This window comes from Sphingomonas degradans, assembly GCF_053502645.1.
The window spans coordinates 1,925,908-1,982,041 of sequence record NZ_CP177172.1 but is presented as its reverse complement, the minus strand read 5'-3'; the positions used below and the strand labels follow the sequence as shown (position 1 = coordinate 1,982,041).

Sequence of the window (56,134 nt, the reverse complement as noted above, 5' to 3'; positions counted from 1 at the left end):
GCGCTTGTCCGCATTCAGGAACGGCCCCTCGACATGGATGCCCAGCACGCCGGGCACTCCGGCGTCGATCGCGGCGTCGATGGCATCGAGCGCAGTAGCCAGCACCTCGGGCGTATCGCTGATAAGGGTAGGGAGCAGCCCCGTGGTCCCGAACCGGCGATGCGCGGCGGCGATGGCGCGGATGCCGTCCAGATCGGGCCGGTCGTTGAACAGCACGTCGCCGCCGCCATTGACCTGCGTATCGATGAACCCTGGCAACAGCCAGCCGCCGCCCAGATCGGTGCGGGGGCAGCCGTGCGGCACATCGCCCTCGGGCACCAGCGCGGAAATGCGTGGCCCGTCGAGCAACAGCGCATGCCCGGCCAACTCGGCCCCGTCGGCCACGATCGTCGCGCCGGTCAACGCATGCAACGACGATCCGCCGCGCACCGCGCCGTCGTCCGCCCCGCACGTCATCACGCTGTCGATCGACACTATAGCTCCCCGTTATTGTTGTGCGTCAAAGTATGCGATGGCGACCAACGGGCCAACGCGCTTAATGATGCATAAGGGTTGCACAAGAGGCATGGATGTCCACCGAGACCGTTGATCCGCGTTATGTCGAAATCGATCGCTGGCCGACCGTGCTGGCGGTGCAGGCGATGCTGGAGGGCCAACTTGCCGCCGTCGCCGCGCTGCGCGGGCAGGAGGCGGCGATCGCGGCGGCGGCGGAAGCGGCGGCGGAACGGCTGCGGCGCGGGGGGCGGCTGGTCTATGCCGGCGCGGGCACCTCGGGGCGGATCGCAGTGCAGGACGGCGTGGAGCTTGGCCCCACCTTTGGCTGGCCCGATGCGCGGCTGGTATATCTGATGGCGGGCGGCCCCGGCGCGTTCCTGCGCGCGGTCGAGGGGGCGGAGGACGATCGCGAGGCGGCGCGGGCCGAGATCGCGGCGGCGGACGTGGGGCCGGACGACATCGTGATCGGCGTCGCCGCCAGCGGGCGCACGCCCTATACGATCGCGGCCGTCGAGGCGGGGCGCGCGGCTGGCGCGCTGACCATCGCGGTTGCCAACAACGCCGGCACGCCGCTGCTGGCGGCCGCCGAACATCCGATCCTGGCCGATACCGGCAGCGAACTGGTCGCCGGATCGACCCGGATGAAGGCGGGGACCGCGCAAAAGGCGGTGCTCAACCTGCTCTCGACCGCGACGATGCTGCGGCTGGGGCATGTCCATCGCGGGCTGATGGTCGATATGCGGATTTCCAACGCCAAGCTGGCGGTGCGCGGCGCCGCGATGGTGCGCGACATTGCGGGAGTCGACGACGCGAGCGCGCGCGCGGCGCTGGAGGCGGCGGGGCGCGACATAAAGACCGCGGTGCTGGTGGCGGGCGGACTGGCCCCCGAGCCAGCGACGGCGCTCCTCGCCGCGCACGGCGGAGATTTGGGGCGCGCGATGGGTGCGGCGTAATCCGCTATAGGAGCTGAACCTGTAAGCGGCGGCTGTTGGTTAGCGCGCCTGAGTGGCCGAGGTTGGCGGATAGCCGCCGATGGCTTTTTTGGGGGGGATCGAGACTGCACAATCCAGGCTCATCGCACGTCACGGCCTTGCAGGCGAAGGATGTGAGTAACGCAAGTAGTCCTAAGCGTTGTGCTGCTGCGACATTTGCTCGCATTTCACAGGAAAAACCCGCAGTTTCGTGCGGACAGGAGCGGGAATAGTCGGCCAATTTCCCCATGGCGCGCCGCTCCGCTTTCGAAAGCGTGGCATAGAACGACCCCAGGAATTCGTCATAGCCCTGGCCGCCCATCCAATCGACATGCCGGCTGGGGCACTGTGCTTTCAGATCGAGATTCCATTCCTGCCACGCATCGACAGCCTGTGGCGCAGGCGCTGCCCCAAGCAACATGCAAGTCATCGGCAAGATGTAAGCTCGCTTCACTCATGCAGCATAATCTTGTTCGAGGGGGTTCGATAGTGAGCAGCTTCGATCCTCCCAAATTTCAGACCCTCCGCCCGAATTTCGTTACGCAGGCGCGACCAAAGTGCAGTTCGCGCGTTTCCTCGGCCATGCAAACGCTCTGGTTCATCACCAATCCGAATTCCGGCACCACGTCCCAGCCCAAATGCGACGCGCTGGAGGCGGTGTTCACCGAGCGCGGCCTGACGCTCGCGGGGCGCACCCGGTTTCCCGCCGAGCCGCTGCCCGACGGGGCGGCGCTCGACGCGGCGGGGGTGGATACCGTGGTGCTGTTCGCGGGTGACGGCACGATCAATGCGGCGCTGTGTGCGCTGGCGTCGTGGGAGGGGGCGTTCCTGATCCTGCCGGGCGGCACGATGAACCTGCTGGCCAAGGCGCTGCACAACGAACTCGATCCGCAAAAGATCGTCCACGCCGCGCATCTGGCCGCCCGCCGGGTCGCGCTGCCCTATGTCGAGGCGGGGCCGCACCGGGCCTTTGTCGGGCTGATCCTGGGGCCTGCCGCTGCCTGGGCGCGCGCGCGGGAGGCAGTGCGCAAGGGGCGGTTTCGGCGGCTGATTGGGGCTGCGCGGGCCGCGTGGCGGCGGACCTTTGGCGAACGCGGCATCCGCATCGCGGGCGCTGCGGGCCTGCGCGAACGCTATCAGGCGGTGTTCGTCACGCCCGATCTAGGCAGCCTGCATGTCGCCGCCGTCGATGCGCGCGATTGGGGCGCGATCGCGCAGCTCGGCTGGGAATGGGTCACGGGCGACTGGATCGCCGCGCGTGCGGTAAGCGAGGCGCGCACCGCGACGCTGCAGGTACGCGGCCGCCGCCCGGTGCTGGCGCTTTTCGACGGCGAGCCGGTGACGCTTGCGCCCGGCGTGCCCATCGCAGCGGGTAAGAGCCGGGAGCGCTTCCTGTCCACGCGAACGGAGCAGGCTGCGTGACCCGCTTCTTCCACGTCAGCGACGTCCATTTCGGGCGCGAGGATCGCGAGGCGGTCGACTGGTTCGGGCGCGTCGTGGCCGAGGAACAGCCCGACGCGATCATCATGACCGGCGACCTGACGATGCGCGCCCGCGCCAGCGAGTTTGCGGCGGCGGGCGCGTGGCTGGAGAGCCTGAAGCGCCCGGTGACGGTGGAAGTCGGCAACCACGACTTGCCCTATTTCAATCCCTGGGCGCGGCTGGTGGCGCCGTACAAACGCTATCGCGCGATCGAGCGGATGATCGAGCGGCCGCTGGACATACGCGGCGTGGCGGTGGTCCCGCTAAAGACGACGGCGCGCGCGCAGTTGCGGCTCAACTGGTCCAAAGGACATGTGAGCATCCGTTCGCTGCAACGCACGCTCGCGCTGGTCGAAGCCGCGCCGACCGACGGGCTGGTGTTCGTCGCCGCGCATCACCCGCTGATCGAGGCGGGGACGCAGGCCAGTTCGCGCACCCGGCGCGGGCGACGGGCGCTGGAGGCGCTGGCGAGTGCGGGCGTCGATGCCGTGCTGACCGGGCATGTCCACGATCCCTTCGACATCGAGCATAAGGTGGGCGACAGGACGGTGCGGCTGATCGGTGCGGGCACGCTGTCCGAACGGGTGCGCAGCCAGCCGCCGTCGTTCAACGAAATCCGCGTGACGGACCATGGTTTCCAGACCATCGCGCGCTTCAAGGGCGAGGCGAGCGTCGCGCTGTAACGATCAGTGCTTCACCGCCACGTCTTGTCCGAACACGATCATGTTGCCGTCGGGTGCGATCACCAGCAGTTCGCGCTGGCCCCATAGCTGGTCGACCGGACCATGGACGTCGCCGTCGTTGAGCAAGGGGATGTGCGGCCCGAGTTCGGCGGCGATCGCGTCAACGTCGCGCACATCGACATAATAGCAATAGCGGCGGTTTCCCGGCGGGGCACCGTCGTCGCCGATATTCTGCCGCAGCCGGAACGCGATTGTGTCACGCTGGACATAGGCATAGTCGGCGGTTCGGAAACGGCAGGTAAATCCCAGAATAATTGTAAAAAAACGCAAGGACTCTTCGATGTCTGGCACGTGCATGAACGGTGTTAGACGGTACATGTTTGCCATAAGCCCTCCCCATCGGTGCTAAATGCTACGCTCGATCGGGAGTTTATTCAAAGCAAGATGGTGTTAACTCCGAAATAAACCAAGCGGCCCGCGCCCGCCCGTGCTCCAGGTCGTCCAGTTCGGGAAGACATAGGGCATGTCGGCGGCGCTGACGCCGTGCCAGCGGGCGATCGCGCCGATATATTCCTCCTGCGCCACGGCGGGGACGAAGCGGCCTTCGCTGCTGACGTCGCTGGCGCCGCCCAGCACGGGATCGGGATAGGCGCCGAATATGCCGCCGGGCGCGACATTGCCACCCATCACCAGATGGTTGCTTCCCCACGCATGGTCGGTGCCGTTCTGGGCATTGCCCCGATAGGTCCGGCCGAAATCGCTCATCGTGAACGCGGTGACATTTTCCGCCATGCCGATCGATGCCATCGCCCGGTGGAATCCGGCCATCGCCATCGCCAGATCGGCAAGCAGGCTGGCGTGGTTGCCGGTATCGTTGTTCCCGCCGCCGGTCTGGCTGGCATGGGTATCGTATCCGCCCTGGCTGGCGAAGAAGGTCTGGCGGTTATGCCCCAGCGTGCCGCGCGCGTCGATCATCCGCGCCACGCGCATCAATTGGCGGGCGATGTCGCTCGTCAGCACCGCGCCGGTAGTGGGGTTGGTGAAATACCCGTCCAGCGCATTGCTGGCGGTCAGCAGCGCGTTGGCGTTGACCGCCTGACCATAGGCGCCCGAAATGTCGCGCGCGGTAGCATCGGTGACGGCGCCATAGCTTGCGCCACTGGCCAGGGCGTCGATGGCGGCGTTCTTCGCCTGGTTCGCCGCAGCGCCCCCTTGGACATAGCCGCTGCGCACCATCGTGCCGGTGGAGGGCAGGACCAGCACCGAACTGGTCTGCCCCAGCGTCGCGAGGTTCGAGCCGGAAAGCGAGATGAGGGGCGGCGTCGCGCCTGTCGCGATGCGATCGGCGATCCGGCCCATAAAGCCATCGACGTTGGTGTCGCGGGCGCGCATCCCTTGCCAATGCGCCTGCTCGTCCGAATGGCTCAACAGGTTGGTGGGGCGCAGGTCGGCGCGGCTCTGGTACGTCGCCTTGGTAAGCGGCGCGAACAGCGTGCCCGCGTTCAGCACGAGCGCAAGGCTGCCTTCGTCCCATAGCGGGCGCAGCGCGGCCATTGCGGGATGCAGCGCATAGCTGGTGCCCGTCAGAGCGGTCAGCTGCGAGGCTTTGATCCCCACGCTGCCGCGCGCGGCGAGATAGGCTGCATGCCGCGTATCGGTGGGGATCACCATGTTCCACCCGTCATTTCCCCCGAACAGGAAAATGCCGACCATGGCACGGTAGCTGCCATTGGGCGCGGCCATGGCGGAGGTGCGGCCGAGTTGGCCGATTGCGGCCATCGTGCCGGTGCCGGCGACGAGGCGAACGAAATCGCGACGGGACAAGGTCATGTGCGTCGGCTCCCTTATCGATCGACGAGGAACAGCGGGCTCGATGCCGCGATGTAGAGCAAGGTCTGCGCGCGCCTGCGCGCCTGTAACAGCGGGTCTGCGTTGGTGATCGGCGTTCCCGCCGCCTTCAGCGCGTCCCGGTGCTGCTGCGACAGGGAATTGGCGAACAGCAACAGGTCGATGCGGGCGATCATCCCATCCAGGTCGGTGCCGAACGCCTCCCATCCCGACCATAGTGGCTGGCTGAGCGAGGAGCCGGTCAGCCCTGAATCGAGGGAATATTCCGCGCGGTTCGCATCCCCTGCGATCGTCCAGTCATACACCAGATTGTGCCAGCGCAGCACGTTCGACGTGTTGAGCAGCTTCGACGCCGGGCTCTTGAGCGTAGTCGATCCTGGCAAGGGATAGTCGGGCGGATAGAAATTGAAGACGGATGGCGCACGCATCACCGGCTGGCCAATGCCGCTGTCCCGGGTGCTCAGCAGATAGCCGTCGGTGTTGAAACCGATCGCGCGCACCAGCCCGGTCATTAGCAGTATCGGCTCCTTGACCTTGCCGGCAGCGCCGGTGGGGGTGCCGCGCGCCTCGGCGTCGGTCAGGATCGCGCGCACCACGGCCTTCAGGTCGCCGCGTACGCCATTGCCGTTATTGGCGAAAACCGCCGCGACGCGTCCGACATAGGCCTGGCTGGGATTGGGCGTCACCAGATGAGTGATCAGAAACTGTGACACGCGCGGCGCCGTGGAGGCGGCGTTGAACCCCGCATCGACCACGGCGGCGACGCTGGCCTCCTGGGTCGCCCCGGCGGGCACCGTGGTGCCGAGGAAGGTCTTTGCCGTGGTGTCGTAGCGCGCGGGGACGGCGATCATCGGCTGCGAATAGTCGCGCGCATTGCCATCGGTGATCGCTGCCCCGCCCAGCCGGGCATAGGTCCAGCCGGTGAGCGCGCGCGCCACGCCGCGGATATCGTCCGCCCCGTAGTTTGGGATGCGCGCGCCGCCGGCGTCCAGCTTGGGCGTGCCGTCCATGTTGAGCTGGTCCGGCCCCATCGAGAAGAGCTGCAGGAGTTCACGTGCGAAATTCTCGGATGGGCCGGACTTGTTGCTGTCCGCCATGTCGAGATAATCGCCCATATAGCCGCTCATCGTCACGCGCTGGAGGATGTCGCGATAGTTGCCGAAGGCGTTGTCGACGAAGATCTGGTTGAACGCGGCGATGCCGGCAGTGGAGTTCACTTCCGTCTCGGATGCGACGATCATCTGCCCCAGCGCGAACGCGACTCGCTGCCGCAACTGATCGTTGCCGGAGATCGCATCGGCGTAGAAGCGCATCGCCACCGGGATGCGCGAGAAATGCTGGCGTGCGCACAGCGTGTCGTTGTTAGGGCAGAAATCGCGGCGAACTGCGCCGGCGGCGATATCGGCATAGGTGCTGCCGGTTGCGGCGAACTGTTCGTCCAGCCAGCGATCGACTCCGAGTTCCTTGATCCGCGCGACCAGCGCGGGGGTGGGGCCAAAGCTGGCCTGCTTCGCCAACCGCGCAGCCTCGCCTTCGGTCAGGCCGACCGGGGCCGGTGTCGACGTCGGCGCGGGTGAAACCACCCCGCCGCCCGTCGCGCCGCCACCGCCGCTTCCGCCGCCACACCCCGCAAGTGCAGAAAACAGCGCCGCACACAGCAACGCTCGATGATAAGCAATACCCACTGACGTTCCTCCGCCCCGCTACGCTTGGCGTATCCAGTGGTGATGTGAATAGTATATTGGTTAATATTCTATAGTCTGTGGAAGTACTTAAGGGGTTTTAACGGGGGTGGCACGGGGCGGTTTTTGGGCGTGCGCGATCCGCGCCGGCCCGGGTGACCGATCCCATGCGCGCGCGCCCATAGCAAAAGGGCGGCCCGTTGCCGGACCGCCCCATGCGTTTGTTCGAAAGAACCGCTTAGCGCTTCGAGAACTGGAAGCTACGACGGGCCTTCGCCTTGCCGTACTTCTTACGCTCGACGGCGCGGCTGTCGCGGGTCAGGAAGCCGGCGGCCTTGACGGGCGCGCGCAGGATCGGCTCGAACTTGGTCAATGCCTGGCTGATGCCGTGCTTGACTGCGCCGGCCTGGCCCGAAAGCCCGCCGCCCTTGACGGTGCAGATAACGTCATACTGACCGGTCCGCTCGGCAACGCCGAAGGGCTGGTTGATGACGAGACGCAGCGTCGGACGCGCGAAATAGATTTCCTGGTCGCGGCCGTTGATCGTGATCTTGCCGGTGCCCGGCTTGATCCACACGCGTGCAACGGCGTCCTTGCGGCGGCCGGTCGCATAGGCGCGGCCATACTTGTCGAGTTCCTGCGCACGCAGCGGCGCGGGGGTCGACGGCTCTTCGAGCTTGCCGGCCAAGTAATCGTCGGCGCGCACTTCGGACGCAGTGTGGGCGTTGGCGGCGACGGCCTGCTCGCCCTGGGCGATCGCGCCCAGATCGGAAAGGGACTGGCGGTTGTCAGACATTATGCGCCCACCTTGTTCTTGCGGCTCATGGCAGCGATATCCAGGACTTCGGGGTTCTGCGCGGCGTGCGGATGCTCCGTGCCGGCGAAGATGCGCAGGTTGCGCATCTGCTGGCGACCCAGCGGGCCGCGCGGGATCATGCGCTCAACGGCCTTTTCGAGCACGCGCTCGGGGAAACGACCGTCCAGCACTTTGGCTGCGGTGATTTCCTTGATGCCGCCTGCGTAGCCGGTGTGCTTGTAATACACCTTCTGCGACAGCTTCTTGCCGGTGAAACGGACCTTGTCCGCATTGATGACGATGACATTGTCACCGCAATCGACGTGGGGAGTGAAGCTCGTCTTGTGCTTGCCGCGCAGGACGTTAGCGATCACCACTGCGGCACGGCCGACGACCAGACCTTCGGCATCGACGATATGCCACTTCTTCTCCACCTCGGTCGGCTTTACCGACTTGGTGGTCTTCAACAGCGCCTTCATGGGGCCGGACCTTTCGAGTTAAACGCAAGCGCGCCACCCCTGGGGGCGGCGCGGTTGAGGGGCGTTTGTCGTAAAGAGGCACGAAAGTCAAGCAAAACGGCGGCTTTGCTGACGGGTATCACTATACCGCTAAGGTGCGAATGGGCGTGCCGGCTGCGGAATATCCACGTGCAGCGCAGTCTCGAACCGCGTCTCGATCGTTCGTTCGCCCTCCGTTGCGCGGGAATGGCGGGTTTCTGTGCCCGACTCGATCAGCCCCGTCGCCGGATCGGCGGTTACCGTGCGGGCGATCTCTACCCACGCCGCGCGCGCCGAAACCGCGCCGGAGGCGGGCAGGTCGATCCGCGTCGATGCGCGGGTCGTGGTGCGCACGCGCCCGCCCGGCAAGGTCATGGTCCGCCGAGTCCCTTCCAGGCTGACCGGCGCGCCAAAGGGGGAGGCGCCCTGGATCCGCACGGGAACGGGCTCGCCGGTCGGATCAGGCAGGTCGCGCGCGATCAGCGCCGTCACGAGACTGCCGAGCATGTCGCGCTGGCGATCGGCGGGAAGGGCGCGCAGGGGCATGGCGATCCGCTGCGCCAATGCGGCGCGCTCGGTGGGTGCCTGGCGTCGCGCCGCCACCGCCGCCGCCACGCCGGCGCATAGCTGTTCCCACCGGGCCGCCATGTCGTCGATCGCGATGACTTGACCCTTCGAGTCCAGGTGCAGCGTCATGCGCTGACCGGCCAGCGCGGCAAGCCCGGTCTCGAACATCCCGCCCACAGGGTCCGACGGCGCATCCTTCGCCGCGAGCAGCGTTACCTCGGCACGATAGCCGTCGCCTTCGCGCGCGAACCGTACGGTGCGCTCGATCCGATAGCGTCGGTCGATGGGGCCCGTCTCCCGCCGTTCGCTGACGACGTGCAATGGCGTATCCAGCGGTGGCGCGAATGCGACCGCTTGCACCAGCAACGCGGCGGCCAGGATCATCCCGTTTCGGCGCCGATCCAGTCCGCGGCCGCGGGGCCCGCCGCGACCGGCCACGCTTCGATCACGGGAAGGGCATAGGGGTGCAGCGCGGTGATGCGCGCACGCAGCCGTTCGACCAGCGCGGGCGCCGTCTTGAACAGTGCCGGAGTCTCCGTGCCCCGCTCGACCGCGCCCTGCCAGCGATAGAGCGCCACGACGGGCGGAAGGACGTTGACGCAGGCGGTCAGGCGTTCGTCCAATGCGATGCCCGCGATACGCTCGGCCTCGGCCTGGGAGGGGAAGGTGCAATAGACGAGCGCGATGTCGCTCAACGCGCGCGGCCGATCGCGTGTGCGCCCCATGCGGTGGCGATCACGAGCAGCGCGCCGGTGAGCTGGTGCAGCGCTGCGAGCGGCAGGCTGACGTCGGTCATCACCGTGGCGATGCCCAGCAGGATCTGGAGCCCGAAGGCGCTGTGGATCGCAATCGAGGCGCGACGATCGATCTTGCGCGCCGCGCGCGCCAGCACGACTAGCGCGGCGACGGTGACCCATGCCCACCAGCGATGGACGAAGTGGACGATCGCCGGATCGTTGAACAGCGCATCGAAGAACGGGCGACCGGCAACGGTGGCGCCGGGGAAGAACTGGCCGTTCATCAGCGGCCATTGATCGGTGACGAGGCCGGCATTGAGCCCCGCGACCAGCGCGCCGAACAGCAGCTGGACCAGCAGGATGAAGCCGGTGGCGGCGCCCAGCGGGGTGAGTCGCGCGGGGCGGGCGATCGGATTGCGGGCGAGCGCAAGCAGGTCGAGCGCGGTCCAGACGATGCCGGCCAGCGTGAACAACGCGACCAGCAAGTGCGTCGCCAGCCGGACATGGCTGACATCGGTGCGCACGCTGAGCCCCGACTTGACCATCCACCATCCGACCGCGCCCTGCATCGCGCCCAGCGCGAGCAGTGCGACCAGCCGCCAGCCATAGCCGCGCGGGATGGCGCGGCGCACCGCGAACCAGACCAGCGGCACGGCAAAGGCGAGGCCGATCAGTCGCCCGAGCAGGCGGTGGAAATACTCCCAGAAGAATATCGCCTTGAACCCGGCCATGGTCATGCCCTGGTTCAGCTGCTGATATTCGGGGATGCGCTTATAGGCGTCGAACTCGGCCTGCCATGCCGCATCGCTCAAGGGCGGCAGCGTGCCGCTGATCGGCTTCCACTCGGTGATCGACAGGCCCGATTCGGTCAGCCGCGTGATGCCGCCGACGACGACCATCACCACGATCAGCGCGGCAACGGCGAACAGCCATGTCGCAAGCTGGCGGGGGCGGGCGGAGGCGGGCAGGGAAGTCATCTGGAGCACGCAGCCAATGTACGCCGGGGCGCGGCGGGGCGCTAGCTACTTCCGCTGGTGGCATCGGGAAGCGCGGGCGGCTCGCGGCGCTTCATCGCGATGTCGATCAGCGTTTCGAGCCGGATCACGCGCTCGCGAGTCTCGATCGAATGGCGTCGGGCCTCTTCGGCGGTGGTCAGCGCCTGCTCGACCTTGTGCTGGAGCAACGTGACCTGCTGGAGTGCGCGCAGCGCGTCGGTCCAGAAGCTCATTGCCGCGTCCATCCCGACAGCGCCGACGAGAGCGCATCCCAGTCGATCGCGTCGTCGGCGAGCAGTTCTTCGCGAACCTGCGCGCGGTAGCGGTCTTCGTCGAAATCGTCGGCGACTGCGCGTGCGGCTTCAAGCCGGGCAAGCGCCGCCTCGGTCCGCGCATTCGCGCTTTCCAGCTGGGCGAGCAGATCGCCGATAAGTGCCTGCTCGGCATCGGTCGGCTCGGTATAGCGTTCCGCCGCCGTGCGCATGAAATCGCTCATGCTCATGTCTGCCGCCTCGGCATTGGCGGCGATCTGCCGCTTTTCCTCGGGCGACACGAGTACGACCACGCGGGTCGATCGGGTTTCACGCAGCTGCGTTGCCATGCACATGTACATAACATGTGCATGGCGGGTCTTCAAGGCGCGCTCAGGCGCGCGCCCCGTCTGCCACCGCAGTCTCGTTGTACCGCAGCGCCTTCAGAACCGTATCGACGATGCCGTCGGCGTCGAGGCCAGCATCGGCATATTGCTTTTCGGGCTTGTCCTGGTCCTGGAACACGTCGGGCAGGCGCATCGTGCGCAGCTTTAGCCCGGCGTCGATCAGACCCTGGTCGCTCGCCATGGTCAGCACATGCGCGCCCAGGCCGCCGATCGAGCCTTCCTCGATCGTCACGGCGACTTCGTGGCTGGTCAGCAGGCGGCGGATCAGGTCCTCGTCGAGCGGCTTGGCGAAGCGCAGGTCCGCGACGGTGGTGGAAAGCCCCTTGGCCTCCAGCGCGTCGGCGGCCTTGAGTGCCTCGGCCAGCCGAGTGCCGAGCGACAGGATCGCCACGGTCTTGCCCTCGCGGACGATGCGGCCCTTGCCGATCTCCAGCCGCTGCGGCGTCTCGGGCAGCGCCAGCCCCACGCCGTTGCCGCGCGGATAGCGCAGCGCGATCGGGCCGCTGTCGTGCAGCGCGGCGGTGTGGGTCATGTGGACCAGCTCGACTTCGTCCGCCGCCGCCATCACCACGAAATTGGGGAGCGACGCCAGATAGGTCACGTCGAAGCTGCCCGCATGCGTCGCGCCGTCGGCGCCGACCAGCCCGGCGCGGTCGATTGCGAAGCGCACCGGCAGGTTCTGGATCGCGACGTCGTGCACCACCTGGTCATAGGCGCGCTGGAGGAAGGTCGAATAGATCGCGCAGAACGGGCGCATCCCCTGTGCCGCCAGCCCGGCGGCGAAGGTCACTGCATGCTGTTCGGCGATGCCCACGTCGAACGCGCGCTCCGGGAACGCCTTGGCAAAGCGATCGACGCCGGTGCCGGAGGGCATGGCCGCCGTGATCGCGACGATGGTGGGATCGCGCTGCGCTTCCTTGACGAGCTGGTCGCCGAACACGTTCTGGTACGCCGGCGGTCCCGGCGGGGCCTTGGCCTGCGCGCCGGTGATGACGTCGAATTTCTGGACGCCGTGATATTTGTCCGCCGCCGCTTCGGCGGGGGCATAGCCCTTGCCCTTCTTGGTCACGACATGGACCAGGATCGGGCCGTGCTCGCTGTCGCGGACATTCTCCAGCACCGGGATCAGGTGTTCCAGATTGTGGCCGTCGATCGGGCCGACATAGTAAAAGCCCAGTTCCTCGAACAAGGTGCCGCCCGTCGCCATCCCGCGCGCGAATTCCTCCGCGCGTTCGGCGGCGTTGTGGACCCGCTTCGAGAATTTGCGGATCGCCCGCTTCGCGAGGCTGCGCAGCCCGAGATATTCGGACGAGGAAACGACTCGGGCCAGATAGGCCGAAAGCCCGCCTACCGGCGGCGCGATCGACATATCGTTGTCGTTCAGGATCACGACCAGCCGGTTGCCCGCCGCCTCGGCATTGTTCATCGCCTCATAGGCCATGCCGGCGCTCATCGCGCCGTCGCCGATCACGGCGATCGCCTTGCCGGGGCTGCCCGACAGCTTGTTGGCGATCGCGAAGCCCAGCGCTGCCGAGATCGAGGTCGAGGAATGCGCCGCGCCGAACGGGTCGTATTCGCTCTCGCTGCGCTTCGTAAAGCCGGACAGCCCGCCGCCCATGCGCAGCGTGCGGATGCGGTCGCGGCGCCCGGTCAGGATCTTGTGCGGGTAGCATTGATGGCCGACGTCCCAGATCAGGCGGTCCGCGGGCGTATCGAAGACATAGTGCAGCGCGACGGTCAGTTCGACCACGCCAAGCCCGGAGCCGAGGTGCCCCCCGGTGGTGCCGACGGCGGAGATCGTCTCCTGCCGAAGCTCGTCGGCAAGCTGGCGCAGCTCGGTGGGTTTCAGCGTGCGGAGATCGTTGGGCGTGTCGACGGTGTCGAGCAACGGCGTCTGGGGTAGTTCAGCCATCCCACCTTGTTACCCCAGCCAAAGCCGCAAGTCGAATGTTACCATTCGGGAGTTTACGGAGGGTAATCCGCGTCAATCGCAATCGGCGCACTTGCCCCGGACCTCGATCACCGGGCGCACGGGGGAAAAACCGGCGTTCTTCGCGGCGGATCGGACGGTGCGTGTGATCGAGTCGTCATCGATATGCGTTGTCTGTCCACAGCTGTCGCAGACGAGGAAGATGCAGTCGTGCAGGCAATCGGGATGCGCATTGGCGACATAGGCATTGGCGCTTTCGACGCGCCGGGCCAGGTTCGCGCCGACGAACAGGTCCAGGATGCGATAGACGCTGTTGGCGGCGACACGGCGCCCCTCGATCTTCGACACGGCCTCGGCAATGTCATAGGCGGAGGCCGGCTTGTCGAAGCTCGACAGCGCCTCGAAAACGCGCTCGCGCATCGCCGTCCACTGTTCGCCCGATTTCTCCAGCGTCGTCTGGGCGACCCGAGTCAGTTCGGTGCCGTGGTGCTCATGATGATCGTGCGCGTGCATCGTGTGGATTTAGGCCTTGTCGTGCTCCGCCACAAGCGGCGCCCGGCGGAGTCAGTGCGTCGCGCGATGGTTCAGGTCGTGGCCCAGCGCCAATACGCTGACGCCGATCAGCGTCCACAGCGTTTCGAACCCGCCATGCGGCAGCGAAAGTGCACCCGCCATGATGCCTAGCCCGAACGCGCCCACGGCGGCCGGCGCCATATAGCCATGCGCCAGGATGCCGCGGCCGAGCGCAAAGATGCCGAATCCGATCGCCAGCATCAGCCCGACTTCGTGAATCACCGGGCTCACCAGCCCGCCCGCCGACGACAGCAGCGTCAGCAGAACCGTGGTCGCGACGCAGTGGATGAGGCACAAACCGCTAAGGCCAATGGCAATTCGGTCGAAACGCGTATCGACTACGCCCCAGACGCGGGCAATTGGCAAGCTAACCGGCATGTCGCGCATATAGAGGTGCGCGGGTGAAGGTACAACATATCCTTGTGTGAATAAATGTGACGCGCGAATGCGGCGGGCGCAGGCGATGCGGGGGAAAAAGGGCGGGTAGGCCGGGTAGCGCTCTAGGGGACGCCACCCGGCCACGCCCGCTAACCACAATGTAGGCGCTTCATCCTCTGTTTCCAGTGGTATTGCGCCGATGTGGCCCGGGACTGCGGCGACGCGTTGGGATCAGGTGCGGGCGCCCAGATAATGCGATTGTGCCGCATCGGTGGCGTTGATCGCAAGGAGCGAGCGCGCATCGCTCGCGGTGCGCACCCGGCCGGTGCGGTCCGACGCGGCATCCAGCACGCGGTCGAGCAGCGCCTGTCCTTCTTCCCACCAGCCGATGCCGCTCGCGGCGTTCAGGTGTCCCTGTGGCCCCGCATCGACGAAATAGCTGCCCCAGCCGCCGGCCAGCGACCGCGCCTTTTCGGGCGCCACCCAGGGATCGTCGGTGCTCGCTACCACGATCGACGGAAAGGGCAGCGGCTTGGAGGGCGTCGGCCGGAATGCCGCGAGTTCGGGGCGAACCTCGGCCCGGTCGACATCGGCGGGGGCGACGAGCAGCGCGCCCGCGACAGGCCAGCCAAAGGGTTGGCCGGACAGTTCGGCCCACCACGCCACTGCCAGGCATCCCAGGCTGTGCGCGGCCAGCACCACGGGGGCCTGCGCCGATCGGATCGCTTGGTCCAGCTTGGTCACCCAGGCGTTGCGGTGCGGCGTGTCCCACATGCCCAGTTCCACGCGGTGCGTATCGGGGCGCGATTGCTCCCACAGCGTCTGCCAGTGCGAGGGCCCCGATCCGCCCAGACCGGGGACGGTGAGGATGATCGGCGAGGTTTCGTCCAATGCAGAAAAGATGGTCATGATCTCCGCTCCTTCATGAGGAAGCTGGCCGGAGCATAGGATTTAATACCCACCAACTTAGTGGGCAATAGCGCTGCGACAGAGCGTGAAGCTGTTGCGCCGGGGCGATAGCCGGTCCTAAAGGGCGCCATGGCAAAGCTTCGCGCCGATCAGATGCTCGTCGACCGCGGTCTCGTCGAGAGCCGCACCCGGGCGCAGGCGCTCATCATGGCGGGGCTCGTCTTCGCGGGCGATCGCAAGGTGGAAAAGGCGGGGCAGATGCTCCCCGACGACACGCTGCTGGACGTGCGCGGTCGCGACCATCCCTGGGTGTCGCGCGGCGGGATCAAGCTGGCGCACGCGCTCGATCATTTCGCGCTGGATGTGGCGGGCGCGGTCGCGATCGACGTCGGGTCTTCCACCGGCGGGTTCACCGACGTGCTGCTCAGTCGCGGGGCGGCGCGCGTCTATGCAGTGGACAGCGGCACCAACCAGCTGGCGTGGAAGCTGCGCCAGGACCCCCGCGTCATCGTCCACGAACAGACCAGCGCGCGCATCCTCACTGAAGCCCATATCCCCGAGCCGGTCGGCGTGATCGTGTGCGACGCCAGCTTCATTGGGCTGGCCAAGGTGCTCGACGTCCCGCTGGGGTTCGCGAGCCCCGATGCGTGGCTGGTCGCGCTCATCAAGCCGCAGTTCGAGGCGGGGCGCGAGGAAGTGGGGAAGGGCGGGGTGGTGCGCGATCCCGCCGTGCATGCGCGCGTCTGCGCCGAAGTGGCCGAATGGGTCGCGTCGCGCGGCTGGCGCGTCGCCGGCATCGCCGAAAGCCCGATCACGGGGCCGGAAGGCAATATCGAGTTCCTGATTGCCGCGCAGCGGGACGACACTGCCGCGTGATCGCGCTTTTTCCGCGCTGCGTTTCGCCGTACTAGAAGGCGACAGCCGCAGCGCCGGATCGCGATGCGGCCGCACATGGGAGCACCGGATTGAGGGAAATCGCGTCGAAGGGGCAATTGCGCCTCGCCTTTCTGCGCTGGGCGATGGTGACGGTCCCGTTCATCCTCCTGCTGGGCTTCGCCTCTGCGCGCTTTGCGCCGACCGGGCCGGAGAATCCGTGGTACATGGCGCTGGTAAAGCCGGCGATCATGCCGCCGGGCTGGGCGTTTCCCGTTGCCTGGACGATCCTGTACATCCTGATGGGGCTGGCGCTGGCCATGGTCATCAATGCGCGGGGATCGCGGCTGCGCACGCCCGCGTTGCTGGTGTTCGCGGCGCAGATGGTAACCAACCTCGCCTGGTCGCCGGTTTTCTTCGGGATGCACAAGATCACGGCGGCGCTTGTCATCATCGCGGTGCTGCTGGTGCTGGTGCTGGCGACGATCGCGCTGTTCGCTCGCGTTCGCACCGTTGCGGCAGTGCTTTTGCTTCCGTATGTCGCCTGGATCGTCTTTGCAGGCACGCTGCTTTACCAGATCCATCAACTCAATCCACAGGCGGAAAGCCTTGCGCCGGGGCGTGCGGTTGACCAAATCCAGATTCGTTGACGCTATTGGGAATTTGACATGCAGACCGACAACCGCCTGTTCGACGATTTCGTGAAGTTCGTGAACGGGGCAGCGGGCACCGTGGCCGGCATGGCACGCGAGACCGAATCCGCCGCCCGCGAGCGTGCTCGCGAATGGGTCGGCGGGCTCGACTTCGTCGCCCGCGAGGAGTTCGAGGCGGTCAAGGCGATGGCCGCCGCCGCCCGCGACGAAGCCGATGTGCTGAAGGCGCGGATCGACGCGCTGGAAGCCAAGCTGGCCGGCACTGCCGCAGCCGGGGTCTCGACCGCGAAGGGCGACGCTTGACCCTGTACGCGCTGACGACGGTAAACATCTTGTCCACAGCTTTTCGACAGGGTTGCGCACCCTTTGCTTGTGCCGCGGGGACGCGATGGGCACGGTCTGTCGCTGCCGATAACGATCCCCGGAGGTGACGATGCTCGACGAAGCGGAATTCGACCGCGACGACGCCGCCCCCATCGACATGCTGGAGAATTATTTCTCCGCGCATGGCTGGACCCACGAGCGCGAAGACGACGAGATCGTTGCGAAGGTAAAGGGCAGCTGGACCGAATATGAGCTTCGCGCGATCTGGCGTGAGGACGATGGCGTGCTCCAGTTCCTGGGCTTTCCCGACATTCGCGTGCCCGACGATCGCCGGTCCGCGCTGTACGAGACGATCGGGCTGGTCAACGAGCAGTTGTGGATCGGCCATTTCGAGCTGTGGTCGGCCAGCGGCATCCTGTTGTATCGCCATGCCGCGATGATCGACGGCGGCGAGGCGACGCTGACGCTGGCGCAGGCGGAACTGCTCGTGGAAAGCGCGATCGACGAGTGCGAGCGCTTTTATCCGGTGTTCCAGTTCGTGCTGTGGGGCGGCAAGACGCCCGCCGATGCACTGGCATCCGCGCTCATTGAAACGCAGGGCGAGGCATGACGGGACATCTCCCGACGAGCCTCTGGCTCGTCGGATGCGGCAACATGGGCGGGGCGATGCTGCGCCGGTGGATCGACAGCGGCATCGATCCGCTGCGCATCACCGTGATCGATCCCGGCGCACCCATCGTGCCAGCCGGGGTGCGCGTGGTCGCGTCGCCGCCGCCCGGCGACATGCCCGGCACGTTGGTATTGGCGATCAAGCCGCAGCAGCTTGGCGCAGTGGCCGCCGCGATCGGGGCCCAGCTGGCGGGCGTGCCGCTGCTCCTGTCGATCCTGGCGGGGGTCGAGGAAAGCGTGCTGTACGACAGTTTCGGCGCGCAGGCGGTGGTGCGGGCGATGCCCAACCTGCCGGTCGCGATCGGCAAGGGCGTGGTGGCGCTGCACAGCGCGACCGAGGACGCGCGCACCCGGCGCGTCGCCGAACAGCTCATGGCGCCGCTGGGGCTGGTCGAATGGATCGCGAACGAACCCCTGTTCGACGCAGTGACTGCGCTTTCGGGCTGTGGTCCGGGGTTCGTCTATCGCTTCATCGATGCGATGGCGGAGGCGGGGGCGGCATTGGGCCTGCCTGCCGATCAGGCGCAGCGGCTGGCGGTCGCCACGGTCGAAGGGTCGGGGCTGCTCGCGGCGCAGGCCGACGTGTCGCCCTCGGTCTTGGCGGACCGCGTCGCCAGCCCCGGCGGATCAACGCGCGAGGGGCTGAACGTGCTGGATCGCGAAAATGCGCTGCGCACGCTGATGCGAGAGACGCTGGCCGCATCCGCGCGCCGCAACGCCGAAATGGCCGCCGAGGCGCGCAAATAGGGGGCGCGGTTGGAACGCCTGCGGTGTCGATGGGTTGTGCAGCCAGACGCGCAATCAATCGGAGGCGACCATGGCAACCACGGCCACACGCGACGACAAGGGACGGTTCAAGGCTACGCGCAGCCGCAGCAAGAACGGCAGCGGCTCAGGCAACGGCATCGGCGTGATCGCTGGCGCGGCGGCCGGTGGCGCGGCGCTCGGCTTGCTCGCGCTGCTCGGACGTAAGGCCGCCGTGCAGGCGCCGACCGCGCTTGCCGGCAACTGGGACGAGGCGCTGGCGACCGAACATGCGGCGATGCTCAAGGTGTTCGACTCGATCGAGGCGACCGACGAGAGCGCCACGGTGCGCCGGAACCTGCTCCTCTCGCACCTCAAGCACGCGCTGATGAAGCACGCGATTGAGGAAGAGAATGTCGTCTATCCCGCGCTCCGCGAGATCGGCCAGCAGGACGCGGCCGATGCGCTGAACAAGGATCATGGCTATGTGAAGCAGTATCTCTATGAGCTGGAGAACATGCCCACGGCCTCGCCCGAATGGATCGCCAAGGTGCGCAAGTTCCGCGCCGACATCGAAGCGCATATGCAGGAAGAAGAGCTGACCCTGTTCCCGATGCTGCGCGCCGCGCTCAGCGAAGAAAAGAACAAGGCGCTGACGCTCACGATGAACAAGGAAGGCTTCAAGGTCGCCTGAAGCCCTATGACGGGGTCGCCCGGCGGCCCCGTCACCGCCCCAGCGCGGCGATGCGCTGGCGGTCTTCCTCGGGGATAAGCCCCTCCAGCACCGCCCAGAATCCGCCCACGGCGCCGGGATTAGCGCTGGAATAGGCGGCGGACATTTTCTCCCGCAGCGCCTCGAACAGCGTAGTTTCCAGTTCGGCGCCCGCATGCGTCAGCCGCAACAGCCGCTGGCGCCGGTCGCGTTCTCCCGATCGCGTCTCCACCAGCCCGCGTTCGGAAAGCTCGCCCAGCACCCGACCCAGCGATTGCTTGGTGATGGCCAGCAGCGCCAGCAATTCGCTCACCGTCAGGTCCGGCTTGCGCGCGATGAAATACAGCGCGCGGTGATGCGCGCGGCCCAGCCCCTGTTCCGCCAGCTGCGCGTCGATCGAGCGCGTCAGGTTGGAATAGCCGAAATACAACAGCTCCACGCCCCGCCGGATCTCGGGTTCGCGCAGGAAGAGCGGGGAAGCAGGAATTGGGGCAGCCATGTTGACCATCTTTGCCATGCGGCCTAGTCCGTCGCAAGCCGACGCGGCTCGCGCGCGGTGCACGCGGGAAAGCGAAGATGGAAGACACGACGATCCTGGATTTCGAGTTCGAGGCCCACCCCAATCCGGTCAGCGCCGCTGATCGCGCGGCACTTCTCGGCGATCTTGGTTTCGGCAAGGTGTTTACCGATCACATGGTCGTGATCCGCTATACCGAAGAGCGCGGCTGGCACGATGCGCGCGTGCAGGCGCGCGGGCCGATTCAGGTCGACCCGGCCTGCGCGGTGCTCCACTATGCGCAGGAGATTTTCGAAGGGCTCAAGGCGTATCGCACGCCCGATGGCGGCGCGGCGCTGTTCCGCCCGGAAGCCAACGCGCGCCGCTTCGCCGAATCGGCTGAGCGCATGGCGATGCCGCCGCTGCCCGAGGCGCTGTTCCTCGCGTCGATCCGCGCGCTGGTGAAGGCCGATGGCGACTGGATTCCCGAAGGCGAGGGCGCGTCGCTGTACCTGCGGCCCTTCATGTTCGCGAGCGAGACCTTCTTGGGCGTGCGCCCGGCGAAGGAATATCTTTATATGGTCATCGCCTCGCCGGCGGGTGCCTATTTCAAGGGCGGTGCGCCGTCGGTCACGCTGTGGACGTCGGAGCATTACACCCGCGCCGCGCGCGGCGGCACCGGCGCGGCCAAGTGCGGCGGCAACTACGCCGCCAGCCTGATCGCCCAGGCCGAGGCGATTCGCGAAGGCTGCGACCAGGTGGTCTTCCTCGACGCGGTCGAGAACCGCTTTGTCGAGGAACTGGGCGGCATGAACGTGTTCTTCGCGTTCGACGATGGCACGATCCAGACACCGCCGCTGGGCGGCACGATCCTGCCCGGCATCACCCGCGAATCGCTGATCCAGCTGGCCCGCGATGCCGGGATCACGGTGCGTGAAGAGCCCTATTCGATGGCGCAGTGGCAGGCAGACGCCGCCAGCGGCCGCCTGCGCGAGGCGTTTGCGTGCGGCACCGCGGCGGTGGTCACCGCGATCGGCCGGGTGCGCGGCAAGGGCTTTGATTTCTCGATCGGCAATGGCGGTCCGGGCATCCTGACCGAGCAATTGCGCAACCAGCTGACGTCGATCCAGCGCGGAACTGCGCCCGATCCGCACGGCTGGCTTGAAAGGCTGGTTTAAGGCCGTATAAGCCCGCTTCCCGTTGGGGCGTCGCCAAGTGGTAAGGCAGCGGCTTTTGGTGCCGCCATTCCCAGGTTCGAATCCTGGCGCCCCAGCCAATCCTCCCTTCGCGAAGCGCGAGGGGAGGGCCGCGCGATGCCACTGGCGCGCCGGGCCGCGAAGCCCCATATACCGGGCATCGCGCCGCTTTTTTCGAGCAGGGTCCGACTGAGAGATGCGTGTGCTCCCGCTCCTGGCGGAGGCATGCCGTGATTCCTGCTCCCTTGCGATTCCCCGTACTGCGCCTGCGCGCCGAACAGCGAGGCGTGGCATGTCGCGCGCGCTGAACATCGATGCGACGGTCGACGACGTCATGGCCCGGTGCGCCAAGCACAATGCCGCGATCAGCGCGATCGAGCCCTTGCAGCCGCGCGGCACGCGCGTGGTGTTCATGAATGGCGAGGACGCGGCAGTCATGGCCCGCGCCTACGGTGCCAAGGTGCTTACAGGCGCTGTCACCCGCACCCCGTGGCGGCAGCGCGAGGGCTGAAAACCGAATATTCGTAAAAACAACGACCTGCCCTTGTTTCGGGCGTCAGGCTCCCCATATGCGCGCTGCTAATCGTCGCATGCGACGGAAACCGACGCTTCCGGGCCGACCCTTTCCTTACACGCTTCTTCTTGGCGCCGCGTGCATGTGCGCGCGGCCACTTACGTGTTTCGCGAAAGGAACATCTTATGCCCATCGGCAAGGTCAAATTTTTCAACATCGACAAGGGCTACGGTTTCATTGCGCCTGAAGACGGCGGCAATGACAGCTTCGTGCACATCAGCGCAGTAGAGCGCGCCGGGATGAGCACGCTGCAGACCGACCAGCGCGTGTCGTACGACATCGAGAACGACCAGCGCGGCAAGGCTTCGGCGGTCAACCTCCAGGCCATGTGATCGCGTGTGCCGGCCCACGGGCCGGCACCGTTCACGGACAGCAAAAAGGGAGCAGATGCGGTAACCGCGTCTGCTCCCTTTTCCGTTGGGCCAAGGCGCGCCGTTGCTATTTCGTCGCGATGTCGCTGGCCTCGGCATTATATTCGGCCCGCACGAATGCGCGTGCCGCCGTCTGCGTCTTGAAGGCGTCGCCGAGCAGTTCGCTCGACACCAGCGGATAGCCCTGCGAATTGAAGCGGGTGGTGCGGACGGTCACGCGGAACACACCCTCTTCATCCTTGGCGACCAGATAGGGGCGGACGGGAACTCTCGACATGGGGACTCCTGGGGTTCGGGGTATGGGATGCTTCAAAAGCCGTCACCGGCCGTCAGGGCGGGTGAGGGCGGTGAGGTTTCGGAGAAATCGACGATCGCCACTTCGGTGGTGAGCAGCAGCCCCGCGACCGACGCCGCGTCCTGCAATGCCGAACGGACGACGAGCGTGGGATCGATCACCCCGGCGGCGACCAGGTCCTCATACACTTCGGTCTGCGCGTTGAAGCCGATGGTGCGATCGCCGCCTTCGAGCAGCCGCGCCGCGACCACTCCGCCGTCATGCCCGGCATTCTCGGCGATCTGGCGCAGCGGCGCCGACAGCGCCTGGCGGACGATAGCGATGCCGCGTGTCTGGTCTTCATTGGCGCCGGTCAGGCCCGCCAGCGCGGTGGTGGCATAGAGCAGGGCACTGCCCCCGCCGGGGACGATGCCTTCCTCCACGGCGGCGCGGGTTGCGTGCAGCGCGTCGTCGACGCGGTCCTTGCGCTCGATCATCTCGACTTCGGTAGAGGCGCCGACGCGCAGGATCGCCACGCCGCCCGCCAGCTTGGCGATCCGCTCCTGGAGCTTTTCCTTGTCATAGTCGCTGTCGGTGGCGTCGATCTGCTGCAGGAGCGCGGCGCCGCGCGCCGTGATCGCCGCAGGATCGCCTGCGCCGTCGATGATCGTCGTGTCGTTCTTGTCGATCGTCACGCGCCGCGCGGTGCCCAGGCTGGCCAGGGTAAGGTCGTCCAGCTTGGTGCCCATTTCGGGGGAGACGAGCGTGCCGCCGGTCAGGATCGCGAGATCCTCCAGCATCGCCTTGCGACGATCGCCGAAACCCGGTGCCTTGACCGCCGCTACCTTTAGCCCGCCGCGCAGCTGGTTGACCACCAGCGTCGCCAGCGCCGCGCCTTCGACATCCTCCGCCACGATCAGCAGCGGCCGGCCCGACTGGGCCACAGCCTCCAGCACGGGCAGCAGCGTGTGCAGGTCGGACAGCTTGTCCTGGTGAATCAGGATATGCGGATCGTCGAGCTCGACGGTCATCCGCGCCTGGTTGGTGACGAAATAGGGCGAGAGATAGCCGCGGTCGAACTGCATGCCCTCGACCATTTCCAGCTCGAATTCCATGCCGCGCGCGTCCTCGACCGAGATCACGCCCTGCGTGCCGACCTTGTCCATCGCCGCTGCGATCATCCGGCCGATTTCCTCGTCGCCATTGGCGGAGACGATTCCGACCTGGGCGATTTCGGCATTGCCCGACACGGGGCGCGACTGGGCCTTGAGCGCGTCGGCCACCGCCGTCACGGCCAGGTCGATGCCGCGCTTCAGATCGGTGGGGCTCACCCCCGACGACACGGCCTTCATCCCTTCGCGCACGATCGCCTGGGCCAGCACGGTGGCGGTGGTGGTGCCGTCGCCGGCGTGATCCTGGGTGCGGGTCGCCACCGCGCGCAGCATCTGTGCGCCCAGATTCTCGAACCGGTCCTTCAGTTCGATATCCTTGGCGACGGTCACGCCGTCCTTGGTGATGCGCGGCGCGCCATAGCCCTTGTCGAGCAGCACGTTGCGTCCGCGCGGCCCCAATGTGACTTTTACGGTGTCGGCGAGGATATCGACTCCGCGCGCGATCTTCTCGCGCGCGTCGCGCGAAAACTTGATGTCCTTGGCTGCCATGGAAACGGGCCGATTCGGTTGCTGGGCCGCGACGAAAGCGTCGCTCTCACAACCGGGAGCCAGCGCTGCCAATATGCGAATTGGCACTCGCCAGGTGGAGTGCCAGTGTGTGCCATGTGGACCTTTGCGCGCATTCCCGCAAGGGCGGGTGCAAATCCCTTAGGCCGCATGGCCCGCCGCATGTTACAAGCGCGCGCTGCTCCATCTCGGGTCAGAGCGTTGGCCACCGGCTCGAACGCCAAGAAGTGGAGCGTTCGATGGCCAAGGGACAGCAAAAGACCAACAAGGAAGTCCGCAAGCCCAAAAAGGCCGGACCGCCAAAGCCGGCGCCCGGCCTTTCGGCACACAAGGAATCGCCGGTGCCCAACCTGATAAAGCGCGTCTAGCGCGCAGGGGCGGACAGCGTTTCACCCACCAGGCGGAAGAATGCGGTGCCGCCCGGCGACTGGGCGACATCCCATTCCGGATGCCATTGCACCGCCAGCACGGCGCCTCCGCAGGGGTGGGCGGAGAACCCTTCGATCAGGCCGTCGGCGGGCGCGATGGCTTCGACGCGAAGCCCGGCGCCCAGCCGGTCGATGCCCTGATGGTGCACCGAATTGACTTCGAGCCGGCGCTCCCCCGTCGCGGTGGCGAGCAGGCCGCCGTCGCTCAGCACCACGTCGTGCCGATGCTCGAACAGCGCATCGAACGGTGCCGGCTCGTCGCGGTGATGGTGCGCGAGGTCGCCGGTGAGCGATCCGCCGAACAGCACGTTCAGTTCCTGCAACCCGCGGCAGATGCCGAAGACCGGGCGGCCGCGCTCGATCATTTCCTCGGCAAGGGCGAGCGCCACGAAATCGCGCTGCTCGTCCACGCGATCCTGATCGCTCGCGGTCCCGCCATAGCGCGCGGCAGCGACATTGGAACGCGATCCGGTGAGCAGCAACCCGTCGAGCCGGTCGCCCAGCGCTACCGCGTCGAGCGCGTCGATCAGCGCGGGGACCAGCAGCACGGTCGCGCCCGAGATGCGCGACAGCGGCTCGATGAAGCGGCTGGCGACGGCCTGGATCGGGCGTTCGGCCACTTCGTTGCAGCACAAGACGCCGATCACCGGCTTGGCGACGCGCGGTGCCGACGCGGGCCGTCCGGGGCGGGGGAAGGGGGCGTGGAACATGCTGCTCACGCGGGCTCCGGCACGGCGCTTGTCTGGCCGTTGAACCGGTCCAGATCGAGAATGCCGGCACGTTTCGCGACGATGGTGGGGACCAGCGCCTGTCCGGCGACGTTCACGGCAGTGCGCCCCATGTCGAGGATCGGGTCGATCGCCAGCAACAGCCCCACGCCCTCCAGCGGCAGGTGCAGCGTCGAGAGCGTGAGCGTCAGCATCACCGTGGCGCCGGTGAGCCCGGCGGTGGCCGCCGAGCCGATCACCGATACGAACGCGATCAGCAGATAATCCGACAGGTGTAGCGGCACGCCATAGAATTGCGCGACGAAGATCGCCGCAATGGCGGGATAGATCGCCGCGCAGCCATCCATCTTGGTCGTGGCGCCCAGCGGCACGGCGAAGGCGGCATAGGCAGCCGGTACGCCCAGCGCACGTTCGGTCACTTCCTCGGTAACGGGCAGCGTGCCGACCGACGAGCGCGAGACGAATCCGAGCTGGATCGCCGGCCAGGCCGAGGCGAAGAAGCGCAGCGGATTGAGCCCGTTGCCGGCCAGCAGCACGGGATAGACCACCAGCAGCACCAGCCCGAGCCCGAGATAGATGGCTCCGGCGAAAGACCCCAGCGCCGACAGCGCGTCCCAGCCATAGCGGATCACGGCGTCACCGATCAGCGCGGCGCTGCCGATCGGCGTGAGCGCGATGATCCAGCGCAGCAGCCGCCGGAAGATCGACAGTGCCGATGCATTGAACGACAGGAACGCTTCGCCCGCCGCCCCGACGCGCACCGCCGCCGCACCGATCGCGATGGCAGCGACGATGATCTGGAGCACGTTGAATGACAGCGTGGTCTTTGCGGCACCCGCATCAAGGCTGGTCGACGCTGTCATCCCCAGGAAATTGGCGGGGACGAGCCCTTTCAGGAAATCCAGCCACGACCCGCTGCTCGACGGCGCAGCGGCGGTGGCGACATCCACCCCGGCGTGCAGACCCGGCTGGATCGTCAGGCCCAGCGCGATGCCGATCGACACTGCGATCAGCGCGGTCACGGCGAACCACAACAGGGTGCCGGTCACCAGCTTCGCGGCGTTTTCCAGATCCCGCAGCGCCGCGATCGACGCGACAATCGCCGCGAACACCAGCGGCGGCACCAGCGCCTTGAGCAACTGGACGAAGATCTGGCCGGTGGTGTGCAATGCCTCGCCGATGCCCTCGGGCGCGCCGGCCCGAACGGCGAGGCCCAGCGCAAGCCCCACGATCATCCCGAGCAGCACCTGCGCGCCGAACCCGTTCCAGAACCGCTTGTTGGGGGCATGGCCCTGTTGTGCTTGTGCCATGATGTGCGACCGATTTCCTTGCGATAATGCGGTCGCACAATATCCCACTGGAACGATGGGCGAATAAACAAATCCTTCCGCACGCCAAGGCCAACCTTGATCGCGCCTCGCGATGCGCAAGCGGCTGCGGGGCTGGCAAAGATGCGTCCCATTTTGGCAATATTGCCTGCAAACCCGTTCCATTGTGAAAGTAAAATGATAAAGGCTGGCGGCATCAAGGGAGGCGTCGGGCGGCGGTTGAGGGACTGCGGCGCGACGGAATGCAGTTTTGGGGATGGATACCGTGACTTATACCGGGGGCGCCGTGTCGCGCGCCGACATGCGCGCCTTTGGCAGCGCAGCCGTTTCGCGGCGCATGCTGGCGCTTCTGCTTGCCTGCACAAGCGGCTGCATGGCGCCGCTGGCGGCGATGGCACAGAATGTACCCGACGCGGGTAGCCTGCAGCGACAGTTGCGACAGGGGGTGACTACCACGGTACCCCAGCGGGCTCCCGATGCGCCGCAACCGCCGGTGCCGCAGGCAAGTGCCCCCGAAGATCGGGTCCGTGTGGCGCAGTTCTCAGTCGAGGGCGCTACGCTGATCGCCTCCGCCGATCTGGAGGCGGCGGTGCAGCCGTTCGTCGGCCGGATGCTGGGGATCGAGGAACTGCGCGCGGCGGCGCGAGCGGTTGCCGATGTGTATCGGCGTCGCGGCTATTTCGCCCGCGCGATCCTGCCGCCGCAGGATATCAGCACCGGCATCGTGCGCATCCAGGTTGTCGAAGGGCGCTTCGGCAAGATCCTGCTCGACGATCAGGCACCCCGCGCCGATGGCGACTTCGTGGCGCGCGTGGTCGGCGCGCGGCTCAAGCCCGGTGCGCCCTATTCGGCGGACGCGCTGGAGCGCGGCCTGCTGATCGCCAACGATCTGCCCGGCGTGCGCGCGGACGGTGTGTTGAAGGCGGGCAGCGCGCACGGGACCAGCGATCTGGCGCTGACGGTGCGCGACAAGCCGTTGGTGCATGGCAGCATCGGCGGCGACAATGGCGGCGCGGTGTCGACCGGGCGCTATCGCGGCATCGGCACGCTCGCGATCGACGGGCTTACCGGGCAGGGGGACCGCGTATCGGTGCTCGCGCTGGGATCTGAGGGGCTGGGCTATGGCCGGCTGGGCTGGAGCCTCCCGATCGGTGCCGATGGCTGGCGGGCCGAGGCGCATGTCAGCTATCTGCGCTATTGGCTGGGCGGCACGTTCAAGCCGCTCGACGCGCGCGGGAGCGCAGGTACGCAGGGCATCGACCTGACCTATCCCGTGGTGCGCACAAGCGCGGCCTCGCTCGATTTCCGCGCGGCCTATGAGCATGGCCAATATAACGACGACGTGCTCGGCTCGGCGTCGCATCGCAAGCATATCCATCGCTTCGCGCTGTCGCTGGGCGGGGAGACGGCGGATGCGGTGGGCGGGGGCGGGCGATCGCGCTATTCGCTCGGCATGACGCTGGGCGGCGTCGACCTGTCGGGCCTTTCTCTCGACCGCGCGCTCGACCGGATCACCGCCGACACGCACGGCGCCTATGCCAAGGTCGAAGCCAGCGCCGCGCGCGACCAGCGGCTGGGCGGCGGCACCTTCGCGCGCGTCAGCGTTTCCGGACAACTGGCGCTCAACAATCTCGACTCGTCCGAACAGTTCGCGCTGGGCGGACCGGCGGGGGTGCGCGCCTATCCGGTGAACGAGGCGCTGGGCGACACCGGCTATGTCGCGTCGATCGAACTGCATCAGGGGGCGCAGTCGGCGCTGCTGGGGCTCGATCTTTATGCCTTCGCCGATGTGGGCATGATCCGGCGTCATGTCACGCCATGGCTGGGCTGGGCGGCGCCGGGCGCGGACAACCGCTATGGGCTGGCAGGTGCAGGCGTGGGCGTGTCCTACGCGCTGCCGTATGGCTTCGCGCTGGGCGCCGTGGTCGCCGCGCCCCTGGGCAGCAACCCCGGCGGCGCCGATTCCCGGCATAATCAGGACGGCAGCCGTCGCCGCGCGCGCGGCTGGCTCACGCTCTCCAAGCATTTCTGATCGGAACGATACATGATGCGCAAGAACGCTTCGCACACCGCCGCTTCGGTTTCCGCCCGTAACGTCGCACGGCGGCGCCGCACGGCGCTGGCGCTCGCCGGCGTATCGCTGCTCGGGCTGGTGCTGGCACCCGGCGCCCGAGCCCAGACCATGCCCGCCCCGACGGCGCTGCCAAGCGGCGGCACGGTGGTTGCCGGGTCGGTGCAGATTGCCACCGATGGTGCGACGATGACCGTCGACCAGGCGACCGCGCGCGGCATCATCAACTGGCAGCGTTTCGACATCGGCGAGCAGGGCAGCGTCGTCTTCCGCCAGCCCGATGCGAATGCGGTGACGCTCAATCGCGTGATCTCGGGCGCGGGCAGCACCATTGCCGGGCGCATGTCGGCCAATGGCAAGGTCTATGTCGTCAATCCCAACGGCGTGCTGTTCAGCAACACCGCGCAGGTGGACGTGGGCGGGCTGGTCGCTTCCACGGCGGACATTGCCGATGTCGATTTCCTGGCCGGGCGCGATGTGTTCGCGCTGGGTGGGGCGACGGGATCGATCGTCAATGACGGGCGCATCACCACTGCGCCGGGCGGATCGGTGGTGTTGATCGGCGGCACCGTCACCAACAACGGCGCGATCCGTGCCGAGGGCGGCGATGTCGCGCTGACGGCGGGGTCGAAGGTCACGCTGGACGCGGGCGCCGACGGGCACCTGAAGATCGAAGTGGACGGCGCGACGACGCGCACGCTGGTCCAGAATGGCGGACTGATCGCGGCGAATGGCGGCAATGTGCTGCTGCGCGCCGAGGCGGCGGATGCGGCGATTTCGTCGGTGGTCGCCAATACCGGCACGATCGAGGCGCGGACGCTGGCCAACCGGTCGGGTCGCGTCCTGCTGCTGGCGGACATGGCGGGCGGGCTGGTCGCCGCAGGCGGGACGATCGACGCGTCGGCGCCCGATGGCGGGGATGGCGGGTTTGTCGAGACCTCTGCCGCCAGCCTGTCCTTCGCGCCCGACCTGAACATCTCCACGCTGGCAGCGGCGGGGCAGACGGGAACGTGGTTGATCGATCCTTACGACATCACGATCTCCGCCGCGGGCAGCAACAATATTACGGTCGATGTCAGCGGCAGCCCCTGGTCAGTCAGTTCGGGCGGCAGCGGCGCCAACATCAACAACAGCACGCTGGCCGCCTATCTCAGCTCCAGCAACGTGGCGATCCGCACGGTCGGCGCGGGCAGCGAGGCGGGCAATATCACCGTCACCGCGCCCGTCAGCTGGAGCGCTGCGACTACGCTTTCTCTGCTGGCAGACTCGACGACCGGCGGTGTGTTCGTCAACGCCAATATTAATGGCTCCCATGCCAACAGCGCGGTGATCCTGTCGGCGGGTTCGGGCGGCATCAGCCAGGCCAACGGCACGATCCAGGCCGGTACGCTCACCGCCACCACCGCCAATGGCGGCAACGTGATCCTTACCGATCCCGGCAACGCAATCACCCGGCTGGGAACGTCCTCGTCCAGCGGCACCTTCAGCCTGATAAGCGGCGCGGCCATGACGGTTACCGGGTCGGTGAGAAGCGGAGGAGCGCTCTCGCTGCGCTCGACCAGCGACCTGACGATCGACACGGCGCTGACCGACAGTCGCCTGGGATTGATCATGTTCCTGACGGCGGACGGCAAGCTGACGATCACAAAGGACCTCACGCTCAGCGGCTCCGACGCCTGGTTGCGCCTGACGTCGGGAAGCGGTTACGTGCTCTCCTCGGGCGCGCGCGTGACGCTGTCCGGCGCGAACGCAGACCTTCGGATCAACAACCAAGCCTACACGCTGATTCATGACATCAACGCATTGCAGGCGGTCACCGGATCGGGCCTCTATGCGCTGGCTAACGATCTAGATGCATCGGCCACCGCCGCGTGGAATTCGGGCTCGGGATTCGCGCCGATCACCGGCTTTACGGGCACGTTCGCGGGGATGGGCCATATCGTCGATAGCCTGACCATCAACCGGCCCTTGCTGTCGCAAACAGGCCTGTTCGGTGACGTCAATTCGGCGACGATTCGCGACATTACGCTGTCGAACGTGTCGATCAACGGTCTCACTCGCGTCGGCGCGCTGGCCGGATTTGCCGATTATTCGACCATCAGCAACGTTCACGTCACGGGCACGGTACGCTCATCGCAGGAAGTCGGCGGTATCGTTGGGTGGCTGTCCGACTCCGCGCTCTCCGGCAGTTCGAGCAGCGCGTCGGTGACGGCCAGCGGCCCGGAGGCAGGGGGGCTGGTCGGACGCGGGTATTACGGCACGAGCATCACCAATTCCTACGCGACCGGTGCCGTGACCGCCTCCGACAAGGTGGGCGGCCTTATCGGCGGAGTCGAATACGGGTCTCCCTTCACGCTCACCAATGTCTACGCCAGCGGTCGCGTGACTGGCGGCACCAATACGGGCGGATTGATCGGCGCCAACGCCACCGGGTCCACCGTAACCTCGACCAACGCCTATTGGGACATCGATACCACCGGCCAGGCGACCAACGCAACGGGCGGTGGCGTCACCGGCATCACCAGCGCCAATGCCCGGACCCAGGCGACCTATGCCGGGTTCGATTTCACCAACACCTGGATCATGATCGCGGGCGAAACGCGCCCGATGCTGCGCAACGAATATTCGACGGTGATCGCCACCGGCGCCGCGTTGCAGCTGATGGAGACCAACAAGTCGGCCAGCTACACGCTCGGCGCCAATCTGGACCTGACCAGCGCGTTCACCGCCGATGGCAACGGCAATTACGCCGGGCTCTGGGGCGAGTCGGGCTTCTTTTCCATTGGCATGAATTTCAGCAATGACGGTCGTACCTTTACCGGCAGCTTCGACGGCGCGAACCGCAGCATTACCGGCCTGCGGATCAACCGTTCTACCACCGACTATGTGGGCTTTTTCGGCTATGCCGACGGGGCGACGATCGCGAATATCACGCTGACGGGCGGCAGCGTCACCGGCAACAGCCAGGTGGGCGCGCTGGTCGGCTATATGCAAGGTGGCACCCTGTCGAACGCCGGGGCGACCACGACGGTGGTCGGCATTTCGACCGGCGAAAGCAATAGCGGCGGACTGGTCGGCACCAACAGGGGCGGCGCGATCAGCGATTCCTGGGCGAGCGGCACCGTCACGGGCGCCGGCTACCAGGTTGGCGGGTTGGCCGGATTCAATTTCGACGGGGGCACGATCACGCGCTCCTACGCGACCGGCGCCGTTACCGGGACGAGCACCACCGGAAACGGCTATCTCGGCGGCCTTGTCGGTGGCAACGGGTATTCTGGCGACGGCGGTACGATCTCGCAGTCCTATGCGACCGGAACGGTGACCGGAGCCAGCGGCCCGATCGGCGGCTTTGTTGGCCACAATGACGGGACGATCACCGATTCCTATGCGACCGGGGTCGTCATCGGAACCGGGTCGGCGGCCAACGTCGGCGGGTTCGTCGGCGTGAATTTCGTCAACGGCACGATCAACGCGGCCTACTCGACGGGCCGTGTAACCGGAGCGACCAACGTTGGTGGCTTTGCGGGGTACAACAACAACGGCGCTGGTGCGATCACCAATGCCTATTGGAACACCCAGACCAGCGGGCAGAGCACGGGTATTTTCGGCGGGTCAGGCTCCGCGACGGCACGCACCACGGCGCAGCTTCAGGGCAGCCTGCCCAGCGGCTTCTCATCCTCGATCTGGCGCACGGGGGACAACCTCTACCCCTATTTCGGCTGGCGTTACTCGACCACGCCGGTGGCTGTCTCCGGCATCGCCAGCGCCAGCGCGGGCGGCAGCGCGCTGGCGGGAAGCACCGTCACGGCAATCTCGAACGGCGCGCTGCTGGGCAGCGCGGTCACGGGCGACGATGGCTATTACTACATCCTGGCGCCCGCGTCCGGGCTGAGCGCCAGCGGCGTGCTGACCTATCTGGATGGCGGCGCGACGCTCGGCGCGGCCTTCTCCGACGCGCTCGGCACCAACGGCGTGCAGAATATTGCGTTGTACGGCACGGCGATGCACCTGATTACCGGCCAGGCGAGCCTGACGGCGACGCGCACCAACTATCTCGCCGCGCGTGGCAGCTATGCCGATACCGACCTGTCCTTCCTCGGCAGCAACTTCGCGCCGCTGACGACGACGGCCGGATACGGCCTCACGCTCGATGCATCGGGCAATTATGCGCTGGATACCGGCTTTACCTCCTCGGGCGCGCTGTCTCTCTCCAGCGGGGGCACGTTCGGCCTGAACAGCAGCGTTACGCTGTCGGCGGGCGGCGCACTGACGATCGGGAGCGCGATTAGCTGGTCGAACGGCTCGACGCTGAGCCTTTCGACGACGGGCGGCGGCGCGATCACGCTGAACGGCGCGGTCACCGGCACCGCAGGCGGGCTCACCCTCGCCGGATCGGGCACCATCACGGCGGGCGCCATCGACGTCAGCGCATTCCGCCTGACCAGCGGCAACTGGCGGCAGGTGGCGGCATCGCTGCCCAGCTTCGCGGCGACCAATTTCATGCTCGACAGCGGCGGCAGCTTCCTCCGCGCAACCGGGGGCGACGGGACGTCGGGTACGCCGTACCAGATCGCCGACCTGTTCGGCCTCCAGGGTCTCGCGTCGACCAGCCTGCTCGCGCAGCATTTCGTGCTGGCGGCGGACATCAACGCGACGCCTGCGGCGGTGTGGAACAGCGGTGCCGGCTTCCTGCCCATCGGCAACGCCACCACCGCCTTTAACGGCAGCCTTGACGGCGCGGGCCACAGCATCGGCGGCCTCACTATCGCGCGCCCGACGATTTCCGCTGGCCTGTTTGGCCAGATCGGCAGCGGCAGCGTCAGCAACCTGACCGTTGCCGGGTCGGTACGCGGGCTCAATGCGGGTCTGCTGGCGGGGGCCAATGAGGGCACGATCAGCAACGTCGCCACCTATGGCAGCGTCGGCAACACGGGCGCGGCGAGCGCGGGTTCGCTCGGCGGGATTGTCGGCACGAGCAGCGGCACGATCACGGGCTCGACCTCGTCCGCGTCGGTAACCGGCGGAGATTACAGTGTAGTGGGTGGCCTCGTCGGCTTGAACGACGGTTTTGTCATCGGCTCCTACGCCACGGGTGCGGTAACGGCGGGAGTCGATGGCCGCGCGGGCGGTCTGGTCGGCCACAATTCGTCGGGGACGATCGAAGGCTCGTTCGCGACGGGCAACGCGACGGCGAGCGCCTCCAATGCACAGTCAGGCGGGCTTGTCGGCCTCAACGCGGGGGACATCGTCGACAGCTATGCCACGGGCATTGCCGACGCGGGGGCAGGTGACGCCGGCGGGCTTGTCGGAGCGAATTTTGGGAGGGTGACGAAAAGCTTCGCCACGGGAACAGTCTCCTCCACCTCCAGTCGCGCCGGTGGCCTGATCGGTAGCAATTCAGGGACGGTGAACAGCAGTTTCTGGAACACCACCAGTTCGGGCACCACGGTCGGCGCGGCGAGCGGCGCGACGGCCGGGATCACCGGGCGCACGACCGCCGAGATGACGTCGCTGGCGACCTTCAGCGGCGCCGGCTGGAGCATCGACGATGCCGGTGGGACTGCCTCGACATGGCGTATCTACGCCGGCTTCACCGCGCCGCTGTTGCGCAGCTTCATGACCGCGCTGACGGTGACCGGTGGCAGCGGCTCGAAGGCATATGACGGGTCGGCGACGAGCACCAATGTCGGCACGCTGACCTACAGCCCGTCGGGCTATACGACGTCGCTGGTTTCCGGCACGGCCTCGTACACTGCATCCAGCGCGAATGCGGCGACCTACACCGGCGCGGGGCTTACGCTGTCCGGCCTCTATTCGAGCCAGCTCGGCTACGACATCAGTTTAGTGTCGGGATCGCTGGTCATTTCTCCCGTCGCGCTGACCGTGACGGCGGCGAATGCCACCAAGACCTATGACGGTCTCGCGTTCAGCGGCGGCAACGGCGTTACCTATAGCGGGTTCGTCAATGGCGAGACCGCGTCGGTGCTCGGTGGCATGCTCAGCTATGGTGGCACGGCGCAGGGTGCGGTTAACGCGGGCAGCTATGGGCTAACCGCGTCGGGGCTGACGTCGGCCAACTACACGATCGGCTACACGGCGGGGACGCTGGTGGTGAACCCGGCGGCGCTGACCGTGACGGCGGCGAACGCGACCAAGACCTATAACGGGCTGGCGTGGAGCGGCGGCAATGGGGTGACCTATAGCGGGTTCGTCAATGGCGAGACGGCCTCGGTGCTGGGCGGGACGCTCGCCTATGGCGGCACCGCGCAGGGTGCGACTAATGCGGGCAGCTATGGGCTGAGCGCGTCGGGGCTTACCTCGGGCAACTACACGATCGGGTACACGTCGGGGACGCTGGTGGTGAACCCGGCGGCGTTGACCGTAACGGCTACGAACGCGACCAAGACCTATGACGGGTTGGCGTGGAGCGGCGGCAATGGGGTGAGCTATAGCGGCTTCGTCAATGGCGAGACGGCGGCGGTGCTGGGGGGCACGCTCGCCTATGGCGGGACGGCACAGGGGGCGATCAACGCGGGCAGCTATGGGCTGAGCGCGTCGGGGCTGACATCGGCTAACTACACGATCGGGTACGCGGCGGGCACGCTGTTGGTGAACCCGGCGGCGCTGACCGTGACGGCGGCGAACGCGACCAAGACCTATGACGGTCTGGCGTTCAGCGGTGGGAACGGCGTTACCTATAGCGGGTTCGTTAACGCCGAGACCGCGTCGGTGCTCGGCGGCACGCTCAGCTATGGCGGCACGGCGCAGGGGGCAGTGAATGCGGGCAGCTATGGGCTGACCGCGTCGGGGCTGACCTCGGGCAACTACACGATCGGCTATACGGCAGGCACGCTGCTGGTGAACCCGGCGGCGCTCACGGTCACCGCGAACAATGCGACCAAGACCTATGATGGCCTCGCGTTCAGCGGCGGGAACGGGGTGACCTATAGCGGGTTCGTCAATGGCGAGACCGCGTCGGTGCTGGGTGGCACGCTGACCTATGGCGGCACGGCACAGGGTGCGGTGAACGCGGGCAGCTATGGGCTGACCGCGTCGGGGCTGACCTCGGGCAACTACACGATCGGCTATACGCCGGGCACGCTGCTGGTGAACCCGGCGAGCCTCACCGTGACCGCGACCAACGCGACCAAGACCTATGATGGCCTGGCGTTCAGCGGCGGCAACGGGGTGACCTATAGCGGGTTCGTGAACGGCGAGACCGCAGCGGTGCTCGGCGGCACACTCACCTATGGCGGCACGGCGCAGGGTGCAGTGAATGCGGGCAGCTATGGGCTGACCGCGTCGGGGCTCACCTCGAGCAACTACACGATCGGCTATACGGCGGGGACGCTGCTGGTGAACCGCGCGGCGCTGACCGTGACCGCAGCGAACGCAAGCAAGACCTATGATGGCCTCGCGTTCAGCGGCGGCAACGGGGTGACTTATAGCGGATTCGTGAACGGCGAGACCGCGTCGGTGCTCGGCGGCACGCTGACCTATGGCGGCACGGCGCAGGGCGCGGTCAACGCAGGTAGCTATTGGCTGACCGCGTCCGGCCTGACCTCCAGCAACTACACGATCGGCTACACGGCGGGGACGCTGCTGGTGAACCCGGCTGCGCTGACCGTGACGGCGGCGAACGCGACCAAGACCTATGACGGGCTGGCGTGGAGCGGCGGCAACGGGGTGACTTATAGCGGGTTCGTGAACGCCGAGACCGCGTCGGTGCTGGGCGGCACGCTCAGCTATGGTGGCACGGCGCAGGGGGCGGTGAACGCGGGCAGCTATGGGCTGAGCGCGTCGGGGCTCACCTCCAGCAACTACACGATCGGCTATACGGCGGGGACGCTGGTGGTGAACCCGGCGGCGCTGACCGTGACGGCGGCGAATGCGACCAAGACCTATAACGGGCTGGCGTTCAGCGGCGGCAACGGGGTGACTTATAGCGGATTCGCGAACGGCGAGACCGCAGCGGTGTTGGGTGGCACGCTCGCCTATGGCGGGACGGCGCAGGGGGCGATCAACGCGGGCAGCTATGGGCTGAGCGCGTCGGGGCTGACCTCGAGCAACTACACGATCGGCTATACGGCGGGGACGCTGCTGGTGAACCCGGCGGCGCTGACCGTGACGGCTACGAACGCGACCAAGACCTATGACGGGCTGGCGTGGAGCGGTGGTAACGGCGTTACCTATAGCGGGTTCGTCAATGGCGAGACGGCGGCGGTGCTCGGCGGTACGTTGGCGTATGGCGGCACCGCGCAGGGTTCCATCAACGCGGGCAGCTATGGGCTGAGCGCGTCGGGGCTGACCGCCACCAACTACACGATCGGCTACACCTCCGGAACGCTGGTGGTGAACCCGGCGGCGTTGACGGTGACGGCGGGTTCGCTGTCCATCCCGTTGCTGGGCAACTATCTGCCGCTGCAATATCGCGTCGAAGGGACGATCGCGCCGCGCGATGCCGGGGCGTCGATCTTTGGGGGCGTGCTGGCGACCGAAGCCGACAACAGCCTGCCGGGCAGCTATGCTATCACGCTGGGGACGCTGCGGGTCGTCAATCCCAACTATGTCCTGTCGCGCTTTACGGGTGGCACGATCGAGGTTCAGGGTCCGACCAACACGCCCGATGGCGGCGTTGTCGAGCAGACGCTTCCGGTCGCAGCCCTGCCCGAAGCGATCGGGTCGGTCGCTGGCCGTGTGGCGCTGGCGGGGAGCGGCACGGCAACTCTGGGGCGCGACGCGCATCTCAAGACCGACGTCGATTTCATCCGCGTGGAGGCATCCGACGAAGACGGGGCGCGATAAGGGCGGCGGATCAGCGTGTCAGGGGCGCCGTGCTGTTCCGCACGACCAGTTCGTGGCCCAGCGTCACTTGCCGCGCGGGGCTTTCGGCGCCGCGCAATATGTCGGCGAGAAGCTCGACCGCGCGCCGCCCGATCAGCCCCTTGGGCTGGGCAATGGTGGTCAGGGCGGGGTGGAAATAGCGCGCGATCGGCAGGTCGTCGAAGCCGATGACCGATATGTCGCCGGGACAGGACAGCCCGGCGTCGCCGATTGCGCTGATCGCGCCGAACGCCATTTCGTCGCTGAAACAGAACAGCGCGGTCACTTTGCCGTCGAGCAGGTGGCGCGCCTGTTCCACGGCGGAACGCGCCGAATAATCGCCCGCCCGCACGTGCAGCCGCCGTTCCAGCCCGCTGCGCTCCGCCGCGCGGATCGCGCCCGCCAGTCGATCGCGGCTGATCGGGCTGATCGGTGGCCCGGTGATGATCCCGATGTCGCGATGGCCGAGCGCGATCAGGTGTTCCATCGCGTCGCTGCTGGCGGTCGCGTTGTCGATATGGACGCTCGGCACGCCGATGTCGGGGCTGTATTCGCATCCGTTGACGATCGGTGCGGCCGCGCCCAGGCGCGCGAGCAGTGGCGTGAGGCTGGCGGGCAGCCGGTGGCCGAGAAAGACCAGCCCATCCACTTCGCGGCGCGACAGCATCTCGGCATATTGTTCTTCGACCTGCGTGTCGTGGCGGGTGTCGCCGACGACCACGGCATAGCCCGCGTCGCGCGCAGCCTCTTCCGCGCCGCGAATCACGCTCGCGAAGAAGGGATTGGAAATGTCCGGCACGGTCAGCAGGATCTTGCCCGCGCGCGCCGTGCGCAGGCTGCGCGCCGCGACATTGGGGCGATAGCCGAGCGCTTCGACCACCTCCAGCACGCGTCGGCGCGTGCGCTCTGCCACCCGCTCCGGCTGGCTCAGCACGCGCGAGACAGTGGCGGTCGACACCCCGGCTGCCGCCGCGACTTCGATGATCGTCGTCATGGCACTGTCATGTCGCTTGCGGTGAACCGTGTCGATAGGGGATGATGTAATCCTTTACATCGTCGTTTTGGCTGCATAGTCTGTGCGCCAAGGGCAGGGAAACTGCATCTGGGGAGGATATGCGCATGGTCGCTGCGGATGGGGCGTTGTCGGGTAGCGCGCGCCCGGTTTCTGGAATGCTCACGGGGCGCCTCAGTGCGCTCATGTTCATGCAGTTCTTCGTGTGGGGCGCGTGGAACGTAACGCTCGGGCTGGTCATGCAGACCGTGGGCATCGGCAGCCTGATCGCCAATGCCTTTTCGGTCGGACCGATCGCGTCGATCGTGGGATCGTTCCTGCTCGGCATGGCGGCGGCGCGCTTCCTCAGCCCCAAGATGCTGATGGTCACGCTGCATCTGGTGGGCGGCGCGCTGCTGTTCGTGCTGCCCCGGTTTCTCACCCCCGAACAGGGCGGCACCTTCGTCTGGCTGCTGCTCGGCTACATGATCCTGTACATGCCGACGGTCGGCCTTGCGAACACGATCGCGCTCAAGAGCTTCGGCGAGCGGGTCGATCGCTTCCCCTTCGTGCGCGCGTTCGGCACGCTGGGCTGGATCGTGGCCGGGCTGATCGTCGGCTGGGCCGGGCTTTCCGCCAGCCCGCATATCTTCGAAGTCGCGGGCGTCGTCTCGCTCGCGCTGGGGTTCTACAGCATCACGTTGCCCAACGTCCGCCCGGACGCTCCGCAGGGCAAGAGCCTGATCGCCGAGGTGTTCTGCACCGAGGCGTTCGGCCTCATGCGCAACCGTTCGTTCCTGGTCTTCATCGCATGCGCGACGCTGATCTCGGTCCCGCTGGCGATGTATTACGCCTATGCCTCGGCCTATGTCGGCGCGGCGGGGATCGAGAATGTCGGCGGTACGCTGGCGATCGGGCAGATGTCCGAGCTGGTGTTCATGTTCTCGATGCCATGGCTGTATCGCCGCTTCGGCGTGAAGCCGCTGCTGCTCGTCGGCATGATCGCCTGGGCTCTGCGCTATGCGCTGTTCGCCATCGGTGACGGGGGCTCGTCGCTCTGGGCAATCTATCTCGGCGTCGCGCTGCACGGCGTGTGCTACGACTTCTTCTTCGTCGCCGGCGCGATCTACACCGGCAACATCGCCACGCCCAAGGGCGTGAATGCGCAGGCGCAGGGGATGCTTACGCTGTTCACCTATGGCGTGGGGATGTTGCTCGGGTCGCAGATCGGCGGACTGCTCTATGCGCAGCTGCCCGCCAATCCGTCGATCGCCGACTGGCAGCATATGTGGTGGTATCCGGCGATCGCGGCCGCGGTCATCGCGCTGCTTTTCCAGCTCACCTTCAAGAACGATCGCAAGACGGAGGCGCAGGCATGACCACGATGCAGGGGCCGGCCATTTTCCTCGCCCAGTTTCTCGGCGACACCGCGCCGTTCGACACGCTGGACCATATGGCGGAGTGGGCGGCGGGGCTCGGCTATGTCGGCGTGCAGATTCCGTGCGACTCGCGGCTGATCGACCTTCGCCAAGCTGCCGAGAGCCAGTCCTATTGCGACGATCTGCGCGCGCGACTGGACAAGTTCGGGATTCAGCCGACCGAATTGTCGACGCATCTCCAGGGTCAGCTGGTCGCCGTGCACCCCGCATACGACACGCTGTTCGATGGCTTCGCACCGGCCGAGTTGCACGGCAAGCCTGTCGAGCGGCAGGCCTGGGCCGTCGAGCAAGTGAAGCTCGCCGCCCGCGCCAGCGCCCGGCTGGGGCTGAAGGCGCACGCGACCTTTTCCGGTGCGCTGGCCTGGCCCTATGTCTATCCCTGGCCGCAGCGTCCCGCCGGGCTGGTCGAAGAGGCGTTTGCCGAACTGGCGCGGCGCTGGACCCCGATCCTCGACGTGTTCGAGGAAGCGGGAGTCGATTGCGCGTTCGAGATTCATCCGGGCGAAGACATCCATGATGGCGCAACCTGGGAGCGGTTCCTGGAGGCGGTAAACAACCATCCCCGCGCGCGCATCCTGTTCGACCCGTCGCATTATGTGCTGCAACAGCTCGACTATCTCGACTTCATCGATCGCTATCACGATCGGATTTCGTGCTTCCATGTGAAGGATGCGGAGTTCAACCCGACCGGGCGCAGCGGCGTCTATGGTGGCTATGAAAGCTGGGCCAACCGCGCCGGGCGCTTCCGCTCGACCGGAGACGGGCAAGTCGATTTCGTCGGTATCTTCAGCAAGCTGGCGCAATATGGCTATCGCGGCTGGGCCGTGATCGAATGGGAATGCGCGCTCAAGAACAGCGAGGATGGCGCCCGCGAAGGCGCGCCGTTCATCCGCGACCATATCATCCGCGTCACGGGCCGCGCGTTCGACGATTTCGCCTCGAGCGGCGTCGACAAGGGGGCGATCCGCACGCTGCTCGGGCTCGACGGAGCGGCGAAATGATCCGGCATCCGCTCAAGCTCGGCATGGTGGGCGGCGGCGAGGGCGCGTTCATCGGCGCAGTGCACCGCATGGCGGCGGCGCTGGATGGCGACTGGCGGCTGACGGCGGGCGCGTTCAGCACCGATGCGGGCAGGAATGCGCGCACCGGCGACCTGCTCGGGCTCGATCCGGCGCGGGTCTATGCGACCTATGATGCGCTGCTCGCCGGTGAAGCGGCACTGCCGGAAGGCGAGCGTATCGATGCAGTGGCGATCGTCACGCCGAACCACCTCCACGCACCCGTCGCCATCGCCGCGCTGAACGCCGGCTTCCACGTCTTCTGCGAAAAGCCGATGGCGATGAACAGCGACGAGGCCCGCGCCATCGCTGCGGCGGCGGAGGCCAGCGGCAAGCAGTTCGGGCTCGCCTTCACCTATAGCGGCTATCCGCTGGTCGAGGAGGCACGCGCCCGCGTCGCCCGTGGCGATTTCGGCGCGATCCGGCTGGTGCAGGTGGAATATATCCAGGGCTGGCTGAGCGGCACCCTCGACACCGAAGGCAACAAGCAGGCCGAATGGCGCACCGATCCCGCGCGCGCCGGGCTGGGCGGGTGCCTGGGCGATATCGGCACCCATGCGTTCCACCTGGCCGAGCATGTCTCCGGCCAGCGCGTGGACGCGGTCTCCGCCGACCTCACCATCCATGTTCCGGGGCGCCGGCTCGACGACGACGTCAGCGCGCTGCTGCGCTTCGCGAACGGCGCGCGCGGCACGTTGAAGGCGACGCAGGTCGCGGCGGGCGAGGAAAACGGGCTGCGGCTGCGCATTCATGGCGAGCGCGGCGGGCTGGAATGGGCGCAGATGGAGCCCAACACGCTGACGCTGCGCTGGCTGGATCGCCCGGCGGAAATCGTGCGCGCGGGTGGTCCGGGGCTGGGGGCGACTACATCCATGTTGTTGCGCACGCCGGCCGGTCACCCCGAAGGATATGTCGAGGCGTTCGGGAACCTGTACCGTGCCTTTGCCGCGTCGATTCGGGGTGAGGGCGACCGCTGGTTTCCGGGCGTGACGGACGGATTGCGGACGATGCAGTTCGTCGAGGCGGCGATCGCGAATGCGGCGTCGGATGAAAAATGGACCAGCATCGAACCTGGAGAGATTGCATGAAGCTTTTGATGTGCGCGGGCGCGGGGATGGTCGCAATGGTCGCGGTTGTGGCGACGAGCGCGCCCACCGTCGCCCAGACGACGGCGGCACCGCCTGCCTTCGCCGCTTGCAAGGCCTGCCACACCGTCGAGAAGGGTGGTCCGAACCGTATCGGGCCTAACCTCTATGGGGTCGTCGGCCGACCCGCCGCGTCGGCACCCGGTTTCAGCTATTCCCCGGCGATGAAGGCGTCGAAGCTGCGCTGGGATGCGGCCACGCTGGACCAGTTCATCGCGGCGCCGACCAAGAAGGTGCCCGGCACCCGGATGCCGATCGGCATGGCCGACCCGGCAAAGCGCGCCGCGATCATCGCCTATCTGAAAGCGGAAAGCGCGAAGAAATGAGCGAAACGGGGGGGAAGGGGCTTTCGCGACGGACGATGCTGGCGGCAGGCGCGGCGCTCCCGATCGCGGCCGGGGTGGCGCGGGCGCAGGGGGGCGGCAGCAACGCCGCCCGCTTCTCGCTAGGCTATGCCCCGCATGAAGGCAGCTTTGCCAGCCGGGGCAACCGGCTGGAACAGATCGCCTTTGCCGCCGATCAGGGCTTCACCGCCTGGGAAGACAATGAGGCCGCCGGTCGTACGATCGACGAGCAGGTTGCGATGGCCAAGGCGCTTGCCAGCCGTGGCATGACGATGGGCGTGTTCGTCGCCAGTATGCCCAAATGGGGCCAGTCGCGGCCGATCCTCGGCGCGAACGACGGTGCCGAGCGCGAGGCGTTCCTGGAGGACATCCGCGCATCGATCGACGTCGCCAAGCGGCTGAACGCGAAACACATGACCGTGGTGACGGGCTTTCTGGACTCCCGCGTGCCGCTCGATATCCAGACCGCGCGCGTGATCGACGTGATGCGCCGCGCAGGCGACATCGTCGCGCCGCATGGGCTGGTGCTGGTGATGGAGCCGCTCAACACGCGGACCAACCATCCCGGCGTCTACATGCAGAGCATCGCCCAGGGCTATGCCGTCGCGCGCGGCGTCAACAGCCCGGGGGTTAAGATCCTGGCCGATTTGTACCACGAGCAGATTCAGTCGGGGAACCTGATCCCGACGATGGACCTGTGCTGGAGCGAGATCGGCTATATCCAGTTCGGCGACAATCCGGGGCGCAACGAGCCCGGCACCGGCGAGATCAACTATGCCGGCATCACCCGCTGGCTGCGGGCGCGCCGCTATGCCGGTGTGATCGGGATGGAACATGGCAATTCGGTAAAGGGGCGCGCGGGCGAAGAGCGGCTGATCGCCGCCTATCGCTCGATCGACGCACTGTGAGGAGAGGGGCAAACATGGTTTCGCGTAGGATGGCGGCGGCGGTGTCGGCGGGGTTTGCCGCGACCCTGGCGCTGCCGGCGGCGGCACAGGAGAAGCCGGGGTTCAAGGACACGCCGATTCTGCCGGGCGGCAACTGGCACGTCCATGATTCCGATCGCCCCGCGCCGGCGGTGGTGACTCCCGCCGCGCAGCCGGGCGGCGCGCCTTCGGACGCAATCATATTGTTCGACGGGCGCTCGCTGGATGCCTGGCAGCCGGAGCGCGCGGCGTGGCCGATCGCGGATGGCGCGATGACGGTGCCGGCCCGCACGCCCGGTGGACGCGAGAGCAACCTGGTGTCGAAGCAGAGCTTTGGCGACGTTCAGCTGCACCTGGAATTCCGCTCGCCCAATCCGCCGACCAAGACCTCGCAGGATCGCGGCAACAGCGGCATCTGGTTCATGCAGCGCTACGAGCTGCAGATCCTCGATGGCTATCAGAACCCGACCTATGCCGACGGTACGGTCGGTGCGGTCTATGGCTGGAAGCCGCCGCTGGCCAATGCCGCGCGCCGCCCCGGCGAGTGGCAGAGCTATGACGTGGTGTTCGAGCGGCCCCGCTTTGCGGCGGACGGCAAGCTGCTGCGCCCGGCCTATATCACGGCATTCCTGAACGGCGTGCTGGTGCAGAACCATCAGGCGATGCTGGGCACGACCGTGTGGCGGCAGGTCGCCAAGTACGAAGCGCATCCGGACGCGGCGCCGCTGCAATTGCAGGACCATGATTCGCCGGTGTCGTTCCGCAACATCTGGGTCCGCCCGCTGCCGGAAGCGGCGATCGCGCAGGACAGGGGAGGAGAAGCCAAGTGATCATTGATCGTAGAACCGCGCTGGCCGGCGTGGTCGCCATGTTCGGTGCGGGCGTGTTCGCGCCGATCGCCCGCGCTGCCCAGGCATCCGCCGCCCCTGCGATCAGCGAAGGGCCGCCGAGCGTCGCGGTGTTCACGCCCGCCCAGCGCGCGCTGATGACCGCGCTCAGCGAGCGCGTGATCCCGACGACGGATACGCCGGGCGCGATCGCCGCGGGCGTCCCGGCCTATATCGAAAAGCTGCTCGCGGACTGGGCCTATCCGGCGGACCGCGTGCCGATCGTCGCGGGGCTCGATACGATCGATGCGCGCAGCGTGCAGGACTATAAGGTCGCGGCTGCCAAGGCGACGCCGGAGCAGCAGGATGCGCTGCTCACGCTGGCGATGAACGACGCGCTGCCGGGCGGCAAGACCTTCTTCGAGGCGTTCCGGCAGCTGGTCATCACCGGCTATTACACGTCCGAGATCGGCATCACGCAGGAGCGCGAATATCTGCCCGTGCCCGGCGAATATAACGGCGCCTTTCCCTATTCTCAGGTCAACAAGGTCTATAGCGCATGATCAGCCGTCGTACTCTGCTTGCAGGCGCCGGCGGCGCCGCGGCCATCGCCCTTTCCGATCGCATCGTCGCGCCCGCACAGGCGGCGCAGATCGGCGCGATCGGCCTTCAGCTCTACACCATCCGCGAGATCTTCCAGAAAGACCCGGTCGCCACGCTCGAGCAGGTCGCCCGGATCGGCTATCGCGAAGTCGAATATGGCGGTGGCGGCTATGAGTCGATGGACGCCGCGCTGCTACGCCGGACGATGGACCGGGTGGGGCTGCGCGCGCCGTCGATCCATGTCGGCTATGACGCGCTGCTGGGCGATTTCGACGCTTCGGTCGCGCGTGCCAAGGCGCTGGGCGCGGATACCGTGGTGCTGCCCTACATGACCGATCAGTACCGCACCGAGCAGGGCTGGCAGGCGGCACTGCCCAATTTCAACCGCTTCGGCGCGGCGCTGAAAAAGGCGGGGCTGGGCTTTGCCTATCACAACCATGATTTCGAGTTCACGAACAAGCCGGGCGGCGTCAGCCTGTACGATCGCTTCCTGAAGGAAACCGATCCCGCGCTGGTGAAGATCGAGCTGGACCTGTATTGGGCCGCGCATGCCGGCGAAAGCGCAGCGGCGCTGATCGAGCGGCTGGGCAAGCGGATCTACGCCTATCACGTCAAGGACATGCGCGCCGACCGCAGCATGGCGGCGGTCGGCGCCGGCATCACCGATTTCGCCGCGCTGTTCAAGCTGAAGGCCAGCGCGGGCGTCCGCCACTTCTATGTCGAGAACGATCAGGCGCCTGCGCCATATCTTCCCGACATCACGACCAGCTTCAACACGCTCCGCGCGCTGCGTTTCTGACAAGCCGAACCGGGAGAGGATAGAACATGGCACCGACCAACAGGTTCGACGCAATCGTCATCGGTTCGGGCGTGAGCGGCGGTTTCGCCGCCAAGGAGTTGACCGAAAAGGGGCTGCGCGTCCTCATGCTCGACCGCGGCAAGATGGTGGAGCATGGCGAAGGCTATCCGTATGACGGAAAGCCGGCTTTCGAGGTTCCCGCGCGGAACATCATGCCCAAGCCGCTGCGGGACAGCGATTATTTCATCGCCAAATATGGCTATGTCGCGCCCAGCAGCATGGGCTTCTACAACAACGACCGGTTGAATCCCTATGCCTATGACGAGGGGAGCAAATTCTACTGGATCCGCCCCGGCGCAGTCGGCGGCAAGTCGCTGATCTGGGGACGGTGGAGCTTCCGCTGGAGCCCGGAGGATTTCGAGGCGAACAAGCGCGACGGCATCGATGGCGTCTGGCCGATCGGCTATGACGACGTCGCCCCGTGGTACAGCTATGTCGAGAAATATATCGGCGTATCGGGCTCGCGCGAGAACCTGCCCTATCTGCCCGACAGCGAATTCCAGCCGCCGATGCCGATGAACATCGCGGAGAAATGGCTGAAGGAGCGGCTGGAGAAGGAGTTTCCGGGCCGCAAGCTGATCAACACCCGCCTGTCCAACATGACCGAGGACAAGCCCGACCAGAACCGCACCAAATGCCAGTTCCGCAACCAGTGCGGCAATGGCTGTTCGTTCGGCGCCTATTTCTCGACCCAGGCAGTCACGCTTCCCGCTGCGCGCGCGACCGGGCGGCTGACGCTGACGTCGGATGCGGTGGTCACCAACCTCGAATATGATGCGGCGAAGAAGCGGGTCACCGGCGTGCGCTATGTCGACGCCAAGACCGGGCAGGCGCAGGTGGTGAATGCCGACCTGGTGTTCCTGTGCGCGTCGGCGATGGCATCGACCCAGATCCTGATGAACTCGCGCGCGCCGGGCAGCGACCGCAGCCATTTCGACACCAGCGGCACGCTGGGCCGCTATGTCATGGACCATATCTTCCGCGTTGGCGTGGAAGGGCAGATTCCGGGCATGAGCGAGTATATCGAATATGGCCGGCGCCCCGGCGGCGTCTATGTCCCCCGCTTCCGCAACATTGGCGGCGACGAGGGCGTGGGGTTCAAGCGCGGCTATGGCTATCAGGGGAGCGCGCGGCGCGATCCTGCCGGTCCGGTCGGCTTCGGCGCTTCGATGAAGCAGGGGATGCGCGGCTATGCCCCGTGGAAGTTCAGCATGGGCGCGTTCGGCGAGTGCCTGCCGTACCGCGACAACCATGTCTCGCTCCACCCGAGCAAGGTCGACCGCTTCGGGGTGCCGCTGATGCGCTTCGACGTGCAGTTCCGTGAGAACGAACTGCGGATGATGGCCGATGCCAAGGTGCAGGGCGAAGCGATGCTGAAGGCGGCGGGCCTCACCAACGTCACCAGCTATGAGGGCGAGCACGTCCCCGGCGACGCGATCCACGAAATGGGCGGCGCGCGCATGGGCGCCGATCCCCGCGCGTCGGTGCTCAATGGCTGGAGCCAGGCGCATGACGCGCCCAATCTGTACGTCACCGATGGCGCACAGATGGCGTCGGTTTCTTGCGTCAATCCGTCGCTGACGTTCATGGCGATGACGGCGCGTGCGGCGGATCATGCCGTGCGCCAGTTGAAGCACGCCTGAATTCTAACCCCGGTCCTGCCCCGTGACGGGCGGGGCCGGGTTTCAGAACGCCATTTCGAACCCGATCCGGACACTGCGCGGCTGGAGCGGTGTGATCTGGTTGCGATCGCGCACCAGGAAGGGCGAACCCAGCGCAAAGCGATTGCCGCGTGCGTCCAGCAGATTGGTAAGCGACAGCGTCACCGCGCGTCGCTTGCTGCCCACCCGGAATTCGAGCCCCGTGTCGAGATAGTCGCCCTGCAGCTGGCCGAGGATCGCGCCGATGCCGAGCGTGGATTTGCCGACATATCGGGCAAAGCCGTTGATGCCCAAGTCCAGCCGCGACGACAGCGGCGTCGCATAGTCGAACCCCAGCCGGCCGGTGGCATCTGCGACATTGGGCAGCCGATCGAAATCCGCCTGCGCCGCGTCCGACAGCAGGCCGGCCGATGCCGTGCGCGACGTGACATGGCTGTCGTTCAGGTACAGCGCGGCGTCGAGCGACAGGCTGGGTGCCACTTGCCAGCGCGAGGACAGCCCGACCGACAGGACGCGGCCATCGCCGACATTCGACGTGGTCGGAAACCCGAACCCGTCGATCAGATCGGCCTGGATGTCGCGCCACTGCGTCCATGATCCGCTGAGCGACAGGTTGAAACTGCGGCTGGTATAGCGCGCGCCGGCTTCGGTGGTGGCGACCCGATCGCCCTTGAAACGCTGAACGAAATCGAGCCGCACGGCGATCCCGCCGGGGCGGAAGCCCTGTTGGTAGCGCCCGAACAGCGTCAGGCTATCGGTCGCGCGATAGGCGAGCGCGGCAGAGGGCAGCAGCCGGGTTTCCGATCGCGCCGCATTGGCGGTCGGATCCTGGCGAAAGGCCACGATGCGCAGAGCGTCCTGCGAATCGCCCGCCAGATGCGAGTGCGTCAGGCGCCCTCCGAGCGTGAGGGTAAGCCGATCGATAGGGGCGATCGACCCCTCGCCATACAGCGTCTGCTCGTCGACCTGGTTGCGCACGCCGGTCAGCGCGACGCTGGCGTTGCGCGCCACGCCCAGCGGGCCGACGTCCATCCGCCGGTTCACGCGCGCCTGGTTGTGCAGCACACTCAGCCCCACCACCCATCCGCTGCCGTGCGGGCCCCGGCGGGCCAGCCGGGTTTCGGCGGTCAGCATCGATATCCGGTCGGTCTGCACGAACGCCGACGACGCCCTGGCCGCGACCGGCATCGCGTCCGGGGCGGCATTGGGCAGTTCCTTTCCCAGGAACTGCTCGAACACATATTGGCCGGTATAGCCCAGCGACGTGGTAAGTTCGAGCGTGCCCCAGCGTTTGCGTGCGACCAGATCGGCGAGCCAGTAATCGTTGCGGAAGGGCTGGGCGATGCTGCTCGCCCGGCTCAGCCCGTCGCCGCCATCGCGTTCGGCATATTGGCTGTCGTCGCCATCGATGCGCTGGCCGACGCCGCTCAGGTCGATCGTCCAGTCATTGCCGGGCGCATAGCGCAGCGTCGCACGGCCGCCATAGGTGCGCACCGTGTTGACGTCCTTCAGCCCGCGCTCGGTATCGTCGATATAGCCGCCATCGCCGGAGCCGAAGGCGAGTGCGCGCAAAGCGAGCGTTCCCTCGACGATGGGCAAGTTGAGGATGCCGCCGCCATCGACGCCGGGCCTGCCGTGTTGCACCGCCTGCACGCCGCCCCACGCCGCCCCCGCGACGCCATTGAGATCGGGCGCGTTGGGCACGACGCGGACGACCCCGCCCAGCGAGCCCGCGCCGTATAGCGTGCCCTGCGGCCCTTCGAGGACTTCGATGCTGCGGATGTCGTACAGGCGCAGGCTGGGGTCGGGCGCGCTGTAGGTGATGCGGCTGTTGCCCCAATATTGGCCCACCGTGGCCTGGGTGGGGCCGACGAAGCTGGAATCGGCGATGCCGCGAATGAACAGCTTGTTGCGACCGGGGCCGAGATGCGTCGAGACGACACTGGCGGCGCGGGTGCTGATCGTGTCGCTGCCATGGCCGGCGGCGGCGGTGGAGAGGGTGCTGCCGTCGATGACCTGGACGCCGCCGGGATAGACGCTGAGCGGAACGTCGCGCTTGGTGCCTGTTACCACGATCTCGTCGGTGGCGAGGTCGGTGGGCGCAGGTACCGTCGGGTGCGGTGGCGCGAGCGGGCGCGGCGGGGCGGCGCGTGTGGGCGCGGGTTCGATCAGATAGGTGTTCGGCGCCACGCGTCGCGCCTGCAGCCGGGTGCCGAGCAGCAGCCGCTCCAGCGCCTGGCCCGCCGTGAACCGGCCGCGCACCGCGGGCACGCGCTGTGCCGAGAGCCGGGCGTCGCGAAAGCCGATGCTCGCGCCGCTCTGGGCGCTGAGCAGGCGGATCGCCGCGTCGAGGCGGGAGGCGGGGAGATCGATCGGCGCCACCCGCACGCGCCCCTCGCTTTGGGCATGCGCAGGCGCGCCGATCAGCAGGGCTGCGGCGGAAAGGGAAGCGAGGGCGGCGGGCCTATCGCCGAGGGGCACTAGCCGGAACCATCGTCCAGTTATCGCCTTCCTCGATAAATCGCACGCCCAGCAAGGGGCCGGCCCGCGCGAAGACCTGTTGGGGGGAGCCCTCTAGCATGAGGGTCCCGGTGAACCGCATCCGTTCCGCGCCGCGCCGGGCCTGGATCGTCTGGCCGGTGTTGCGGCCCAGATCGCCCGCGACCTGGTCGAGCGGCGCGTCGTCATATTGGAGCTGGCCGGTCTGCCAGCTGCCGATCGTCTGCGGGCTCGCCTTGCGCAGCGCCGGTGGCGACACTGCGTCCGCGCGCGACAGGGCGTCGCCCGGATTGAGGCGGATGCGCTGGCGGCCGGCGCTGTAGTCGACCGCGCCTTCGGCCACCGCGACGTCGATCGCCGTGCCGTCATGCACGACGTTGAACACCGTCCCGACATCGATCAGCCGCGTGCCGTGCGCGGTGACGACGAACGGACGTTCGGCATCATGCTTGATCTGGAACAGCGCCTCGCCGCCGGCCAGCGCGACTTCGCGTGGTGTCTTGGGGTCGAGCGTGATCCGGGTGTTGCCGTTCAGGATCACGCGCGATCCGTCGCCGAGATCGACGGTGCGGTGCTCGCCCGCCGCCGTCGCGATCTCGCGCGGGCCGCTCTGCGGCGCCAGCACCGTCCAGCCACCGGCTGCGACGAGCGCGGCGGCCATCGCGCCACCTGCGGCAAACCAGCGCCCGCGCGATGCCGCGCGTGCGGGGGCCATCGGCATCGGGGGGCGCTTTTGCGTCAGAAGCTCTACTGCCCAGGCATCGGCGTCCAGAGCGAGGTCATAGGCGGCCAGATGCGCGGGATCGCTTTCGAGCCATGCGCTCAGGCCGTCCCAATCGTCGAACGACGCGTCCTGGACGCGCAGCGCCCAGCGGCGTGCCGCCTCGTCGATCGTATCAGGGGAAGGTCGCGTCATGCCCATTTCCCTGACAGGACGGAGCGGGTGCCGCTATTCCGCATCGAAACGTGCTTTTAGTTCGGCGAGCGCGCGATACGCCTTTTGCAGGTCCTTTTCGACCGAGCTGAGGCTGACGCCCAGATCGCGCGCGATCGCCGCCTGTCCTACGCCGTCCAGCCGATAGCGACGGAACACCTGGTCCACGCGCGGGCCCAGCGCCGCCAGCGTTTCCTCGGCCGCGCGCACGCGCTGGCGCGCGATCAGCGTGCGTTCGCCCTGCGGCGCTTCTTCGGTGCCCAGGCTGATGTCGTGCCATTCGGACTGGCGGCGCTCACGGCTCAGCATCGAGCGGCGGCGGTCGCGCATCAGGTTCTCCGCCGCGCGGAACAGATAGGAGAGGGGATCGGAAACGGGCTCGCCCGGCACCGATGCGACGCGCTGCCACAGGTCGTGCAGCACATCCTCGGCATCGTCGCCCGCACCCCGCGCGGCGAGGAAGCGGAGCAGCCGCGTCCGCTCGTTCAGGAGGACGCGCTGAAGCCCGTCGACGGCCTCAACCGGCATGACGTGCCGTGGAGGTTGCGCCGTGCGGCCCGGTTCGGTCGGCGCGGGCACTGCGACAGGGTTGCACGCCGGCATCACAGCGCCGCATCGGATGCGGACCTCGCGCCGTCGCGCGCCTTGGCGAATGCCGATATATGGGGGGCGGTTGGGGCATCGGGGGTGCGCGCAATCTCGGCATCGCCGGACAGATAGGCAAGGGGTCCCGTTGCCCGGCCGTTAAGGCGCACTTCGAAATGGAGGTGGCTTCCGGTCGAACGCCCGGTCGATCCCATCAGCGCGATCGTCTGGCCCGTGGTCACCGGCGTGCCCGCCGCGACCAGCAGCCGCGACAGATGCGCATAGCGTGTCGTCAATCCGCCGCCATGATCGATCTCGACCAGATTGCCATAGCCGCCCGCAGCGCCCGCCCGGCGGACGATTCCGTCGGCCGATGCCTGGACGGGGGTGCCCGGCGCGCCGGGAATGTCGATCCCTGCGTGCATGCGGTGCCCGCCGCGCAGCGGATCGCGGCGATCGCCGAACCCGGAGGAAAGCGGGGGCAGCGCCGGTGCGGTGTGCCGCCGGTGTGCCACGGGCTCGGACCGTGTCGGCACGGGGGCGGGCGTCATCCGTTCGCGAAACGCGATGCTGTTGCCGCCCGGCAATGCCTCGGGCGCATCTATACCTGCGCTTGCCAGCAGCAGCGCGCAGGGAAGATGGAGGGTAAACAGCAAGGGCATCGGCCCAAGGACGGAGACGTCGCGCCGATCCCGCACGACTTGCGCAAAAGATTTTTTCGCATGCGATTTTCTTGCGGAAACGCGGCGAGCGCTCCGTCCCACCTCCCAGTCGCACAGGTCGATGACATCCGGGAGGTAGAGTTGAATTCCACGGAACGCCGCATGCTGGACATGCTCAAAAAGGGCCGCGACCGCTTTGGCGTGGTCGCCGTAAAGGCCGAGTTCGAAGCCGAGGGTACGCGCCCCGACGAGTTGCTGCGGCTGCTCGAACTGACCTATCGCGCCGATTTGAAGGTCGCACTCAAGATCGGCGGTTGCGAGGCGCTGTCGGACCTCCATGCCTCCAGGCTCTATGGCGCCGACTATATCATCGCGCCGATGGTGGAGACGCCATACGCGCTGTCGAAGTTCATCGAGGTGCGCGAAAAGGCATATCGCGGCACGCACGACACGCAGTTTCTGTTCAATCTCGAAACCGAGACAACGCTCCGGAACCTGGAAGCGATGCTGCCGCTCGCCAAGGCGGGTCTGGACGGCATCGTGTTCGGGCGCGTCGATTTCACGCTGTCCCGCGGGATGCCGCGCGGCGCGATCAACGAACGCGCGATCACCGATGCGGTGCTCACCGTGGCCCAGGCCTGCGCGACGCACGATCTGGAGCTGGTGGTCGGCGGATCGGTGGCGGTCGAGGCGGGGCCGGCGCTGCGCGAGATTCGCAGCGTGCGGCTAGATCGGTTCGAGACGCGCAAGGTGATCTTCGATGGTGCGGCGGCGGACTCCGCGCATTTCGAGGCGGGGATCGCCAATGCGGTCGCGTTCGAGCTGGCCTGGTTGGAGAACAAGCGCGACTATTACCGCGAGATCGCCGACGAAGACGCTGGCCGCATCCGGATGATGCAGGAGCGCGACGCCGCAGTGGCGCTCAGCCGGCTGGCCAGCGTGGCGGCCTGAACGGATGCCGCTGCGCGAGGCTGTGACGACATTGATGCAGGGTATCGCCGGGCGCGTGGTGATGCCGCGCTTCCGCATGCTTGCGGACGGGGACGTCGCGGAAAAGAGCCTCGGCGAAGTCGTCACGATCGCCGATCGCGAGGCGGAACTGCGGCTGCACGAAGGGCTGGCGGCGCTGGGCCTGGGCGCGCGGATCGTGGGGGAGGAGGCGGCGGAGGCCGATCCCGCGCTGCTCGACGATGTCGGGCAGGGACTGGTATGGCTGATCGATCCGCTGGACGGGACCGCCAATTTTGCGCGGGGCGACGCCCCGTTCGGGATGATGATCGCGCTGGTCGAGGATGGCGTGCCGATCGAGGGGTGGCTGCTCGATCCGCTGACCGGGCGGCTGTGCCACGCCGCGCGGGGCAGGGGTGCCACATGCGACGGCGTGCGGCTGCGCGCGCGGGGCACCGGACGGGCGGTGCCGGTCGCGGCGCTGGGGACGCAGTTTCTTCCCCCCCATCGCCGCGCACAGGTGCATGTCCATGCCGAGCGCGAACTCGACCTGGTCCCGATCCCGCGTTGCGCGGCCGAGAGCTATCCGCGCGTCGCGCTGGGCGTGAACGACCTGACGCTGTTCCAGCGCACCTTGCCCTGGGACCATGCCGCCGGAGTGCTGGTGCTGATCGAGGCGGGGGGCGTCGTCACTGACTGGCACCGCCAGCCCTATCGCGTCGGCAGCGGCACCGGCGTGCTCGCCGCCGCCAATGACCGCCTGTGGCGCGTCGCCGCCGACCTGTTGCTCGGCCACGAGGCCGGGCTGATCGCATTAGAAGATTGCCTGTTATGAAAAGTATTTGGACGTCGTTGCTCGCCGGGTCCGCGCTCGCGCTGGTCCCGGGAGGGGCGCAGGCGCAGCTCGCGGCACCCGTATCGAGTGGCGGGCAGCAGCAGCAGACGGATGGGGCGGCGCGCAGCGCGGCGGCTGGGCAGGTCGCGGTTCCGCAGGCGACGCCGCGCGCCTTTGCTCCGGCCGTGCTGGATACGCCCGCGCCCGATATGCGGACGGCCCCCGAGGACAAGCCGGTGCCGCCGTCCCGTGCCGTTCCCGCCGCGCCGAACGAGTTCGAAACCTTTGTCTCCGGCGTGGTCGGCAGGCCGCTGCGCCGCTTTGGTGCGGACTTGCTCGTCCCCGGTGCGCGCGACTTTACGGCGCCGCCGACGACGACGGTGCCCCCCGATTACGCCCTCAACCCCGGCGACGAGCTGCTGCTCGACCTGACCGGATCGGTGCAGGCGACCAATTTGCGGCTGACCATCGACAGCGAAGGGCGGATATTCGTGCCTCGCGTCGGCGCGGTTGCGGTGGGCGGGGTGCGCTATGGCGATGTCCGCGCCCTGATCGCGCGCCAGGTGTCGCGCCAGTATCGCGGGTTCGACCTTCAGGTCCGATTGGGGCGGCTGCACGGTATCACCGTCTATGTCACCGGCTTCGCGCAGGCCCCCGGCTCGTACACGGTCAGCAGCCTGTCGACGTTGGTGAACGCAGTGCTGGCGGCGGGCGGCCCCGCCTCGGGCGGGAGCTTCCGCTCGATCCAGCTGCGCCGGGGTGGCCGGCTGATCTCGGACTTCGACCTGTACGACCTGCTGCTCAAGGGCGACAAGAGCGGCGACGCCGCGCTCCAGAACGGCGACGTCCTGTATGTCGCCCCGGCCGGCGAGCAGGTGGCGGTGATCGGCAGCGTCAACCACGAGGCGGTTTTCGAAGTCGCGCCGGGCGAGACGCTGGACCAGGCGATATTATACGCGGGCGGGGTAAATACCGTGGCCGACAGCAGCCGGCTGATGGTGCTGGATTCGCTGGGCCGGGCCGATGCCGGGTGGCAGCAGTTCAGCGCCGCCGAGGCACGCACGCGCAAGGCGATGCGCGGCGACATCATCCGGGTGCTGTCCAATGTCGGTATTGCGCGTCCGCTGGAGCAGCAATCGGTGCTGGTCACGGTCAGCGGCGAAGTGGCCAAGCCCGGCCGCTATTACTTCCGCCCCGGCACGCGCATGGCCGACGTCATCGCCGCAGCGGGCGGGCTGACGGGCGCGGCGTTTCCCTATGCCAGCGTCATCACCCGCGAAAGCGTGAAGGCCCAGCAGAAGATCAGCTTCGATCGCGCGGTCAACGACATGGAGCTGCAGCTGACGGCGCAGCCGGTCACGTCGGTCAACCGCGCCCAGCTGGCCCAGGCGGGCAATGTCGCGCTGATCAAATCGGTGGTCGAGCAACTCCGCGCGCGGGAGCCGAGCGGGCGGCTGGTGTTCGACCTGCCCGTATCGGCGCAGACTCTGCCCGGCGAACTGGTGGTCGAGAACAACGACACGGTGTTTGTGCCTTCGCGCCCCGTGACGGTGGGCGTGTTCGGCGCGGTGCCGAGCCCCGCGTCGTTCGCCTATCGCGAGGGCGACACGATCGGCGATTTCGTGCGCGTGGCGGGCGGCGTCCAGAAGCTGGGCGACGGCAAGCACATCTTCGTCGTGCGCGCCAATGGGACGGTGCTGGCCGATGGCAAGCGCGTGCTGAAGGCGCCGGCATTGCCGGGCGACCTGATCTATGTCCCGATCGACGCCAATCGCGGCGAATTCTGGGCGCGCTTCCGCGACATTACCGGCAGCCTGTTCGGCGGGCTCGTCGGTGCGGCCTCGATCTCCAATCTGGTGAATTGAGCATGGTCGCGCACCTGGCCGCCGTGATCGGCAACCCGCGCCATCGGCGCCTTGGCTATGCGCTGGTGGCGCTGGTGCTGGCGCTGTTGTGTGTCGTCCCCCGACCCTATGTTGCGCGCGCCAAGCTGGTGCCTCAGGACAGCAGCAGCATCGGGCTCAGTTCGATGATGAACGCGCTGGGGGGGCAGCTTCAGGGGTTCGCCGCGCTGCTCGGCGGGGCCAAGCAGCCGATCGACATGTACCTGGCGATCGCGCGCGGCACCGAAGTGACCGATGCGGTCATCGCCCGGCTGAAGCTGGTCGGGCCGGGCGGCTATGGCGATGCGAACGCCGCGCGGGTCGCGCTGGCCAAGCGGGTGGACATCCATTCGCTGACCGGCGGGATCGTCGAGGTCGAGGTGCGCACGCACGATCCGGCACAGGCGCAGGCGCTGACCGGTGCCTATGTCGAGGCGATCAGCAGCCGGATAAAGGCGCTGGGCCGCGATCGGGTGCTGCGCAAGCGGCAGGTGGTGCTCGATCGGTTCAAGGAAGCGGGCACGCGCGTCGCCACCGCCGAAGCCGCGCTCAACGCCTTTCGCCGCCGCAACAACCTGGCCGAGCCCGAGGCGCAGCTGGGGTCGGCGCTGTCGCTGCGCGCGGGATTGCAGGCGCAGTTGCAGGCGAAGCAGGTCGAAGTGCAGACGCTGCTCCAGTTCCAGGGGCCGGAGAACCCGCAGCTCCAGTCGGTCCAGTCTGAGATCGCCTCGCTGCGCGCCCAGATCGATCGTACTGCCCAGCCGAGCGGCGGCGCCGCCGGGCCCAACGTG

53 protein-coding genes and 1 tRNA gene (2 of these 54 running past the window's edge) are annotated in these 56,134 nt (G+C 67.3%); 29 read left to right on the top strand and 25 right to left on the bottom strand.

Features of this window, described 5'->3' with window-relative positions; genetic code table 11:
- A protein-coding gene (gene nagA, locus ACG3SL_RS08790) for an N-acetylglucosamine-6-phosphate deacetylase (RefSeq protein ID WP_448665100.1) crosses the window boundary here: on the bottom strand, positions 1-456 show its 5' portion. 738 nt of this gene lie to the left of the window's left edge; 456 of the gene's 1,194 nt are visible here — the first part of the coding sequence; it begins with the start codon at positions 454-456; the stop codon falls past the left edge of the window.
- A gap of 113 nt (positions 457-569) precedes the next feature.
- On the opposite strand from nagA, the gene ACG3SL_RS08785 reads away from it, so the two are divergent.
- The 3 genes from ACG3SL_RS08785 to ACG3SL_RS08775 all read left to right on the top strand — a co-directional run bounded on the left by ACG3SL_RS08785 (position 570) and on the right by ACG3SL_RS08775 (position 3,631).
- The gene (locus ACG3SL_RS08785; protein WP_448664749.1) at positions 570-1,448 is read left to right on the top strand and encodes an N-acetylmuramic acid 6-phosphate etherase; all 879 of its coding nucleotides are present in this window, start codon (positions 570-572) and stop codon (positions 1,446-1,448) included.
- Positions 1,449-2,048: 600 nt separating this feature from the next.
- On the top strand, positions 2,049-2,888 hold the full coding sequence (locus tag ACG3SL_RS08780; RefSeq protein ID WP_448664748.1) for a diacylglycerol/lipid kinase family protein: 840 nt from the start codon (positions 2,049-2,051) through the stop codon (positions 2,886-2,888).
- Complete coding sequence (locus tag ACG3SL_RS08775; protein ID WP_448664747.1) at positions 2,885-3,631, top strand: metallophosphoesterase family protein; 747 nt, start codon at positions 2,885-2,887, stop codon at positions 3,629-3,631. Before ACG3SL_RS08780 ends, ACG3SL_RS08775 begins: the two co-directional genes overlap by 4 nt.
- 3 nt (positions 3,632-3,634) lie before the next feature.
- Here ACG3SL_RS08775 and ACG3SL_RS08770 read toward each other — a convergent pair whose 3' ends face one another.
- The 14 genes from ACG3SL_RS08770 to ACG3SL_RS08705 form a co-directional block, all read right to left on the bottom strand.
- On the bottom strand, positions 3,635-3,988 hold the full coding sequence (locus tag ACG3SL_RS08770; RefSeq protein ID WP_448665099.1) for a VOC family protein: 354 nt from the start codon (positions 3,986-3,988) through the stop codon (positions 3,635-3,637).
- Positions 3,989-4,081: 93 nt separating this feature from the next.
- Positions 4,082-5,461, bottom strand: coding sequence for a DUF1501 domain-containing protein (locus ACG3SL_RS08765; RefSeq protein ID WP_448664746.1), 1,380 nt, complete (start codon positions 5,459-5,461; stop codon positions 4,082-4,084).
- 14 nt (positions 5,462-5,475) lie between these two features.
- A complete protein-coding gene (locus ACG3SL_RS08760) occupies positions 5,476-7,164 on the bottom strand; it encodes a DUF1800 domain-containing protein (RefSeq protein WP_448664745.1) in 1,689 nt (562 codons plus the stop codon).
- A gap of 235 nt (positions 7,165-7,399) precedes the next feature.
- A complete protein-coding gene (gene rpsI / locus ACG3SL_RS08755) occupies positions 7,400-7,957 on the bottom strand; it encodes a 30S ribosomal protein S9 (protein WP_448664744.1) in 558 nt (185 codons plus the stop codon).
- On the bottom strand, positions 7,957-8,436 hold the full coding sequence (rplM, locus tag ACG3SL_RS08750; protein WP_448664743.1) for a 50S ribosomal protein L13: 480 nt from the start codon (positions 8,434-8,436) through the stop codon (positions 7,957-7,959). The genes rpsI and rplM overlap by 1 nt, the downstream gene beginning before the upstream one ends.
- A gap of 129 nt (positions 8,437-8,565) precedes the next feature.
- Positions 8,566-9,405 carry a hypothetical protein gene (locus tag ACG3SL_RS08745; RefSeq protein WP_448664742.1) on the bottom strand — a complete coding sequence of 280 codons (840 nt, stop codon included), beginning with the start codon at positions 9,403-9,405 and terminating at the stop codon, positions 8,566-8,568.
- Positions 9,402-9,716, bottom strand: coding sequence for a divalent-cation tolerance protein CutA (gene cutA / locus ACG3SL_RS08740; protein WP_448664741.1), 315 nt, complete (start codon positions 9,714-9,716; stop codon positions 9,402-9,404). The genes ACG3SL_RS08745 and cutA overlap by 4 nt, the downstream gene beginning before the upstream one ends.
- Entirely contained in the window at positions 9,713-10,735 is a 1,023-nt protein-coding gene (locus ACG3SL_RS08735) for a COX15/CtaA family protein (RefSeq protein ID WP_448664740.1), read from the bottom strand. The genes cutA and ACG3SL_RS08735 overlap by 4 nt, the downstream gene beginning before the upstream one ends.
- Before the next feature lie 41 nt (positions 10,736-10,776).
- A complete protein-coding gene (locus ACG3SL_RS08730; protein ID WP_448664739.1) occupies positions 10,777-10,986 on the bottom strand; it encodes a hypothetical protein in 210 nt (69 codons plus the stop codon).
- Positions 10,983-11,354, bottom strand: coding sequence for a plasmid mobilization protein (locus ACG3SL_RS08725; protein WP_448664738.1), 372 nt, complete (start codon positions 11,352-11,354; stop codon positions 10,983-10,985). The genes ACG3SL_RS08730 and ACG3SL_RS08725 overlap by 4 nt, the downstream gene beginning before the upstream one ends.
- A gap of 43 nt (positions 11,355-11,397) precedes the next feature.
- A complete protein-coding gene (gene dxs / locus ACG3SL_RS08720) occupies positions 11,398-13,323 on the bottom strand; it encodes a 1-deoxy-D-xylulose-5-phosphate synthase (RefSeq protein ID WP_448664737.1) in 1,926 nt (641 codons plus the stop codon).
- Between the two features lie 72 nt (positions 13,324-13,395).
- The gene (locus ACG3SL_RS08715) at positions 13,396-13,854 is read right to left on the bottom strand and encodes a Fur family transcriptional regulator (protein WP_448664736.1); all 459 of its coding nucleotides are present in this window, start codon (positions 13,852-13,854) and stop codon (positions 13,396-13,398) included.
- Positions 13,855-13,905: 51 nt separating this feature from the next.
- Entirely contained in the window at positions 13,906-14,280 is a 375-nt protein-coding gene (locus ACG3SL_RS08710; RefSeq protein WP_448664735.1) for a MerC domain-containing protein, read from the bottom strand.
- A gap of 243 nt (positions 14,281-14,523) precedes the next feature.
- The gene (locus tag ACG3SL_RS08705; protein ID WP_448664734.1) at positions 14,524-15,201 is read right to left on the bottom strand and encodes an RBBP9/YdeN family alpha/beta hydrolase; all 678 of its coding nucleotides are present in this window, start codon (positions 15,199-15,201) and stop codon (positions 14,524-14,526) included.
- A gap of 129 nt (positions 15,202-15,330) precedes the next feature.
- Here ACG3SL_RS08705 and ACG3SL_RS08700 point away from each other — a divergent pair, with 129 nt between their 5' ends.
- The 6 genes from ACG3SL_RS08700 (at position 15,331) to ACG3SL_RS08675 (ending at position 19,158) form a co-directional block, all read left to right on the top strand.
- Positions 15,331-16,077 carry a TlyA family RNA methyltransferase gene (locus ACG3SL_RS08700; RefSeq protein WP_448664733.1) on the top strand — a complete coding sequence of 249 codons (747 nt, stop codon included), beginning with the start codon at positions 15,331-15,333 and terminating at the stop codon, positions 16,075-16,077.
- An 89-nt stretch (positions 16,078-16,166) separates the two neighbouring features.
- Positions 16,167-16,724, top strand: coding sequence for a TspO/MBR family protein (locus ACG3SL_RS08695; RefSeq protein ID WP_448664732.1), 558 nt, complete (start codon positions 16,167-16,169; stop codon positions 16,722-16,724).
- An 18-nt stretch (positions 16,725-16,742) separates the two neighbouring features.
- Entirely contained in the window at positions 16,743-17,030 is a 288-nt protein-coding gene (locus ACG3SL_RS08690; protein WP_448664731.1) for an accessory factor UbiK family protein, read from the top strand.
- 130 nt (positions 17,031-17,160) lie between these two features.
- Positions 17,161-17,661: a YbjN domain-containing protein gene (locus ACG3SL_RS08685; protein ID WP_448664730.1), complete on the top strand. Its 501-nt coding sequence runs from the start codon at positions 17,161-17,163 to the stop codon at positions 17,659-17,661.
- A complete protein-coding gene (locus tag ACG3SL_RS08680) occupies positions 17,658-18,467 on the top strand; it encodes a pyrroline-5-carboxylate reductase family protein (RefSeq protein ID WP_448664729.1) in 810 nt (269 codons plus the stop codon). Before ACG3SL_RS08685 ends, ACG3SL_RS08680 begins: the two co-directional genes overlap by 4 nt.
- Positions 18,468-18,537: 70 nt before the next feature.
- Entirely contained in the window at positions 18,538-19,158 is a 621-nt protein-coding gene (locus ACG3SL_RS08675; RefSeq protein ID WP_448664728.1) for a hemerythrin domain-containing protein, read from the top strand.
- A gap of 31 nt (positions 19,159-19,189) precedes the next feature.
- Here ACG3SL_RS08675 and ACG3SL_RS08670 read toward each other — a convergent pair whose 3' ends face one another.
- A complete protein-coding gene (locus tag ACG3SL_RS08670; protein WP_448664727.1) occupies positions 19,190-19,675 on the bottom strand; it encodes a MarR family transcriptional regulator in 486 nt (161 codons plus the stop codon).
- A gap of 77 nt (positions 19,676-19,752) precedes the next feature.
- On the opposite strand from ACG3SL_RS08670, the gene ACG3SL_RS08665 reads away from it, so the two are divergent.
- The 4 genes from ACG3SL_RS08665 to ACG3SL_RS08650 all read left to right on the top strand — a co-directional run bounded on the left by ACG3SL_RS08665 (position 19,753) and on the right by ACG3SL_RS08650 (position 21,774).
- Positions 19,753-20,850, top strand: coding sequence for a branched-chain amino acid aminotransferase (locus tag ACG3SL_RS08665; RefSeq protein WP_448664726.1), 1,098 nt, complete (start codon positions 19,753-19,755; stop codon positions 20,848-20,850).
- 23 nt (positions 20,851-20,873) lie between these two features.
- Positions 20,874-20,948: transfer RNA gene (locus ACG3SL_RS08660), tRNA-Gln, on the top strand.
- A 212-nt stretch (positions 20,949-21,160) separates the two neighbouring features.
- On the top strand, positions 21,161-21,379 hold the full coding sequence (locus ACG3SL_RS08655; protein ID WP_448664725.1) for a hypothetical protein: 219 nt from the start codon (positions 21,161-21,163) through the stop codon (positions 21,377-21,379).
- 188 nt (positions 21,380-21,567) lie between these two features.
- Entirely contained in the window at positions 21,568-21,774 is a 207-nt protein-coding gene (locus ACG3SL_RS08650; protein WP_448664724.1) for a cold-shock protein, read from the top strand.
- Positions 21,775-21,880: 106 nt separating this feature from the next.
- Here the strand turns inward: ACG3SL_RS08650 and ACG3SL_RS08645 are convergent, their stop codons facing one another.
- Together ACG3SL_RS08645 and groL are read right to left on the bottom strand one after the other, a co-directional pair.
- Entirely contained in the window at positions 21,881-22,090 is a 210-nt protein-coding gene (locus tag ACG3SL_RS08645; protein ID WP_448664723.1) for a hypothetical protein, read from the bottom strand.
- 32 nt (positions 22,091-22,122) lie between these two features.
- A complete protein-coding gene (gene groL, locus ACG3SL_RS08640; protein ID WP_448664722.1) occupies positions 22,123-23,748 on the bottom strand; it encodes a chaperonin GroEL in 1,626 nt (541 codons plus the stop codon).
- A gap of 257 nt (positions 23,749-24,005) precedes the next feature.
- Between groL and ACG3SL_RS08635 the strand changes: the two genes are divergently transcribed.
- A complete protein-coding gene (locus ACG3SL_RS08635) occupies positions 24,006-24,134 on the top strand; it encodes a hypothetical protein (RefSeq protein ID WP_448664721.1) in 129 nt (42 codons plus the stop codon).
- Here the strand turns inward: ACG3SL_RS08635 and ACG3SL_RS08630 are convergent.
- Both ACG3SL_RS08630 and ACG3SL_RS08625 read right to left on the bottom strand, forming a co-directional pair.
- The gene (locus ACG3SL_RS08630; RefSeq protein WP_448665098.1) at positions 24,131-24,904 is read right to left on the bottom strand and encodes a gamma-glutamyl-gamma-aminobutyrate hydrolase family protein; all 774 of its coding nucleotides are present in this window, start codon (positions 24,902-24,904) and stop codon (positions 24,131-24,133) included. The genes ACG3SL_RS08635 and ACG3SL_RS08630 overlap by 4 nt on opposite strands.
- A 5-nt stretch (positions 24,905-24,909) precedes the next feature.
- Complete coding sequence (locus ACG3SL_RS08625; protein ID WP_448664720.1) at positions 24,910-26,232, bottom strand: dicarboxylate/amino acid:cation symporter; 1,323 nt, start codon at positions 26,230-26,232, stop codon at positions 24,910-24,912.
- Positions 26,233-26,506: 274 nt separating this feature from the next.
- Between ACG3SL_RS08625 and ACG3SL_RS08620 the strand changes: the two genes are divergently transcribed.
- Positions 26,507-28,282, top strand: a complete 1,776-nt coding sequence (locus ACG3SL_RS08620; protein ID WP_448664719.1) for a ShlB/FhaC/HecB family hemolysin secretion/activation protein — start codon at positions 26,507-26,509, stop codon at positions 28,280-28,282.
- Between the two features lie 12 nt (positions 28,283-28,294).
- The gene (locus ACG3SL_RS08615; protein WP_448664718.1) at positions 28,295-37,126 is read left to right on the top strand and encodes an MBG domain-containing protein; all 8,832 of its coding nucleotides are present in this window, start codon (positions 28,295-28,297) and stop codon (positions 37,124-37,126) included.
- A gap of 10 nt (positions 37,127-37,136) precedes the next feature.
- Here ACG3SL_RS08615 and ACG3SL_RS08610 read toward each other — a convergent pair whose 3' ends face one another.
- Positions 37,137-38,138, bottom strand: coding sequence for a LacI family DNA-binding transcriptional regulator (locus ACG3SL_RS08610; protein WP_448664717.1), 1,002 nt, complete (start codon positions 38,136-38,138; stop codon positions 37,137-37,139).
- A 119-nt stretch (positions 38,139-38,257) separates the two neighbouring features.
- Here ACG3SL_RS08610 and ACG3SL_RS08605 point away from each other — a divergent pair, with 119 nt between their 5' ends.
- The 9 genes from ACG3SL_RS08605 to ACG3SL_RS08565 are packed head-to-tail and all read left to right on the top strand — an operon-like array spanning position 38,258 to position 46,979.
- Positions 38,258-39,514: an MFS transporter gene (locus ACG3SL_RS08605; RefSeq protein WP_448664716.1), complete on the top strand. Its 1,257-nt coding sequence runs from the start codon at positions 38,258-38,260 to the stop codon at positions 39,512-39,514.
- On the top strand, positions 39,511-40,575 hold the full coding sequence (locus ACG3SL_RS08600) for a sugar phosphate isomerase/epimerase family protein (RefSeq protein WP_448664715.1): 1,065 nt from the start codon (positions 39,511-39,513) through the stop codon (positions 40,573-40,575). Before ACG3SL_RS08605 ends, ACG3SL_RS08600 begins: the two co-directional genes overlap by 4 nt.
- The gene (locus tag ACG3SL_RS08595) at positions 40,572-41,720 is read left to right on the top strand and encodes a Gfo/Idh/MocA family protein (protein WP_448664714.1); all 1,149 of its coding nucleotides are present in this window, start codon (positions 40,572-40,574) and stop codon (positions 41,718-41,720) included. Before ACG3SL_RS08600 ends, ACG3SL_RS08595 begins: the two co-directional genes overlap by 4 nt.
- Entirely contained in the window at positions 41,717-42,103 is a 387-nt protein-coding gene (locus ACG3SL_RS08590) for a c-type cytochrome (protein WP_448664713.1), read from the top strand. The genes ACG3SL_RS08595 and ACG3SL_RS08590 overlap by 4 nt, the downstream gene beginning before the upstream one ends.
- Positions 42,100-43,029, top strand: coding sequence for a hydroxypyruvate isomerase family protein (locus ACG3SL_RS08585; protein WP_448664712.1), 930 nt, complete (start codon positions 42,100-42,102; stop codon positions 43,027-43,029). The genes ACG3SL_RS08590 and ACG3SL_RS08585 overlap by 4 nt, the downstream gene beginning before the upstream one ends.
- Before the next feature lie 29 nt (positions 43,030-43,058).
- Positions 43,059-43,877: a 3-keto-disaccharide hydrolase gene (locus tag ACG3SL_RS08580; RefSeq protein ID WP_448665097.1), complete on the top strand. Its 819-nt coding sequence runs from the start codon at positions 43,059-43,061 to the stop codon at positions 43,875-43,877.
- Complete coding sequence (locus ACG3SL_RS08575) at positions 43,877-44,437, top strand: gluconate 2-dehydrogenase subunit 3 family protein (RefSeq protein ID WP_448665096.1); 561 nt, start codon at positions 43,877-43,879, stop codon at positions 44,435-44,437. Before ACG3SL_RS08580 ends, ACG3SL_RS08575 begins: the two co-directional genes overlap by 1 nt.
- The gene (locus tag ACG3SL_RS08570; RefSeq protein ID WP_448664711.1) at positions 44,434-45,276 is read left to right on the top strand and encodes a sugar phosphate isomerase/epimerase family protein; all 843 of its coding nucleotides are present in this window, start codon (positions 44,434-44,436) and stop codon (positions 45,274-45,276) included. Before ACG3SL_RS08575 ends, ACG3SL_RS08570 begins: the two co-directional genes overlap by 4 nt.
- Before the next feature lie 26 nt (positions 45,277-45,302).
- The gene (locus tag ACG3SL_RS08565) at positions 45,303-46,979 is read left to right on the top strand and encodes a GMC family oxidoreductase (RefSeq protein WP_448664710.1); all 1,677 of its coding nucleotides are present in this window, start codon (positions 45,303-45,305) and stop codon (positions 46,977-46,979) included.
- Positions 46,980-47,021: 42 nt separating this feature from the next.
- On the opposite strand, the gene ACG3SL_RS08560 is transcribed toward ACG3SL_RS08565, so the two are convergent.
- The 4 genes from ACG3SL_RS08560 to ACG3SL_RS08545 all read right to left on the bottom strand — a co-directional run bounded on the left by ACG3SL_RS08560 (position 47,022) and on the right by ACG3SL_RS08545 (position 51,671).
- The gene (locus tag ACG3SL_RS08560) at positions 47,022-49,379 is read right to left on the bottom strand and encodes a TonB-dependent receptor domain-containing protein (RefSeq protein WP_448664709.1); all 2,358 of its coding nucleotides are present in this window, start codon (positions 49,377-49,379) and stop codon (positions 47,022-47,024) included.
- 82 nt (positions 49,380-49,461) lie between these two features.
- Positions 49,462-50,412, bottom strand: a complete 951-nt coding sequence (locus ACG3SL_RS08555; protein ID WP_448664708.1) for a FecR family protein — start codon at positions 50,410-50,412, stop codon at positions 49,462-49,464.
- 33 nt (positions 50,413-50,445) lie between these two features.
- Positions 50,446-50,958, bottom strand: a complete 513-nt coding sequence (locus tag ACG3SL_RS08550; protein WP_448664707.1) for an RNA polymerase sigma factor — start codon at positions 50,956-50,958, stop codon at positions 50,446-50,448.
- Between the two features lie 74 nt (positions 50,959-51,032).
- Positions 51,033-51,671, bottom strand: a complete 639-nt coding sequence (locus tag ACG3SL_RS08545; protein WP_448664706.1) for a M23 family metallopeptidase — start codon at positions 51,669-51,671, stop codon at positions 51,033-51,035.
- A gap of 168 nt (positions 51,672-51,839) precedes the next feature.
- On the opposite strand from ACG3SL_RS08545, the gene ACG3SL_RS08540 reads away from it, so the two are divergent.
- The 4 genes in view from ACG3SL_RS08540 to ACG3SL_RS08525 are tightly spaced (at most 4 nt apart) and all read left to right on the top strand, a layout consistent with a single transcriptional unit that may run on beyond the window.
- Entirely contained in the window at positions 51,840-52,628 is a 789-nt protein-coding gene (locus tag ACG3SL_RS08540) for an aldolase/citrate lyase family protein (protein WP_448664705.1), read from the top strand.
- Between the two features lie 4 nt (positions 52,629-52,632).
- Complete coding sequence (locus ACG3SL_RS08535) at positions 52,633-53,460, top strand: inositol monophosphatase family protein (protein WP_448664704.1); 828 nt, start codon at positions 52,633-52,635, stop codon at positions 53,458-53,460.
- Positions 53,457-55,325, top strand: coding sequence for an SLBB domain-containing protein (locus tag ACG3SL_RS08530; RefSeq protein ID WP_448664703.1), 1,869 nt, complete (start codon positions 53,457-53,459; stop codon positions 55,323-55,325). Before ACG3SL_RS08535 ends, ACG3SL_RS08530 begins: the two co-directional genes overlap by 4 nt.
- A gap of 2 nt (positions 55,326-55,327) precedes the next feature.
- A protein-coding gene (locus tag ACG3SL_RS08525) for a capsule biosynthesis protein (RefSeq protein WP_448664702.1) crosses the window boundary here: on the top strand, positions 55,328-56,134 show its 5' portion. 303 nt of this gene lie beyond the right edge of the window; the window shows 807 of its 1,110 coding nt (coding positions 1-807); its start codon is at positions 55,328-55,330; its stop codon lies off the right edge, out of view.

What these genes read in the sequence shown, in the direction of transcription:
- ACG3SL_RS08635 (WP_448664721.1), top strand. Translation starts at nt 24,006, where the DNA reads ATGGCCAAGGGACAGCAAAAGACCAACAAGGAAGTCCGCAAGCCCAAA.
- ACG3SL_RS08690 (WP_448664731.1), top strand. Translation starts at nt 16,743, where the DNA reads ATGCAGACCGACAACCGCCTGTTCGACGATTTCGTGAAGTTCGTGAAC.
- rpsI (WP_448664744.1), bottom strand. Translation starts at nt 7,957, where the DNA reads ATGTCTGACAACCGCCAGTCCCTTTCCGATCTGGGCGCGATCGCCCAG.
- ACG3SL_RS08550 (WP_448664707.1), bottom strand. Translation starts at nt 50,958, where the DNA reads ATGCCGGTTGAGGCCGTCGACGGGCTTCAGCGCGTCCTCCTGAACGAG.
- groL (WP_448664722.1), bottom strand. Translation starts at nt 23,748, where the DNA reads ATGGCAGCCAAGGACATCAAGTTTTCGCGCGACGCGCGCGAGAAGATC.
- ACG3SL_RS08725 (WP_448664738.1), bottom strand. Translation starts at nt 11,354, where the DNA reads ATGGCAACGCAGCTGCGTGAAACCCGATCGACCCGCGTGGTCGTACTC.
- ACG3SL_RS08605 (WP_448664716.1), top strand. Translation starts at nt 38,258, where the DNA reads ATGCGCATGGTCGCTGCGGATGGGGCGTTGTCGGGTAGCGCGCGCCCG.
- ACG3SL_RS08700 (WP_448664733.1), top strand. Translation starts at nt 15,331, where the DNA reads ATGGCAAAGCTTCGCGCCGATCAGATGCTCGTCGACCGCGGTCTCGTC.
- ACG3SL_RS08745 (WP_448664742.1), bottom strand. Translation starts at nt 9,405, where the DNA reads ATGATCCTGGCCGCCGCGTTGCTGGTGCAAGCGGTCGCATTCGCGCCA.
- ACG3SL_RS08735 (WP_448664740.1), bottom strand. Translation starts at nt 10,735, where the DNA reads ATGACTTCCCTGCCCGCCTCCGCCCGCCCCCGCCAGCTTGCGACATGG.
- ACG3SL_RS08585 (WP_448664712.1), top strand. Translation starts at nt 42,100, where the DNA reads ATGAGCGAAACGGGGGGGAAGGGGCTTTCGCGACGGACGATGCTGGCG.
- rplM (WP_448664743.1), bottom strand. Translation starts at nt 8,436, where the DNA reads ATGAAGGCGCTGTTGAAGACCACCAAGTCGGTAAAGCCGACCGAGGTG.
- ACG3SL_RS08785 (WP_448664749.1), top strand. Translation starts at nt 570, where the DNA reads ATGTCCACCGAGACCGTTGATCCGCGTTATGTCGAAATCGATCGCTGG.
- ACG3SL_RS08620 (WP_448664719.1), top strand. Translation starts at nt 26,507, where the DNA reads ATGGATACCGTGACTTATACCGGGGGCGCCGTGTCGCGCGCCGACATG.
- ACG3SL_RS08630 (WP_448665098.1), bottom strand. Translation starts at nt 24,904, where the DNA reads ATGTTCCACGCCCCCTTCCCCCGCCCCGGACGGCCCGCGTCGGCACCG.
- ACG3SL_RS08535 (WP_448664704.1), top strand. Translation starts at nt 52,633, where the DNA reads ATGCCGCTGCGCGAGGCTGTGACGACATTGATGCAGGGTATCGCCGGG.
- ACG3SL_RS08685 (WP_448664730.1), top strand. Translation starts at nt 17,161, where the DNA reads ATGCTCGACGAAGCGGAATTCGACCGCGACGACGCCGCCCCCATCGAC.
- ACG3SL_RS08570 (WP_448664711.1), top strand. Translation starts at nt 44,434, where the DNA reads ATGATCAGCCGTCGTACTCTGCTTGCAGGCGCCGGCGGCGCCGCGGCC.
- ACG3SL_RS08600 (WP_448664715.1), top strand. Translation starts at nt 39,511, where the DNA reads ATGACCACGATGCAGGGGCCGGCCATTTTCCTCGCCCAGTTTCTCGGC.
- dxs (WP_448664737.1), bottom strand. Translation starts at nt 13,323, where the DNA reads ATGGCTGAACTACCCCAGACGCCGTTGCTCGACACCGTCGACACGCCC.
- ACG3SL_RS08565 (WP_448664710.1), top strand. Translation starts at nt 45,303, where the DNA reads ATGGCACCGACCAACAGGTTCGACGCAATCGTCATCGGTTCGGGCGTG.
- ACG3SL_RS08645 (WP_448664723.1), bottom strand. Translation starts at nt 22,090, where the DNA reads ATGTCGAGAGTTCCCGTCCGCCCCTATCTGGTCGCCAAGGATGAAGAG.
- ACG3SL_RS08580 (WP_448665097.1), top strand. Translation starts at nt 43,059, where the DNA reads ATGGCGGCGGCGGTGTCGGCGGGGTTTGCCGCGACCCTGGCGCTGCCG.
- ACG3SL_RS08730 (WP_448664739.1), bottom strand. Translation starts at nt 10,986, where the DNA reads ATGAGCTTCTGGACCGACGCGCTGCGCGCACTCCAGCAGGTCACGTTG.
- ACG3SL_RS08705 (WP_448664734.1), bottom strand. Translation starts at nt 15,201, where the DNA reads ATGACCATCTTTTCTGCATTGGACGAAACCTCGCCGATCATCCTCACC.
- ACG3SL_RS08595 (WP_448664714.1), top strand. Translation starts at nt 40,572, where the DNA reads ATGATCCGGCATCCGCTCAAGCTCGGCATGGTGGGCGGCGGCGAGGGC.
- ACG3SL_RS08555 (WP_448664708.1), bottom strand. Translation starts at nt 50,412, where the DNA reads ATGACGCGACCTTCCCCTGATACGATCGACGAGGCGGCACGCCGCTGG.
- ACG3SL_RS08655 (WP_448664725.1), top strand. Translation starts at nt 21,161, where the DNA reads ATGTCGCGCGCGCTGAACATCGATGCGACGGTCGACGACGTCATGGCC.
- ACG3SL_RS08650 (WP_448664724.1), top strand. Translation starts at nt 21,568, where the DNA reads ATGCCCATCGGCAAGGTCAAATTTTTCAACATCGACAAGGGCTACGGT.
- ACG3SL_RS08530 (WP_448664703.1), top strand. Translation starts at nt 53,457, where the DNA reads ATGAAAAGTATTTGGACGTCGTTGCTCGCCGGGTCCGCGCTCGCGCTG.
- ACG3SL_RS08610 (WP_448664717.1), bottom strand. Translation starts at nt 38,138, where the DNA reads ATGACGACGATCATCGAAGTCGCGGCGGCAGCCGGGGTGTCGACCGCC.
- ACG3SL_RS08770 (WP_448665099.1), bottom strand. Translation starts at nt 3,988, where the DNA reads ATGCACGTGCCAGACATCGAAGAGTCCTTGCGTTTTTTTACAATTATT.
- ACG3SL_RS08780 (WP_448664748.1), top strand. Translation starts at nt 2,049, where the DNA reads ATGCAAACGCTCTGGTTCATCACCAATCCGAATTCCGGCACCACGTCC.
- ACG3SL_RS08670 (WP_448664727.1), bottom strand. Translation starts at nt 19,675, where the DNA reads ATGGCTGCCCCAATTCCTGCTTCCCCGCTCTTCCTGCGCGAACCCGAG.
- ACG3SL_RS08680 (WP_448664729.1), top strand. Translation starts at nt 17,658, where the DNA reads ATGACGGGACATCTCCCGACGAGCCTCTGGCTCGTCGGATGCGGCAAC.
- ACG3SL_RS08590 (WP_448664713.1), top strand. Translation starts at nt 41,717, where the DNA reads ATGAAGCTTTTGATGTGCGCGGGCGCGGGGATGGTCGCAATGGTCGCG.
- ACG3SL_RS08675 (WP_448664728.1), top strand. Translation starts at nt 18,538, where the DNA reads ATGGCAACCACGGCCACACGCGACGACAAGGGACGGTTCAAGGCTACG.
- ACG3SL_RS08540 (WP_448664705.1), top strand. Translation starts at nt 51,840, where the DNA reads ATGCTGGACATGCTCAAAAAGGGCCGCGACCGCTTTGGCGTGGTCGCC.
- ACG3SL_RS08665 (WP_448664726.1), top strand. Translation starts at nt 19,753, where the DNA reads ATGGAAGACACGACGATCCTGGATTTCGAGTTCGAGGCCCACCCCAAT.
- ACG3SL_RS08765 (WP_448664746.1), bottom strand. Translation starts at nt 5,461, where the DNA reads ATGACCTTGTCCCGTCGCGATTTCGTTCGCCTCGTCGCCGGCACCGGC.
- ACG3SL_RS08715 (WP_448664736.1), bottom strand. Translation starts at nt 13,854, where the DNA reads ATGCACGCGCACGATCATCATGAGCACCACGGCACCGAACTGACTCGG.
- ACG3SL_RS08625 (WP_448664720.1), bottom strand. Translation starts at nt 26,232, where the DNA reads ATGGCACAAGCACAACAGGGCCATGCCCCCAACAAGCGGTTCTGGAAC.
- ACG3SL_RS08615 (WP_448664718.1), top strand. Translation starts at nt 28,295, where the DNA reads ATGATGCGCAAGAACGCTTCGCACACCGCCGCTTCGGTTTCCGCCCGT.